The sequence below is a fragment of the Lentilactobacillus sp. TOM.63 genome (assembly GCF_030361045.1).
Classification (GTDB): domain Bacteria; phylum Bacillota; class Bacilli; order Lactobacillales; family Lactobacillaceae; genus Lentilactobacillus; species Lentilactobacillus dabitei.
Window position 1 is genome coordinate 1 of the sequence record NZ_JAUCAP010000012.1, and the last position, 52,301, is coordinate 52,301.

Sequence of the window (52,301 nt, forward strand, 5' to 3'; positions counted from 1 at the left end):
AAAACAAAAAGAGCCCTAATCACAAAGTGATTAGAACTCGAATTTAGTTTCACCAACAACAGTTGACGAAGAGCCAAACAAATAAAAGCGCCTTGCCATGTTCGCAAAGCGCTCCTTTTTGTGTAGTGGAATCACATTTTTAGGACGTTTTGCTCTCACGGGAACAATTAAATCGTCATCATATTATCTGCATAAAAAAATCCCCTCTACCACCGCAGGGTAAAGAGGTTGAGCAAGTCCCAAGATAGTCTCAGGTTCACCGATTCCTTATTAACCTCACGGGGTTAAAATTAAAGGTTCTTTTTTTGTTATCTGAATCATATGCTATTTTCAGAAAAAAAACAAGGCATTTTGAAAAAATATTTTTGAAAATGATTATTTATCCAAAATGAAACAAGATTCAAATAATGACGTTCATCTTATCTATACTGGCTTCGTTTGAGGGAATTTTTCAATTAGTAATAAATATACATATCGTTTTTAAAATGTACATAAAAATCCAAATATCGGCAAATAATGCATAAATGGACTTGACATTTACTCAAAAAGCTCCTATCTTTATACATCAAAAGCGTTAGCCGCTTGTATCACATAGATGTTAGCAGAATTGAGGAGGTTCGGACATGAAAAAATATTTAACACTTGAAAATGGGGATGTCTTTGTCGGAACGGCCTGTGGCGATTTAGCAGGTGAGATTGACGGCGAACTGGTCTTTACCACCAGCATGACCGGCTATCAAGAAACATTAACCGACCCATCGTACAAAAATCAAATTATCACGTTCACTTACCCGTTGATCGGTAATTATGGTATTTCACTGGGAACCAATCAATCGGACAAAGTTGAGGCCGCAGCGGTTGTCATGAAAGAGATGACCGACCAGGTATTCCACTACCAAAGCGTCATTTCACTGGACGCCTACTTGAAACAATCAAAGATCCCCGCAATCAGCGGTATTGATACACGGCAGCTAACAAAAATCATTCGCCAATATGGAACAATGAAAGCCAGCTTAACGAATTTCCCAATTGACACTCAAAAGACCGCAAATGATCATCAGGCATCAATCATCAAAATGGCTTCCTTATCCGCTTCAGGCGACAAAGAAAACGATCACGTTGTCGTTGTTGACTTCGGTGTTAAAGATAACATCGTCAGGTCAATGCAACGTCCAGGAATTGATGTGACAGTTGTGACACCAGACTCCACCTATGAGGATATTTCAGAACTTCACCCAACTGGCATCCTCTTATCAAATGGTCCTGGCGATCCACAAGATTATTCGAACTTTCTGCCAGTAATTGAAAAACTCCAAGCTAATTTCCCAATCTTCGGCATTTGTCTGGGTCATCAACTCTTAGCCTTAGCTAACGGCGCCAAAACTTACAAAATGACGTTTGGCCATCGCGGCATTAATCATCCAGTCAAAAATCTGGAAACCGGCGACATCTTCATTACCTCCCAAAATCATGGTTATGCAGTTGATGCTGACTCAGTCAAATCAACACCGCTTAAAGTGACTGCCTTGGAAGTTAACGATAAAACAGTTGAAGGCTTGCGTTATCCCGGCCGACCAATCTTCTCAGTTCAGTACCATCCAGAAGCAGCTCCTGGACCACACGATGCCACTAAGCTTTTCGATCACTTTATTGAATTAATGCATGCTCACGAGGAGGTTCACTAATGCCAAAACGAACAGATATCAACAAAATTGTCATCATCGGCTCGGGTCCAATTGTAATTGGACAAGCCGCAGAATTCGACTATGCCGGCAGTCAAGCTTGCTTAAGCTTACGTGAAGAAGGCTACGAAGTCATTTTAGTGAACTCCAACCCCGCCACAATCATGACCGATGATGAAATTGCCGACAAAGTATACTTGGAACCGCTGACCGTTCCAAGCTTAAAGAAAATTCTCAACAAAGAGCATCCCGATGCCATCCTCCCAACCCTAGGTGGTCAAACCGGATTAAATTTAGCCGTTGAATTGAGCAAAGACGGTATCTTGGATAAGCTCAACATTGAATTGTTGGGAACAAGCTTGAAGACCATTAACCAAGCTGAGGATCGAGAACAATTCAAAGATCTTATGGAAGAACTTCACCAACCAATTCCCGCATCAAAAACAGTTTACGATTTGGAAACCGGAATCAAGTTCGCACACCAAATCGAATACCCGGTTATCATTCGACCTGCGTATACTTTGGGCGGAACTGGTGGCGGAATTGCGCATAATGACGATGAAATGACCACTATTTTAAATCGTGGTTTGACCATGTCACCATCGACAGAGTGCCTGGTAGAAAAGAGTATTGCCGGTTATAAAGAAATTGAATTCGAAGTCATGCGCGATCATCATGGCAGCTCAATTATTGTCACTGGAATGGAAAACTTCGATCCAGTTGGTGTGCACACCGGCGATTCAATTGTGTTTGCCCCAACGCAAACTTTATCCGATAAAGAATATCAACGATTACGGGATGCTTCCCTGACAATTGTTAACGCCTTAAAGATTGAAGGGGGCTGTAACGTTCAGCTTGCCCAAGATCCTTACAGTGAGAATTACGACGTCATTGAAGTTAACCCTCGAGTAAGTCGTTCATCAGCTTTGGCCTCCAAGGCAACCGGTTACCCAATCGCCAAGATTGCAGCTAAGATTGCGGTTGGCCTCAATTTGGATGAAATCGTGAACCCAATAACGCAAACCACATTTGCAATGTTTGAACCTGCTTTAGACTATGTGGTTGCTAAGATCCCCCGCTTTGCCTTTGATAAATTTACAAACGCAGATCGCAAACTAGGGACCCAAATGAAAGCAACCGGTGAGGTCATGGCAATCGGTAGCAACATTGAAGAGTCACTCCTTAAAGCTGTCCAATCCCTTGAATTAGATAAACAGGCTCAGGTTGATTTGATTCCTGATTACACCAAAAAATTATCAATGGGTGACTTGCTTGAAAAGATTAAGACACCCACTGATTACCGATTGTTTGAACTATTTGCAGCAATTGGTAAGGGTGCGACGATCCAGCAAATCAACCGTTCAACTCAGATCGATATGTACTTCCTATCCAAACTAGAAAACATCATCAAAATGCAACAAAAGCTATCTGACGGCCTGCTCAGTGCCGACTTAGTTCTTGATGCTCGCAAGCTTGGTTTCAATAACACCATGATCAACGCGGTTCGGCCAGTGACGGATCAAGAATTAACGAAGCTTGATAAAATGGAAGATCAACACTTGGTTTACAAAATGGTTGATACTTGTGCCGCCGAGTTCGAGAGTACAACTCCTTACTACTACAGTACAGTTGGTAACGAGAATGAAAGCAAAGCTTTCGGCAACAGCATCGTTGTGATCGGTGCCGGCCCCATCCGAATTGGTCAAGGCGTTGAGTTCGATTATGCAACTGTTCACTGTGTGAAGGCAATTCAAGCAGCTGGCTACAATGCGATTATTATCAATAACAATCCAGAAACTGTTTCAACTGATTTCTCCATTTCCGACAAACTCTACTTTGAACCATTGGATATCGACAGTGTCATGAACGTGATCAACTTGGAGAATCCAATCGGCGTCATCGTTGAATTTGGTGGTCAAACTGCCATTAACTTGACTGAAGCCCTCACTCAGCACGGCGTTTCAATCTTAGGAACCTCACTTCATGGTATCGAACAGACTGAAGACCGTCATGAATTTGAAGATCTTCTGATCAACCAAAACATTGAACATCCCAAGGGTAATACAGCCACCACTGCTCCAGAGGCGCAAGAGATTGCCAATAACCTCGGTTTCCCAGTACTTGTCCGTCCAAGTTTCGTTTTGGGTGGTAAAGGCATGGCAGTCGTTCATGATGAAGATGAGCTAAACGAATATCTCACTCCTGCCTTAAAGGCCAGCCATGGTGAACCACTTCTAATTGATCAATACATTCACGGAACTGAATGTGAAGTTGATATTTTGAGTGATGGTCAGGATGTCTTTGTCCCTGGAATCATGGAACACTTGGAAGGTTCCGGCATTCACTCAGGGGATTCAATTGCCATGTACCCACCGCAGCATTTATCTGACGAAACCAAAGATAAAATTGTCTCAATTGCCACTAAGATTGGTAAGCAGGTTCACGCAGTCGGCATGATGAACATTCAATTTATCGCTGCCAATGACACAGTTTATGTCATCGAAGTAAACCCACGGGCATCTCGAACTGTTCCATTCATGAGCAAGATCACCAAGATGCACTTGGCTCAATTAGCAACCCAATTGATTCTTGGCAAGTCGCTCACTGACCTTGGCTTAACCCCAGGCCTTTACCCAGAACCAACGAAAGTCTACGTTAAAGCGCCAGTGTTCTCATTTGCTAAATTACCTGGTGCGCCAACCGCATTGAGTCCAGAAATGAAATCAACCGGTGAAGATATCGGCAGTGGCGACACGCTTCAAGCTGCCATGCACAATGCCTTATTTGATAGCTATCACATTAATACCAATGACCTTCACGGAATTGTCTTAATTTCCGAATTTGATGCTAACGACGACCATGTCGCCAGCAAGTTAAAGAGTGCCGGTTTTGAAGTTCAAGCTTACAAGCAACACATGGATTGGCCGGAAGATATTGCTTTTGTCCTATCATCAGAGGATGAAACGGCCAATGAAAAACAGTTGGTTGCAAAAGCACTGAGTCATCAAGTACCTGTCTTTACAGCTCAGGATACGGTTTTAGGAATCTTTCAGCCACAACTCATAAAGTAATCAACACAATTCAAAACAGGCTTTAGCCTAGAGCCACAAAAAGCTTCCCAACCAGACATTTCGTCTGTGTTTGGAAAGCTTTTTGGCTTTGATTTAAACAATTTGAATGAGCTGACATTTTCGTTAATATTGCGCAGGACAGCTCCTCAAAGCAGAGATCTACATGTAAGCACCTTTGGCAAAAATCCCAGAACCAGGGATTTCTGCCAAAGGAGACTTACGCTCCGGTTGCTAACCGCCTGGATCCGCTCACTTCTTTATACGTACTTAATTCCGCCATCAACCATGATAGCTTGACCCGTAATATAATTGGCCTTTTCGCTTGCCAAGAATGATACTAAGTTGGCCACATCTTGTGGTTCCTCACCACGGCCTAATGCGATTCCCTTAAGATATTCCTTGAGTGATTCGCCCTTGGCAACGTGGTTTACTTGACCCATTTCTTCGTCGATTTGATCCCACATTGGTGTCAAAACAATTCCTGGGCAGTAAGCGTTAACTGTGATTTGGTCGCGGGCCAACTCCTTAGCTGCGGCTTGGGTTAAACCACGGATGGCAAACTTGGTTGCTGAGTAGCCACCAAGTAATTCGAAGCCTTCATGACCAGCGATTGATGAAGCATTGATAATCTTACCTGGAGTGCCTTGCTTCTTGAATTGAGCTGCGGCAGCTTGGATTCCGAAGAAAGTTCCCTTAACATTGATATCAAGCAATTTGTCTAAATCTTCTTCAGTGGTATTGCAGATTTGAGCAACGTGGGCAATTCCAGCATTGTTCACGAATACATCCATTTGGCCAAACTTGGCAACCGTTTGCTTTACTGAGTCAAAAACTTGATCCTTATATTGAACATCTGATTGAATCGCGATGGCATTGCCACCATCTTGATTGATGTCGTCTGCTACACGTTGAACCTTATCCAAATGACGGCCGGATAAAGCAACATCAAAGCCATCTTTGGCTAGCTGACGCGCAATTCCTTCACCGATTCCTTGACCGGCACCTGTAATTAAAGCAACTTTGTTAGTCATGTGTGTATCCTCCATTTTTGGTTGTTGTTAGTTGAATCGATTTATTCTGAGATGGTGTCATTGGAAATTTAGAAATTTTTTCTGTTATATTGCCGAAATGTGCTCCGATTACTATTCGCTTGGTTTCGCACTCTTTTCTACTGAAATTGCATCCCGCCATCTACAATTAACGTTTGGCCAGTGACGTAATTTGAATCTTTTCCCGCTAAGAATGAGACTGCTGCGGCAACGTCTGATGGTTCTGACAAGCGTTTCATCGCGATGTCCTTGGCGAAGGTTTGCATGCCCCATTCATCGCTCTTACCAGCATTTTGACCAACCTCGTGGGCAATATCAAACATCATGGGTGTCTTAACAATTCCAGGTGCAAAAGCGTTAGCCGTAATTCCTTCTTCAGCCAAGTCGCGGGCCGTCGTCTGCGTAATGCCACGAATCGCAAACTTAGTCCCAACGTATAAAGCTAGGTTAGGATTGCCAACAACGCCGGCTTGTGAAGTGGCGTTGATGATTTTGCCGCCATGGCCGAATTTCTTGAATGCCTGATGAGCAGCCTGAGTTCCCCAGAGGACGCCACCAACATTAACTTTGTAGACCCATTCAAAATCATCTGGTGTAATGGTATCAATTGGCGTTGTTGGGCCAAGACCAGCGTTATTGACGATCACGTTAAAGTCACCAAATTTGTTACTGGCTTCTTCAACAGCCGCAAAAACTTGATCCCGATCTGATACATCAGCTTTAATTGCTAAAGCTTCACCACCATTATTGTTGATGTCGTCAGTAACCTTTTGAACCTTGTCTAAATGGCGGCCAGCAAGGGCAACCGCGAAGCCATCATCGGATAAACGGTGGGCAATCGCCTCACCAATTCCTTGACCAGCACCAGTAATCAACGCAACTTTTTTACTCACTCTAAATAACCTCCATGTCATCTTGTGAACTGAATTACAACTTATGCGTGAATTATAAGCTCATTGTTTGTGAAACACAATACAATGATTTTTGGCAATAATTTTCATTTTCCTGCTCTAATATACTAGTTAATTTGGCTACAAATGCAATCACTATAATAAATATGAGTCATTAACCAGGAAAATCATGACTTTATACTTATTCCGAATGAAAATAAAGTCGTTTTATTTGCGCTTTATTCTCAAAAGCTGTTGAATATAAATGAGTTTTGAGAATTATTTATTTTGTTTTGATTGATGTCTTAAGCAACTCATCTGAATAATAATCAAATGAGTGCATTGTTAAGGGGAGGAATTTACATGTTAGATGTTAAGAAATCATTGGATCGGCTTACTTGGAATACGCAGCACCACTTTGCCCACATTGAGGCCCAACACGATTTTATGCGGGCTTGGGCAATTCAATTTGAGTTGGCATACACCGATTTTCGGGTGGTTGAGATGGCACTCCAATTGGATGGCAACCATCACGACTTGTTGGCTGCATTCGCAGCAGCCTATGAAAAAGTTTACGATTACGAATATGCCTTCGTAGCTGGGGGGCTTGAAGGCTTTAATGAGAAATACGGCGATAAGATCGAAGATTATCGGGCAGCAGCCAATGATTTCCTCAAATTAATTGACCAAGTCAGAGAGCTCAACGGCAAAGATTAATTCTCCATTATTGAAGATCAACATAATGACAAAAAGCCGGGACATTAGTCGGCGAAGTGTTTATAAATGCAACTTTGCTTTCCCAATCTTATAATGATAAAATTTGTGACAAACGGCTGATCTCTGCCATTTAAGCCAAAAAAGGAATGCATTCCAAAATTCAGAATGCATTCCTTTTTTCACTTAAATTCTGCGATCAAATCGCCTTTGATCCCACTCTTTCAAATAGATTCAATCAGTCATTAAACAATTTCAAGATGAAGTTGTTGGTCCTTGACCCAGTGAAGGCCGAGCAGCAAGCGATATGAAACAACTGAGATAGCTGCTGGAACAACAATTCCCATAATCAGGTAAGCAACAAACATGTTCATGCTGGTTGATGCCAAATTAAGTGGTGCAATGAATGAATTAAGGCCTAAGCCACCCAATGTGTATGGCACTTTAAAGCCAAAAAATAATGTGGCAATTGGAGCGGCAACGATGGCTGATAGCATAGATGGAATTGCCAACCGCGGATTTGCAAACAGATTAGGGAACTGAACCTTGGGAGTGATAACCCCTTGAGCAATGTTAGCTCCCAAGTTGTTTTGGCGCCATGAAATGATGGTAAAGCCAACAAACTGAGCAGTCGTCCCGATTAAGGCAGCCCCAGATGATAATGGATCAAGCATAACTGCGACGGCCAAGGCTGCCGAAGATGCTGGTGTCATCAAGAAGATTGACCATGCCAAGGCAACACACATCGAACCAACCAATGGATTGATTTCCATTGACTGGGCAATGAAGGCACTTAACCAGTTGAGTGCAGGGGTCGTCACACTTGCCAAACCAAGGCCGGCGATTGAACCAACCAGCGTAGCGCTTAGTGGAACAAGCATCATATCAAGTGGCGTTTTTCCGCTTAAATATTTGCCAACTAAGGCAGCGATTAATCCGGCTGCCACAGCACTAATTGGCTGACCAGTTGTAAATACCCCGGCGCCTGCAACTTGCGCCATCTGATTACCAGTAGCCGTAGCGGCGTGAACGCCCGAAGAAATGAAGTAAACAGCGTTAGCACCCACAGTTGCGGAAATCATTGAACTAAATAATACCAAAGTATTTGTCTTTAACTGTGAGGCGACCGCTGCACCAAATGCCGGAGCCAGCAACCACTGTGCGATTGCACCAACTTGATGTAATTGTGGCCAATTAACAAAGTTGGCAATGGTTTGGGTTAACAATCCAATCCCTAACATAACCAAAACGGCGTTTGAAACGCCCGCTGAAACCAAATAAACATAATCTTTAACGGTCAACTTTTCGGCTGGCTTCTCTGCTGATGCTTCCATACGCAAAACCTCGATTTCTAATATGATAAAATAATGATAAGATAATGATAAAAATGAAATTGTTTTAATTAAAGCATCATAACAGTGCCATGTCAACAGCTATTATGAATAATTTTCTAATATAATAAGCAATTTTAACACAATCGCAATTTTTATCCGTTTAGTTGGTTAGAGAATAGCATCAATGCCCTGCTGCAATATATGTTATAATTCATCTGTTATTTATAGTTGAAATCGGAGGTTGAACTGAAAGCAACTTTATGAGCAAACACGGCCCGGTTGTCGGTACCCGTCTCGGGTCAAATGCATTCGTCATATAATCAATACCGACAAATTGATGCCATTTTGTAATAGTTTAGGTATTGGAGTTAGACTCATGTATAATAGGCTTAACATATTAAGTCAAATGTTGAGAGGAGAAAGATTGAATGCTTAGTTATTTTGCGTTGATCACTTTAGTCAAGCTATCAGGTTTATTATTGCCATTTATCTGGTTCTTGGTTATTGCGAATCGCCGGGGCCGACTTTACGGGATTTTAGTCGTGATTGTCCTGTTTATCGTTAGTTATATTAACACCTACTTCAGCTTACCGGATCTCGCTTATCCAGCAATGATCGATAATTGGTTGATGTGGCTCATTGGCGGCTTCATTGTTGTCGCTGTCCTCAAACGATTTGTTTATTCACCAGATGCAGTTGCTAGACGAAGCGAGGCAGCTGGCAATGGTTTTATCGGTCAACTAATCCAGCGTTTCACCGGCGCTTTTGGTTGGGTTGGTAAAGCCGCTCTGGCCGTTATTTTGGCTGTAATTGTCTTCATCATTTTAGGCAGTGTTTCTTCATTAATAACCACAATGAATCCACAGCCAGCTGTTAACTCCATCAAAGTCGATATGAATGATGACACGAAGAGCGCTCCTATGCCGGTGATTAAAAATAGCAGCGAAACTCCGGTCGTGAATGCACCCCAGACCGTTTCGACTGATATGAACAACTCATTGAATAGTTTCAAGAATTCTAACGTGTATGACCTGAACCACATGCGGGTTCAAATGTACCGTGGCAAAATGGTTTATGTTGCTCCAGTTGAATTTTCAGGTGGCTTCTGGCGTTATATCCACTATTTAAAAGTTCCCGGTTACTTTAGAACCGACGCCACAGATAAGAACGCCGATCCGAAATTTGTCGCCAAGCCAATGCGATACACCCCAAGTGCCTACTTTAACCGAGATGCCGATCGGCGGATCAACGCCCACAGTTTAGGTTACTCAATGGTTGGATCAACGTCGCAGTTGGAGATTGATAACCATGGAACGCCATATTACGTCCGAACATTGGCCAAGCCACTTTCCTACCTTAACCGAAACTACGACTATAAACACTACAAGGTGGCGGTTTTGAACACCATTACCGGTAAGGTGAACGTTTACTCGCCAAATAAAGTGCCGAAGTTTATTGATATCGCTGTTGCTCCAGAATTTGTGACTCACGAAGTTTCAATATTTGGTAAGTACCGTCACGGTTTCTGGAACGCAACGAGTTTTGGTGGTCATAGTGGCGTTATGAAGCCAACTCAAGCTGGGACTGAAGGCGGCGACAAGTTGACACCTTATGCCTATAAGGGCCGAGTTTATTACTTCACTGGGATGACCAGTGTCAATGAACACCAGAGTTCAATTCTGGGTTATACTTTCGTTGATGCGCGTACCAACACCCTTCACTATTATCGAGAACATGGAAACGTCATGACGCCTGAGCGAGCCATTTCCTATGCGCAACAAGATATTAATCCTCAGAACTATCGTGGGACTTTGCCATTGCTTTATCGGATCAATGGCAAGCCTACGTGGGTCGTATCCATGTTGGACCGAGATAATAACTCATTCATGAAATTTGTTTATCTGCTCGCAGACGGTAATAACCAGAGCGGCACCTATGCAATTGGTGATGATGCTCAAAGTACGCTGGCGTTGTTCAATCAGCGACTTGAAGCTAAAACAGGTGTGGCTGTCAGTGCACCAACTGGCAAGACGATCAGTGGAACGATTAATCGAATCGTCCATACTGACGACAGTTTGCTGTTTATCATGAAGAACAGCAACCAAGTTTACAAGTTGGACACCTCCGCTAAGAACTTCAAGCCAATCTACCAATTCATTTCTGAAGGCGATAAGGTCAGTTTCAAAGCCGAATCAACCAACAGTAAGAACGAGTTGGCAACGGCTAATGTTTCACTGGATACTTTTAAGGATCAATCATTAACTCAAAAATAGATTGGGACGAAAGGCAATTTGATCCCAAAATTTAAGTCAAAAAAGTAATGCATCCAAATTTGGAATGCATTACTTTTTTTGCTTAAATGGCGGAAATCAGCCGTTTATCTCAAGTTTCGTCAATATAAGAATGGAGAGCCAAGTTGCATTTATAAATTCCTGGCTCTCAGCCTCCCTTTGAGGACTCTGAATATCGAGCTGATAATCAGCTGAGTAACTCAAACTTGTTTGGTGTCATCTAATGACTCATTCCCGTTCTGAGCATTCGCTGCTTTTCCAATCGCTGGGCCCAAATGCTAATCCCCCATGAAATCAGCATCAGAATTAATGACAGGATCATGATGTTATGTAATCCATTGTATAGGATTATCCGCATCTTGGGAATTAAATGGTGAGGCAATGAGCCAACACTTGATGCATCGCTTAACTCGTTGAGCATTTTCATTGTAACTGTGCCACCAGAGTGCAAAACACCGGCTCGCAGGGCATTATTAAGAACCAGGCCAAAAATTGAAGCCATGAAAGCCTGCGCCAACATCCGAATCAAGAAACTAAACGAAGTCGCAATCGGCACGTCGACCATATCAGCATCTTGCTGAACTTTGATCTGCAATTCATTGAAGCAGGCACCGTTACCAAATCCTTCGAAGGTCCCCGCAACTAATAAGACCCAGTATGGCGCCTTAACCCCCGCAAAGACCATCATTGCAAATGTGATCACCAACATAATAATCCCAACCGCGATCACTTTTTGAGGAGACAAATATCTTCTCATTGGGGCCACGGAACCAGAACCCAGAAAATCCGTTACAGATCCTGGAATCTGGGTAGACCCACCAATTAAGGCGGAAGTTCCCAGCAATCCCTGGGCCCACATTGGACTATATATCAAGAATCCAATAAAGGCACCCCAAATCAACGTAAAGAGAACAAAATCAATCATCAATGGTAAATTTTTGAACAATCGACTCGGAATAATTGGATCTTCTACTCGCAATTCAACTCGGAACATGGCTCCAAGAATTACAAATGACACCAAGATAATCGCTGACACAATCATCCCATCAGCCGCGCCAATCATTTCAATCCCGGCCAGTAAACCGACCAAGCCGATGGTCATGAGGGTTGCCCCAACATAGTCCACCCGGCCGTTTGGTTTGGGTAATTTGCTCAAACGATAATAAACTTGAACCAGCACAATTGAAATGAGCCCAATTGGGACGTTTAAATAAAAGACCCAATGCCAACTAAAGGTATCAACAATGTAACCACCGACTAGTGGGCCAATAATGGTCGCCATGCTGTAGCTGGCAGAAACGAATCCCAGTACCTGCATCCGTTTCCGAGGATTCTGATACATCCGGGCATAAATAATATATGGCAGAGAAATCATCCCACCGTTTCCGATTCCCATAATGGTCCGGGCAACAATGAGGAAAATAATATTGGGCGACATTCCCTGTAAGAAGGACCCCAAAACAAAAAGTGAAGCAGCTAATTGATAACTCCGCTTGTTACCAACGTGCTCACCTAACTTACTCCAAAGTGGCGTGCTTACTGCTGTTCCAAGCAGAAAAACAGCCACAATCCAACCAATTAATTCAATTCCATGAAGGTCGGAAATAATTGCTGGTAATGCGGTATTAATGATCGTGTTATCCAATCCACCCATTGCGTTTGACAGCAATAATGCACAGGTAACGATCATGATATCTCGTTTTGACAATGCCGTTCCCCCCTCTTTTAAGTTCACCTTATCTATATTACAACTTTTGAGGGAGTGAGAAAATCATAAACTGGGACAATGGCTGATTTGACCTGAAATTAATCAATTGGGCCAATTTGAATCTATTAGACTAATTATCAAAATATTTCATTGAGATCAAGGACGTTGGCGGGCAGCAATTTCTTGATTTACCGCCGAAATGACAGCATCAACAGGTATTTTTTGCCCCGTCCATTCCAAGAAAGACCCAGCGGCTTGATGAACCAACATCCCGATCCCATTATATGTACGGCTGCCTTGTTCTTTAGCAGCTTGCACAAACGGTGTCGTTAATGGGAAATAAATCACGTCAACTACCACATGGTGCGGACCAAAGTGGTCAATGACTGATTGGCTGACGGGCAGCTCACCATCTTTGGCCATCCCAACATTGGTGGAATTGGCAATTACCTGACTACCGTCAACGGCCTGGATCATTGCCGTTTCGTCTTCATAGTCAATCACTTCGACGACGTCCGACCAATTTTCTAATTGCTGCTTAACGCTCATGAAGGTGGCGTTCCGTCGTTTAAAGACATTAATCTTAGCTGCTCCGGCATCAATAACGGCAGCGATAATTGCCCGGCCGGCACCCCCAGCGCCAAAGATCGTAACCGTTTTGCCGTCGAGATTAATTTCCTGTTGCTTTAAAGCATCAACGAAGCCCTGGCCATCGGTGCTATCCCCAATCAATTTTCCACTCCGATTTACGACAGTATTGACCGCTTGAAGCCGTTCAGCCCGCGGGGTAATCTCATCAAGTAGTGGAATCACATCCGTTTTTAATGGCATCGACAAATTAAAGCCACCAATCTTCATTGCCCGCATTGCGTCCAAGCTTGCCTTCAAGCCTTCACCGGTCACGTCAAATGCCAAATAAGCGCCATTAATGCCAGTCGCTTTGAAGCTGGTATTATGAATCAGCGGCGATAAACTGTGGGCGGCCGGGTGAGCCAATAATCCAAATAATTTTGTATAACCATCAATCATGCAGATTCCTCCATTTATTGATTGACAAATAATTTGCGACTAATTGCTTCAACCACTTCAGTTGGCTTCAGGCCATCAGTGGCAATTCGAAAGTCGCTCACTTGTTCATAACGCTCATCCCGTTCACTTTTAAGGGTGACCAAACCAGTTAATCCCAGTTCTTGAGCAAGAGGGCGACCGGTATCATCCCGCAATCGTTCCATAATCGTTTCAGGGAGCACATCCAGCAGGATAACCGGTACTTTGGTGTTTTGAAGCAACTCAAAATTCATATCTTGAATGGGCGTTCCACCCCCTGTCCCTAAAATTCCTTCTTGATCTAATGATTGAATGAGGGCTTCATGTTCCAGCTGGCGGAATGCCATTTCGCCACTTTCTTCGAAAATTTGTTGAATGGACTTCCCTGCCATCTCGACGATCACATCATCCAAATCATGATAGGGTGTTTTTAATTTTTTGGCGAGCAAATTGCCAACGGTCGTTTTGCCACTTCCCATAAAGCCTACCAGTATTGCTTTCATAAGCGTTCTCCTTAGTTATCGAGGGATTCCCTAATCTTCTTAGCCTTCGTAAATGTCTGAAAAATGGTTTGCTCATCACCGTTTCTGATTGCGGTTTGCAGTTGGGCGAGCTGATCCTTAAAATCGTCAATTTCTTCAGTGATGGCATCCCGATTGCTCAACATGATTGCCGTCCACATTGTTGGATCGGACGCCGCAATTCTGGTAGTATCTTTGAATCCGCCAGCAGCGGCTTCCAGTCCAATTGGATGACTTGCCAAACTCTCAGCGATTGTATTGACCAGCGTTGTCGCCACGACATGGGGAACGTGGCTGACTTTACTGACTAATTTGTCATGTTCGGAAGCGCCAATCTCCAGCCAGCGAACCTTGGCAGGGGCCATCAATCGTCTGAATTCGCTGAGTTGAGCATTAGTTTGCGAACCGGAAACCAAAAAGTAAATGGCGCCTGTAAACAACTCTGTCCGGCCGGCCTGACCACCCGACTGATGAGAGCCCGCCATTGGGTGCCCACCTAAAAACGCAATCTGGTTAGCGATTAATGGCTTGGCTGCTATCATAATATCAGCTTTTGAACTACCAACATCTGTAATTAAGACGTGATCTTTTAGCGACATCGCCGACAGCTCTCGAATTTGATTCACAATAACGGAAACCGGCCCTGCTAATACAATTAAGTCTGCCAGTGGCGCCGCTTGAGAAAATGACAACCGGCGGTCAATGATGTGTTTGGCTAACAAAAACTGGCTTGTCCCGTCATCCGGGTCACAACCAATAATTTCAACGGTTTGATCGGCTTGTCGCATGATTCCGGCAATCGAACTGCCGATTAGGCCCAAGCCACTCACAACAATCGTTTTCATCTGGACTCACCTCTCAAATCAAAGTAGCGTTGCTAAGTCATCAAAAAATTCTGGATAGGAAATATTGATACTATCAGCACCATCCAAAGTGAGTGGCTCATCAACCAACAGGGCCGCAATCGCCATGACCATACCAATTCGATGGTCACCATGGCTGCTTAGGTGGGGATTATTGACATGCCAAGGTTTGGTGCCATCAATGATAAAGCCATCCGGCAACTCTTGAATCGCAATTCCAAGTTTCTGAAATTCCTCAACAATGACGGCAATTCGGTCAGTTTCTTTTACCCGAAGTTCACCCGCCCCGGTAATTTTACTGATCCCATCAGCCTTAGCTGCCAGCAAGGCTACTAACGGTAGTTCATCGATAACGGCAGGAATGTCTTTGGCGCCAATTTCAATTGGCGTCAAGTTGGCACTATTGACAGTAATGTCCGCAGTCGATTCACCTTGAGATTGTTCGTTTGAGAAATGGATTTTGCCACCCATCTGCTTCAAAATTGAGATCAACCCGGTTCGCGTTTCGTTTGTCCCCACGTTCAATAGTTTGATTTCAGAATTGGGAACCAAGCTCCCTGCCGCCACGAAAAATGCGGCTGAAGACATATCTCCGGGAACATTCAGGGTAATTCCGGTCAGCTTGGGTTCTGGGTGAACGGTTAACGTAACGTTGTCCGGCTCACAATCAATTTTGGCGCCAAATGCTTTAAGCATCATCTCAGTGTGATTTCTGGTTGGCTGCTTCTCAACAAAGATAGATGTTTTATCGGCTTGAAGCGCAGCCAGGATCAGTGCACTCTTTACTTGAGCGCTGGCAACTTTCAAGTGATAATCGCCCGCATGGAGTTGTTCACCATGGATCATGACCGGTAAATGGCCGTCGGTTGTTTCAATCACCGCACCCATTTCTGCTAGGGGTTCACTTACCCGCTTCATCGGCCGTTTAGAGAGCGATGCATCCCCAACTAAGGTGGCATCGAATTTTTGACCAGCCAACAAGCCCATGATTAGTCGGGTGGTTGTCCCAGAATTCCCCATATCAAGCGGGTGACTGGGTTGTTTTAAGCCATGCAGGCCGACCCCATCGATCACAACCGTTTGGCCATCCCGCTTAATCGGCACCCCAAGTTGTTGAAATGCTTTCAGGGTCGACAAGCAATCCTGCGCGGTTAAGAAATGGTGCAAAGTTGTTTGCCCTTCACTGATAGCACCGAACATGATCCCCCGATGAGAAATACTTTTGTCCCCGGGAACCGTCAACTCTCCTCGAAGGCCGTTGCTTGGTTTTGCTTGTAGTTGTTTCATCGTCGCCCTCCTAGAAGTTTTCTATTTCTGCTTTGTATGTGGCTAATTGCTCCTGCAGCCGTTGAAGATTGTCACCATCAAATTTATCGGTAATTGCTTTGGCCAGTTCAATTGCCACGACACTTTCAATGACAATTGATGCCGGCACAATGGCCGTCGTGTCAGAACGTTCAACGCTGGCCTTCTTAACTTCCTTGGTTTCAACGTCAACACTTTGAAGGGGCTTATATAGCGTTGGAATTGGCTTCATTGCGGCCTTAACAATAATTGGCATCCCATTAGTCATCCCGCCTTCAAAGCCACCGAGGTGATCGGAATTCCGGAAAAAGCCATCCTGCTTATCCCAGTCAATTTCATCCATAACTTGGCTTCCCATATGAGTGGCAGCCTTGAAACCATCACCGATTTCGACACCCTTCATGGCATTCACGCCCATCACAGCTGCGGCAAGTTTGGCATCTAATTTGGTATCCCAACTTACATAACTGCCTAAGCCAGCTGGCACATCGGTGGCAACTACTCTGATGATACCACCAAGCGTATCACCGACTTTTTTTGTTTGGTCAATCAGATCATGAATTTGATCCACTTTTGATTGATCAATAATCCGCAGATCGTTTTGCTCAACCTCCGCTTCAATTTTGGCCACATCGAGTTCTGGGTTGTCATCCGTCGCAACTGGTCCAATCTGTTCGACATAGCCGGCAATCTTAATCCCCAATTGCTCCAAAAGCTGCTTGCAAATGGCCCCGATCGCTACTCGAATTGCCGTCTCTCGTGCCGATGAGCGTTCCAGCACATTTCTGAGGTCACGGTGACGATATTTCATCCCACCCACCAAATCTGCATGTCCCGGTCGTGGGCGTTCAACTTTTCGTAAAGTGTTTTCAGCAGTTTCAGGGCTCACTGGGTCCATAATTTCATTCCAATGTGCATGGTCGCGATTGTTCACAACCAGCGCGATGGGGGATCCCAGTGTGATGCCATGGCGAACACCGCCAACCACCGTTACCTGATCGTGTTCGATTTGCTGGCGGTTACCCCGGCCATAACCACCCTGGCGCTTTTTGAGTTGGGCATTAATTTCGTCAATATTAAGCTGGAGCCCAGCTGGAATGCCTTCAAGAATTCCAGTTAATTGCGGCCCGTGAGATTCTCCTGCAGTTAAATAGTTCATAAATTGTGCTCCTTTATATTTTCAGTTTAGTTGCCTTCAATCAAGCGATGCTGGTAATCTCTGGAATTTTTTAAAATTGCTTCGTAAACAGCCGCAACATAGTCGGTGGTTTGGGAATCCGGACTAACAGTTTTCACTCGGTTAAGAACTTCAGTTTCCCGATTGCGATCCAAAACTTGGAGGTCATCTTGTTTCTTAATTTGACCAATTAATGCAGCCGTCTGAAACCGTTGAGTCAATAACCTCACAATCGAATCATCCAACTGATTGATTTGTTCTCTGGCACATTTAATTTCTTTAGGTGCATCTATTGTTGATCCATTCACACGATTTTCCATATGCTCACCTCATATTTTCTTGAGAAAAAGAAAAACCAGCTAGATAATTATCCAGCTGGTTTACTAAACTCGTAGAAGAATGGTAACTTACCCAGCTAGACTGATGCGTCTAGCGGGCCACAACAAAGCTTTTGACTTTGCACCACTTGACGCGAACGCGCATGCTGCGTCCGCATCTAAGCGGACGCTATCTAAAGTAGGCATAGTCAAAATAATAGGCATTTACAGTCTGAGTTAGCTTTGTCATCACATTAATTCCTCTCTCTTTTAAGTTATAGTCATTAAAACATATTAGAAATTATTCGTCAACCCTAATTGTTTTCTCATTTTAATTAATTGTTTAATTGACTTACATTTCCGTCAATGCCAGAATGGTTTTGTAAGGGATTGATACATTATCGACACACTTGAGGGAGTGATCACTTTGTTTAAAAAACAGTTACTCATCACGCTTGGAATTGCCGCAGCTTCAGTATTTGCATTTAATTCACAATCAGTTCAATCCGTTTCTGCAGCATCCAGCAAACCATTAACTTTTGGTGATATCACCAACAATAATCTTCATCGAATGGGCACAATTCGTCAGCTCACGCGTTCTCAGCTAGCGGAAGATCACAAATTGACGGGCAAACAGGTTCAACAATTGGTTTATCTCCCATTGCCTAAGCGACTCACCGCTCACAACTTTACGTTAAGCCAGACACATTTAACCATTCATTTGGTCAAAAATGCCTACAACGTCAGCCGCGTGGCCATCCCGTTGAATAAGCTTACTGGGATTATTTTGAACCGTTACATGCCTAAACAATATGATTATGTGAAGCCTAAAACCCCTAAAAAGGTCGTTTCATTGACCTTTGATGACGGCCCGGATCCAACATTGACGCCAAAACTGCTGAAGATTTTGAAGCACTATAACGTTCATGCAACCTTCTTTGAAGTCGGGAGTAGTGTGATGAAGTACCCCAGCACCAGTCGGCTGGTTCTCAAATATGGTGACCAACTTGGCAACCACTCTTGGAATCATCCCCAATTGACTAATCTGAGTAGTACCAGTGCTCTCCATCAGATTGCCTTAACCGATGCAGCAATTTATAAAGCAACTGGTACGCTACCCCAATACGTTCGCCCGCCATATGGGGCAATCAACTCCCGAGTCGGCAATTTATTTGACCGGCCAATTATTCAGTGGTCCGTCGACTCACGGGACTGGGCTTACCTGAATACCCCGAAGACCGTCAGCCACGTTCTGGCGACCACCCACAACGGTTCGATCATCTTAATGCACGATATTCACCCAACTTCGGTTGCAGCCGTTCCCCAAATCATTAAAACCCTTAAAAAGCGGGGATACACATTTGTTCTTTTGCCAAACTTGATTCAACGACCACTTCTCTCTGGACTTCAATACTTTGGTCGAGGAGATTACCGTGGTGTTTGATTAAAAGGCAAACTTGCTAAATTTTGTCAGGCCCATTGAACGACACCCGACTAATTGGTAAAATAAACGCAATTATTTGTCACGGAAGGAACACGGAGATCATGAGCGGAAAAGTAACCGTTAAACAAACAATTTTTCAAACCGGGACAACTAAATTGGCCGTTCCAATTACAGCAACCACGGCCCAAGCGGTATTAACCGCAGCCCAAACTATTAAGACTGCTAAGCCCGATGTCGTTGAATGGCGGCTCGACTTTTTTAAGCCGGCACTGATTGATCATTCTCTCACTAAAACAACTGCCCTTAAACTCAGAAAGCTATTAGGAAAAATCCTCTTACTGACAACTTTTCGGACAACTCATGAAGGCGGCAACCAGCCTATTAGTGATGAGGCCTACTTTCAATTATATGATTGGCTGATTCAAAATCAGTTGACCGACATGTTGGATATTGAATTGAATCGCGATTCCAATCGCGTGGCTGCCCTCATTCAGTCCGCCCACGACCACCATATCGCGGTGATTTTAAGCAATCATGATTTTACCGCCACTCCCACGGAAGCAGAACTGGTTGACCGACTCACGCAAATGCAGGACCAGCACGCAGATATCGGTAAAATTGCTGTGATGCCGCAAAAGCCTGAAGATGTTACAACGTTATTAAAAGCAACCCGAACGGCTTCAGAACGCCTTAAGATCCCAATCATTACCATGTCAATGGGTGAGTTGGGCAAGATTACCCGAATATCCGGCCGCCAAACTGGTTCGGTCCTATCATTTGCCACAGTTGGCCAAGCCTCAGCCCCCGGACAAATTCCGATTGAAGCCTTGCGCCGAGAAATGAACACAACTGAATCAAAAAACTGATCTTGAGATTGGGACGAAAGGCGATTTAACGTCGGGACATCTATTAATTTTAATCGATGATCATTCACTTAGATCACCCTAGTTACTCGGATAAAAGCTGCGCCAAACGGCTGATCCCTGCCATTTAACGAAAAGAACCAATTATTCCAAATTTGGAATAATTGGTTCTTTTCGTTAAACTATAGGATCAAAGCGCCTATGTCCCAGTCTCAACCGTTTGGCACAAGTTTTATCAATATAAGCGGGGAAAGCATTGATAAACACTTGGCTGACGAATGTCCCATCCTCCAGTGTGACGAAAAAGGTCCAGCTAGAAGCTGAAATTAATCAGTTTCTAACTGGATCTAATCTTAGATTGTTTGTTAATCATTCCTGTTAACTTTAAAAAGAGCTCGTCAATACTGACCTTATTTTAATTATCCTCTAATAGTACGTTGCAACATCATACAGCTTTTGAGTAAAATCTTTGAAGCTCGTATTGTTAGCAAGGGGTCCCTGGTTCGTAAACGCAATGGCTAAATGATAGTTGCCAGTGGACGCGTAATAACCAGTATGGAAACTCGTGCCACCAAACGAGCCATTATTATACTTAATGCCGCTGCGAGTGACGTATAACCCGCCAGAGTATACCGAGCCATAACTAACCAACTGCTGATACTGCTTAGCGGTTAATACATCCCCATCTTGGAGGCCTAACACAAACTTATAAAAGTCGCTTGGCGTGCTCAGTAAGTTCCCCGCGCCAGGAATTGCTGAGAGCCGTGGTAACGATACCGCATGAACATTGGCATAATTTGTCTTGCCATTATCGGTGTAGCCCACGGAAATCAACGCCTTGGTATTCGGCTGATCATCGTCAACAATGACGGTATTTTTCATCCCCAGCTTAGTTAGAATCCGGGTCTGCAAATTGCTGGCATAACTTTTCCCCGTCACTTTGGCAATAATTCCCGCCAGCAGGATATAGTTCGCATCGCTGTAATTAAATTGATGATTGTTAGTTGACTTCAATCGACCAACGACGCTGTTGTATGCTTGATTTTCAGTCATCTGATTGGTTGGCGTCATATCCGTGTTCGTCAGTCCGGAAGTCATTGACAGCATCTGCTTGATCGTAATGTTCTGACTATATGGAACTTTTGGATAATACTTATCCAGGGTTGTTGTCGGTGACAGTTTTGAGGAACTAATCAGTTGCTGGATAATTGCACCCGTCATGGCTTTTTGCAATGAGGCCAGCGGATAGATGACTGAACCATCCCCGCTGTTAGCCGTGTTATGAGCCATATCGGCAAACCCATTGCTGACGGTGACCATTTTATTGCTGCCAGAAGGGGCAAGTAGCACGGTTCCGATGGCATCATACTGTTTCATCGTATCAGTCGCAATTTGTGTCAGACTAGCCGGCTTGATGCCATGAACATTCATCCAGCCAATCATCTTATTGCAATAACGAAGCTGAGCATATGAACCAGTTTTGGTTGTTTTGGTCTGCATCACCCGGACATAGTCATTATTATACTTACTCCCATTATCATCGGCCGTTCGCGTATTGGAGCTCGTGTTGTATGGACCGTAATCATACAGAGGATAGCCCTTAGCCGTCGTTGCCTGATTCACAATTTGAGCGTCGTATCGTTTGCTGCTGCTGCTTAAAATTGGATTATAACTAGCCTTTACTTTGTCAGTCATAAAGCTGCCAGCCAGTAGCAGTCCAGCTAAAAAAAGCATCACGTACTTAGTCTTGGTTCTCAACTTTTGTCACCGTCGATTCCTATTTCTAATGATTTAATCTTGATACTGTTGCCATTTTTTTGCGTAAAACCGATTATCAATGTGATAATGTGGCTGACTCACCTTCTTGGTTAAGAATGGGTCAACTGCTTGATCAATCTTCAACCAGCCCCGCCAGCCAGGATGAATGGTATCGGTCATAAAGTAAGGCACATCGCCATCATTTGAAAGATCAGCGATATGGTTGAATCCCTGTGATTGTAATTGATACCTAATTTTTTGATCAAACTGTTTGAGCATGGTCTGCGACAAACCGGTGTATTGCTGCCATTTCCTATTAACCGGCGGAATAATAAACAGAACATTGGTATGATCCTTAGCAAATTGACTTAAAACCAGTTCAAAATCGCCGTACTCTGGTGATTTGACATAGCTTTGACCTGCTTGAAAATCTTTCAGCTGCTTAACATGCCGCTTGAGGCGCCGATTCCAGAAATGGTTACTGATGCCAAAATTATTTGAGGTGGTCTGCTGCTTGCCAATTTTCCCAGCCAACTGATTAAACTGTTGGTAATTATAATGGCTTGGCAGCTGCTTCATATTTTTGTCGATCGTTTGGGCATTGTTAAACGGAATCCGGTACCGGGAATAAATCTGATCTTCATTCAACAGGATTCGATGCCGAACGCCGACATAGAAAGACTGAAAACTTGTGGGCTTTAAACCTGCCGCAATTCGAGCCAAAGTTGCGGAAATAATTTTGTCAGAATTACCCGAAGGCATCTGCAATAATCGATAAGCCGCATACCGATCCATCTTGGTCCCCGTTTCAGCCTCAATCCAAGTGGTTGTCTGAAGGGGGGAATAATAGAACGAAAAGGCGTTGGGGTCTTCGCCCATTGGGGTAAACCACTGGGGAGAAATAAAGAAGACCGCCTTTTTTCCCTTTAGCTGGTGATTAATCGATTGCATCACAAAGAAATTAGTCAGTGATTGGCTGCCCCGGGCGCCGATAAGAAATGGGCGGTAGGATCTTTGATACTTATCTGCCAATACAGATGGATGAAACGGATCGAACCGTGACCACTCTGACGACCCAAAAAATGGCACGTAATGGTTCTCTAAAGCGCGCTGTTTAATTAATTGCCCCTTCAATACCAGCGGTGATAATGACGAAGCCGCATTTCTTTGGACTGTTGGATTGACATTGTTGAGACCGCTCCAAAGTGGGGACAGAAATACGACAAGCATTAATGCCGCCGCGGCAAAAATGGGCCCAAAGATCATCAAAAGCCGTTTTTTAAGGCTCATTGTTTCATTTCTTCAACTTTCGCAATGATTTTTGCTGGGGTGTCCCATTCGTTGCGGTCAAATTCTGAAACCGGGGCGCTAATCCCCAGTTCGTCTTGAAGCTCCAGCAATAATTGAACCGTCCCCATTGAGTCGAGCAACGCGCTGTCATAAAGATTTTCATCAAGATTATCAGAAAAATCTTCACCCGTTAAATCATTTAAAATTGCAATTACTTTATCTTTAACATCATCCATGATTATCCACTCCCATATCTAAAAGTTACTTGGTCCAAAAAACAACGTATTCAAAAATCCGGAGAAAATCAAAAAGCTGAAGCAAACAACATTAAACGTTAAGAAGATTGCGAACAACTCCGTGAATTTGTTATGCGGAATAACATCTTGGTGCTTTTTCTTGTACCGCAGCCAGGTATCATTGATAACCAACGCGCAGCCATGGAACAGGCCATAAGTGATATAGAACCACGTCTCACCGTGCCAAAAGCCCATGATTAACATGTTGATTACGTAACACACATTAGCGGTTGTCACCCGACTCTTAAACACCTTGTGCTTCATGAAGAAGAACACCAACCGCATGAAAATGTAATCCCGGAACCAAAACGACAGGGTCATATGCCAACGGTTCCAAAAATCCTTGATGTTCTTTGACTTGAACGGTTGATTAAAGTTCATCGGGGCCTTAATGCCCATTAAGTAGCTAATTCCAACAGCAAACAAACTGTAACCAGCAAAGTCAAAGAAGAGATCCAAGCTATACACATACATATAAGCAACGATGTTCCATGAAAAGCCGTGAGCCAAGATTGCCCGCTGCTCAATTCCCGGCATTAAAACGGTTCCAAAAATATAGGCTAGGATGAATTTATACACAAACCCAGTGAAAACATAGCGAACCCCGGTTTGAATCAGGTTCAAGTAGTCGGCTCGCTTAGGGACATTGTCATAGTCGGCAAGAAAGCGGCGATAGCGGTCAATTGGGCCAGAGGAAATCGTTGGAAAGAATAACAAGAATTGACCAAATAAGACCGGGTGAAAGGCCTTAATGATCCCATCACGCGTCTCCATGATGGTTTGGACAACTTTGAAAGTAATGTAGGAAATCCCCAGAAATCCAATGATCGATTGACGACCACTTTCAATTGCCGGCGTTACCTTGACAATCACCAGTGGAATGATGGCCAAGATGACCGCCATGACAAACGGCCAGCCTTTATTAGGGGACGCCTTTCTTTGCCGATACTTTGAATAAGCCGCTACCAAAATGACCTGATAAGCCAAGTACCCAACCAAGGCAATCCCTGTCCGCCAATTTGGCCCACCGAACGTCAATATTAGGAAGAAGAGGGAAATAACCGTTTGATACCCTCGAAATCGACGTCCATAGAGTAAGCCAATCATGAGCGGAATAATGGCAAGCGCTAACCAAATAAAGTAAGTTGGATTGCCATACGGAATGTACCATCTCATTGGGAGTTGACCTCATTAATGACCGCTTTAATGTCAATCTTCCCATTTGTACTGAGCGGCAAATTTTTGCGATAAACCAATTTCTGCGGAATCATGTATTTCATCATCATTTTGCTTAAATTCTTTTTGATCGCCGCCGTTAATTCTAAATCTGTCTTAAAGTCATTGGCTTCGGGAACAATATAAGCAATCAGCATCGAAACCGTATGCTGGGAATTATACTTTGGTACGACGACGGCTTGTTTGATATGTTCTTCCTTACTGATGATGCCAGAAACATCCTCTAATTCGATTCGGAAACCATTTAACTTGATTTGGAAATCCTTTCGACCAAAGTATTTTAACAGCCCATTGGCATCCATGCTGGTAATGTCACCAGTCCGATAAGCATTCTGACCACTAATTTTATAGAACGCCTGGGCATTTTTTTCTGGATTGTTAATATAACCCCGAGAAACGCTGGTCCCATATACAACCAACTCGCCCTTAGCCCCATTGACAGCCGTTTTACCATTGTCGTCAACCACTTTGGCATGCATTTCAGGCTTCATATACCCAATTGGCAAACGATCGTAGTGGTCCAGAACTGCTTGCGTCATTTCAATTTGGGTAATCGCCACCGTTGATTCGGTTGGCCCATATGTGTTGAAAATATGGGCTGCCGGGAACCGCTTTTTGAGTGACACTGCCGTCTGGTGCGTTAATTCTTCACCACAAAATAAGAAGTGGGTCAATTGCGGGTAGTGCGCCTGATCAAAGGTTGACTCTAACAAACAAATGTCCACAAATGAGGGGGTGGAAACCCAGACATTCATTGGCAAACTTCGCAATGCCGTGAATAAAACAATAAAATTATCCGTTGTCTTTTTAGAAAGAACGTGGAGCGTACCCCCTTGATAAAGGGTTGGATAGAGGCTCATCACTGACAAATCAAATGAATATGCGGGCTGCTGAAGCATTTGTAAATTGGCTGGTAACTTGAATTCATCCCCGACCATCCAATCCACAAAGCTTTGCAAATTGTTGTAACTAATCTGCACCCCCTTGGGTACCCCGGTCGTTCCCGACGTGAAGATGATATAGAAGATCTGATCATCATGAATTTTGTGCGTCATCTTATAAGTGACCCGTTCTAAGAAGATCTGTTCCAACTCAGATTTGGAAATGACGGGAACTCCCGTCATCTTAGTTGGTAAGTCGGAAACGGCAATCACTGCAACCGGCTTGGCAATCGAATTAATCATTATCAGACGTTGTTTTGGAGAATTAACATCAACCGGAATGTAAGAATGTCCCGATTTGATCACCCCAATGAATGCCGCGATCATCTCAAATGACTTCCCACCAAATACAATGATTGGCTGATTGATCGGTAAGCCCATTGCATCAATGTGTTCGGCGAGCGCATCTGAATAATCTTTTAGTTGCTTGTAGGTATTTTCCTGACCATTATAGTGATAAGCAACTTTGCCCCCATTATCCTTGGCATATGAATCAATCTTGTCAATTAAACTTTCAGTCATCAGTTGTCATCCTCTCAGAAATCGTTGTAAATAAATTTAGCCTGGTTGATTCCGCTGTAATCGTATAAATAAAACAGAACCAGCATAATTGCAAAGTAGATCAGGGTATTTAACAAGAATTTCACCACGGGCTTTTCCAGCCACTTTTTAAATGCCACGTAATCATCCCCCTTTATCGCTAGGCTATTTTGCCATCGACTAAATCGTTAAATAAATGAACCGCCGGATCTTGGACAGGTCGAGCCGGCCGATAATTGTTGGTCATCAAGACCACCCCAGTGTTACCATTTCTCGTAATCAAGATCGAAGCTTCATAGCCATAACCAACTCCGTGGGAACGGATCCCATTTGATTGGTTGTAGACACCGCCGCCGTATGTCGAAGCGCTTCCCGGCGCATGCAAGACATTGACGGCTTGCTTGGAGATCAGTCTTCCTTTCAAAATATCGCGCTCAGTTTTGAACAAATCAATTGGACTCATATAGACTTGCCCGGTTCCCAGCTCATTTTGCATCGCAGCTCGGGGTTCGATATAGCGTTCCTCATAAGTTTGGGCAATCTGTGAGTCCTTTTGGTAGCGGTAGCCTAACGTCTTATATCGGCTGGTTGGCCATTTTTGAACAAATCCGGTTCCCCGCAAGTTAAGTGGATAGACAAACGTCTGGTAGAAGCTATGCCGATACGTTTGATGGGTCAGCTTGGAAACAATTCCGGCTAATAACACAAAGTTAACCGGTTGATAACTCCACTGCCCTAACGACTGTGCTTTGCTTGAAACGTGGTTAACCGCGTATTTAAGAACATTCTTTTCGCTAAGCAATGCCGTTGACCCATCGCTAATCATGGATAACCCTGAATTCATGTTGAGCATGCTTCTGATCGTGATCCTGTTGGCATTTGGAATTGTGGGATAAAATTTTGCCAGCTTCGTGTTCAGGGAAAGCTGCTTGGCCGCAATCAACTTCATCACACAAACTGCGGTAAGCGATTTTTGAATTGACAAGATTTGGAATTGAGAATTGGCTCGATTAGGTTTTCGCGTTTCATAATCTGCATAGCCAAATCCTTTTCGGTAAATGACCTGACCATCTCGAACCAGTAAAGCCGAGCCTACAAAGTAATCTCGTCGCAGATAGTTCGTTAATCGCTGTGACTGGATCGTCTGTCGAGTCTGCTTGGCCTCTGATTGTTTAGCTGACGCAACCCTGCTGGTAACCTTTTGGCTTTCTTTAGTCTTGCTTGGCTTAGAGTTCAATTTCTTTTCACTCCGTTGCACTTGGTGGTTTTGGTAACGCCAGTAGGTGAAGCCTCCCGCCATTCCAACGACGACCACCGCTAACAGTATGTATAAATACCCCCTTTTTTTCATTTCATCACCCCCTTATAACTAAATAATTACAGTTGAATGTCATTGTCACATTTCGGTAACAATTGATCGGTTTTATTATGACCGATAGGCCGGAAATCACAAGAAATTTGACGCTTTTATTCTTCGCTTATGGAAAGCTTTAATTTCTTTTGATTTCCTTTACTTCATTTTGCTAATTCGGCTATCAACTTGTTAATTAATTGGGAATGAATCGTAATACTGGAAATCTGTTCCGTCAGACTTCATTTCGTCAACATTTTGAAACCTGGAATCGCATGATTCAGGTTTCAAAAATCGGAAATAAGTAGTTGAGCCATCCGCTAATGTCCAATCAATGATCATCAGGATATTTGGCTTACAGCTGCGACAAACAGCTGATCCCACAATTTCACCTGATTAACCAGGAGAAATCACTATCGTTTAAAGATTTTTATTTTTGACCATGCGCCCGCTGATAATCCGCAGCCATCTGCATCACTAACTTTTTCATTCCAACAATATCTAAGATGCTGTCCGCAAATTCCTTCCGAACCAGTTCATCTGGCAGGTATTCATCATACTTGTCAAAGGTTGGCACTTCATTCAGAAATAGCAAGTCAAGTGACGGAAAGTCCTTATCAGCTTCTTCCTGAATAATTTGGAAGAATTCAGCCTCATCACAGTCCATCGCAAACTCCATAAAATAGGGTCGTGATGAATTAAATCCGCGGAGGTTGAGCCGATCAGTACACTTGATTCGCAAGAGTCGTTCCAGGGCTAAGAATTGATAACTGCCCGTCCACGGGAAAAATGCCCACATCTTACCGCCAAGATTAATTAGCTGGTTGTCAGGTAGTCCGGCAATATTAGCCGTGTCTCGCATTTGGGTTAAGCGCGCCCGAGCGTTGCCTCGCAGGTAGCTGTATATTTGGGTCTCATTGAGGACTTTTCTCATTCGCTGGAGAATCTTAGGATGAATGTCGCCGGCAACATCCCCGAAATAAGCGGGAATCCGCCCCTTAACTTCATGACAATACACCTGATGCCTTTGCCGGTCCACATCTTCAACGACCCAGACTCGACCAGCAATGGCAATTTTGTCACCAACTGGAGGTGGCATCACGATTGTCCCCAATTCTTCTGATTTGGAGTGCACGCTATATTCTTCATTATCTTGGAAAACGGCATAGAACTTATAGTTATTAACGACTCGTTCACCGGCCATCCCGACAATCAGGCCACCAGCTGGGGTGCGCTCGATTTGGTTTGTCTTGAGAAGATGCTGCAGCAGGGTCCGGTAATCAGCTTGACTCACATTATGAAAATAAGCCAACTGCAACACCCGTGAGGCTAATTCTGCTGGAGTCATTTCGCCGCTTGAGGCAAGGGTACTCATGGTTTGATGATACAGCAAACTATATGGTAACCGGTTGGTATGTGGTGGTTCAACCCATTTTTCTTCGAGATATAGCTGGACCAGCGCGATTCCTTGAAGTAATGGCCAGGAAATCAAGTCCGGCAGCATGGCTCGTGACTCTGGGTGTTCCTCGCGCATCACAAAATGCATTTCCGGCGGATTTCCCCGCCTACCGGTTCGGCCCATCCGTTGCAAGAATCCCGAAACGGTGAAGGGCGCATCAAGCTGAAAAGCACTTTCCAATTTGCCAATATCAATGCCTAACTCAAGGGTTGCCGTGGCACAGGTTGTCATGTTCGCGTCTTCATCCTTCATGGCATCTTCTGCCGTTTGCCGAAGAGCTGGTGATAGGTTACCGTGATGAATCAGAAATCGATCGGGTTCATGGTTATATTCCGCGTATGAGCGCAATTCCTGGCAGACAGCTTCACATTCCTCACGGCTATTAGTGAATACCAGACATTTTTTGCCCCGGGTGTGTTCAAAAATATATCCAATTCCTGGATCAGCTAACTCAGGAGCCTGATCGGTTTTAGGGCCAACCAACTCAGCCGGATCAAAATTGTCAGCCGAGGCTTGGGGATCAGTTTTATAAAAATGTTCCATTGATAGCCGCCAGATTTGGCCGGTGCTGTTGACCTTTGGCGCTACTGTCTGGTAATCACTGCCCGCACCCAAAAATTTGCTGGCCGCAGAAATGTTGCCGATCGTGGCCGACAACCCAATTCGCCGGGGGTGAACATCGGCCAGCTTTGAAAGCCGTTCAATCAAACAGAACGTTTGCCCACCCCGATCACTCCGTAAAAATGAATGGAGCTCGTCAATGACAATATATCGTAAGCCGTGAAAAAGGTGGGGAATATCCATGTGTTTGTTAATCATGAAAGATTCCAGTGATTCTGGGGTAATCTGTAAGATTCCTGACGGATGCTTTAATAGCCGCCGTTTACTGGATTGGGAAACGTCCCCATGCCAGCGCCAAACATTGATACCAGTATCCTGACAAAGATCCGTTAGTCGATCGTACTGGTCATTAATCAGGGCTTTAAGCGGCGCAATGTATAAACATTGAATTGAGTTTGCGGGGTGCTCCTGCAAGTCGGTTAGAATCGGAAAAAAAGCGGCCTCGGTTTTCCCTGAAGCAGTGGCAGAAGACAGGAGGACATTATGATCGGTGTTGAACAATTCCTCTGCCGCAGCCACCTGGATGGCCCGCAAATTCTGCCAACCATGATTGTAGATATAATCCTGAATGAAAGGCGCATATCTTGAAAAGACGTCCATAGGGGTCCTCCTTAATTAAATAGTGAATTCGGTGTAGTCCTTATCCTTTTTATCAGAAACCGCGTCAGATTTGTGATAATCAAAATCACTTGATGACAGCAACTTTTCCACCGTGGTATCGGGATTCTGCCAAACAATGTCTAAGAGTTCAATAAAGTCCCGGATGACTTCCCTGGGGGTGATATTGGTATCGGCCCCAATTCTGGCATATTCAATCTTGATGAATTTAGCCAAATCCGCCTCGGTAATGGTGCGCTGATAGCCATACAATCCCGCATGCATATTTGCCAGTTTTTCAACGAGCACGAGCATTTCTTCAGCCGTTAACGGTTTTAACTTGATCACCGGTGCGTACATATCACGAGCACCAGCAGTTGCAAATTTGCCTTCGGTTAACCGGGAATGGAGCGCTTCATAACTATAGACACCCCGGCGATGATCCTCAACTGCTTGCGGGGTTCCGCCCATGAGGATTCCTAAATACTTAGCTTTACCTTGCAGCGTATCATTGTACATTGTCAAAATCTTTTCGTAATTATATTGACGGCTAATGCTATTGGGAATCTTATAAATATTGACCAATTCGTCAATCATGATGATCAAGCCGGCATACCCAGCCTGTCTGAAAAACGATGCAAATAATTTTAAATATTCGTACCAGTCATCATCTGAAATAATGACACTCACACCCAATTCCTGTTTAGCTTCAGTCTTGTGAGTGTATTCACCTCGGAACCACTTAATGACCTTTGCCTTCGTCTCGTCATCGCCTTCAAGATAAGCGTGATAGTACATGTTTAATAGCTTGGCAAAGTCAAAACCGTGAACCAGTTCACTCAAAGACGAAATAATCGAATAAATTTTCTTGTCTACCGCCGCGGCAAACTGTGGGTCGTCAACTGCCAGTCCGCTTTCGCTGGTAACGTTACTTTGGACTGAACTAATCCAGCGGTCTAAGACCAGAGTGAGGGCGCCTCCCTCTGGCCGGGTCTTGGTTGCCAAATTTTGAATTAATTCCCGATACAACGCTAGCCCTTGTCCCTTTGTCCCCTGCAGGCGCCGTTCTGGTGATAAATCACCATCAACGACAACAAAGTTCTTATCCATGACGTAGTTGCGCATGGTTTGTAGCAGAAAACTTTTACCTGAGCCATAGCGGCCGACAATAAAATGAAAGGAAGCGCCGCCTTCAGAAACGACATCAACATCGTGGAGCAGGGCTTCAATTTCTGCTTTGCGGCCGACCGTCACGTATGGTAACCCGATTCTCGGGACCACGCCACCTTTGAGGGAATTTAAGACTGTTTGAGCAATCCGCTTTGGGACCCGTCTCTTTTTAATATCTGCCACGATCCATCCACTCCTTTACGATAAAAATAATTGTTCCAAATCCTGCCGATAATCTTCGACGATGACCGGCTGATTATCAGCATTAAATTCAATAACTGTATCGCCAATCTCATCTAAAAGCTTTTCATTAATTTGATCGACTAAAATCGAAATCATCAAATGATGATCGTGTAGGTACTGCTGCCAAGGTTGACCTTTTAACAACGCAATTACCAGCGTTGTTTCATCAGCGTTTAACAATGACTGATCAGAACCAGCTGACTTATCTACTTGATCCTGTGAAATTGGTTCCTTTTGAGATGGCGCTGACCCTGGTTCCTTCTCATCTTCGGTTAGCAAGCTTTCACGAGTTTGGGATGCATCTCTTCGAATTTGGTCAAGATTAGCCAGATTGATGTCTACTATAGGACGTCGGTTCTCTTCTTGAATTCGTTGATAAGCTTTAATTCCATCCATGATTGCCCGTTGCAAGAGCGAACTCAGTTGCCGGGGCTTAAGTGGGTGTCCCAAGTGAAATGCCTTCCGTACTAAGCGATCCACCTCATGAAGCAGGGTATTGAGCTCTTTTTCCTGACGCTTGATTGGATAGTAAAGCATGGAACTGCACGTTTGTGGTTCCAACTTATAAATATGCTCGGAATCAACCTGATACACTTTGAGCCGCGGGGCTTTTCTAAAGTAAAACACGGCACTTGTGAAATACGTATGGGATGTTGGCACTCGACTCGCAATTATCTCGGCAAAGTAGTCAAACTGGTTGGTCTGTTTGAGAGCGAGAATTTGCTGCCAAACGATTTTTAACAATTCAGCAAATTGTTTCGGTGATTTTTTCAGCAATAGACACGCCTTAAGATATGTCGAATGAGTCTTAAAAACCGTCAGGAGTTGCTCTGGCGAAAAATCAGCTGGATGCAGTAAGATATGGTAATCCTTATCAGTCGCAATTGTTTTTGCAAAGACAGTCTGGGCCTTTTGCTGATCCAGTCCATAATATAGCACATAATCGCATAACCACCGATCGAGCAAATCACGCATTCGGCTATGATAACTGGGAGCACACTGATCACGAAAAGCCATGAGCTTCATGTAACCTTCCGTGGGTGAAGCCACCCCAATATTGTTTAAGAGCTCATAAATGTAGAGATAAGCGTATGAGGTGCTACTAACGGTGAAGTTGCCTTGGCGAAGTTGCGTCCGCCACGTAAAATACGTTCGTAGTTGGTGAATTGTCAGGTCATGGTAGACAGGAAAGTAACGTTTCAATTCATAGGTTGCGTTGTAATGGTCCTCGTAATCAGCCATCATCCGACCTTGCTGGTAAAAATTATAACCAACAATTTGAAATGATGGGACGCTATAATCATATGACTGAATCATCTTCTGAATTGGTGCCGGTACATCCGGTACATGACTGTTTTTCTGCTCTCGAGTCTGTTTAGCGGCGCCAACTGGTAACTGGATTTGCTGGGCACGATACTGGGGGTTGACCTTGTCATCAGGAGGCAGGTAAATTGACTGTTCTTGGGATGGCAGGTTTGGATTTGGCGGGAAATGTTTAAGCGAATAATTCAACACTTTTTGGAGCATTAGTTCATTAATCGCCTTTAGAGAAACCCCGACCCATCTCTGGTTCTTTGTGAATTTAGGCGCTGAAAAGTGAGGCAGGTGTTGCACGATAACCCTTAGGTTGCCACAATAGACATCTATATTGGCCGGATCATCCTGACTGGCAATCACAAAGGGACGCTTTGAAGTTGGGTGGATAAGAACTTTAATATGTGGAGATGATTCAGCGGCTGAAACAAATTTCAAGCCATAATAGTTAGCAACCAAATCATTCATTTCTTGCCAGTTCAACTATAACACCCCCATTTTATTCCAAACGTCATTCTAACTAAATTCTATCCTATCACGGGACGCAATGGCCAAGAAATTGTCTGCTGCCATTAAAAATGGTGAGCTCAACTCACTTGTTGTACTCAAGGGGAGCATTGATCCACAGTGCTAGTAATGTCTGATGCAATCTTAGATTAATCGGCAAATTTTCTTGTTAACCATTTTTATTTTGATAAAACTTGCGACAAACGCCTAATTCCAGAGATTTAAGCAAAACAAGCAGTGCATCCAAAAACCAGATGCACTGCTTGTTTCACTTAAATGATGGTTTCTAACCGCCATTGCCAGCCCACTTTCAACTACTTAGTTGGCAGGACAATGTCAGATGGTTTAACTTCTTTACCGAAGTATGGCTTCAATTGTTGGTTGTAATCCTTAACAAAAAATCCTTGTTTCGTTAATTTGTTAATTTCTTTGTTGGTCCAATTGAGCAAGGATTTGTTACCCTTCTTGACCGCTGGTGAAATATAAGATTTAGGTCCAATACTCTTGATTCCAACCGTGTACTTAGGATTATCTTTCGACCATGCGTACAGATATGAGTTGTCATCGGCTAAGGCAACCCCCCTGCCGTTCTTCAATGCATTAAATTGTTGGGTCTTGGAATCAAATTTCAACAACTTTGTATTTGGTTGCTTAGTTGTGAAGTAAGTTTCCGCTGTGGTTCCTTTAGTCACAATCACGTTCTTACCTTTCAACTGGCTGGCGCTGGTGATTGGCTTAGTCTTAGGAGAAACCACCCCAACGGAAACCTTCATATATGGTTTGGCAAAATCGATCACTTGTTTCCGTTCTGGGGTAACCGTAAAGTTTGCGAGTACCAAATCAACCTTGTTGGAGTTCAATGCATCAACCCGATTGTTAGCGTTCACTTGCACAAACTTCACCTTCACACCCAAGTCTTTGGCAACTTGGTGAGCCAAGGTGACGTCATAACCAACGCGCTTGCCATCTTGATTAACCCAGCCATATGGTGGCAGATCGCCAAATACGGCGATTCGAATTGTACCGTTCTTTTTGATCTGCTTAACGGAACTTGGATTGTTACTGCTGCTTGAACTAGACTTCTTTGAGCTGTTGCCACAGCCCGTGAGCACCAATAATAGGGCTGCAAACACACTCACGATAGCAATTAATCTTGCGAATGATTTCTTCTTCATAAATTTAATCCTCCTCAATTTTCCTTAAAAATCCATACTGTCTAAAAATTCTTGAGCGCGATCGGTTTGCGGTTTAGCGAAAAACTGTTTAGACGGCGTTTGCTCCAGAATCTTACCATTTTCCAAGAATAGGACGCGATCGGCAATTTCTTGAGCAAAGTTCATCTCATGAGTCACCACAATCATTGTCATGTTATCCGTTTCTGCCAAATCCTTGATAATGTTCAAAACACCGCGAACCATTTCTGGATCAAGTGATGCGGTGACTTCATCAAACAACATAAAGTCAGGGTGCAAGGCCAATGCCCGCACAATCGCAATTCGTTGTTTCTGGCCACCAGACAGCATCCGTGGATATGCGTCAGCGTAATCTTCCAACCCAACTCGTTGTAATAGTTGAATGGCCTCTGCTCTGGCCGCATCCGCGCTTTGCTTTTGCACTTTCGTGGGCCCCAACATAATGTTATCAATCACCGTCAAATTAGGGAATAGGTCATAACTTTGAAACACCATGCCAATCTTTTGACGGATCTGTTGCCAGTTCTTTTCGGTGGGATCAACCTGTTGGCCCTCAAACGTGATCGTCCCCTTTTGATAGGGTTCCAATCCGTTCAAGCAGCGAATCAACGTGCTTTTCCCGGATCCTGAAGGTCCAAGCAGTGTGACCACTTCGCCTTTGGCAACCGAAAAATTAATATCATACAAAACATGTCGCTTCTGATAATACTTCTCCAAATGTTCAACTTGTAAAATCTGATCAGCCATTTGTTCGCTCCAATCTCCTTTTTTCTAGTCGTTTAGCCCACCAAGACAATGGATAATCGATCAAGAAATAAAATAGAAAGATCAATCCGTATACCCAGAAGACGCCCGTCGGATGGGTGTGGTTGTTGGCTTCAATGATCTGTTGGCCAATGTTAATCACGTCCATCACCGAAATCAGCATCAGAAGAGAGGTTGTCTTGATTACTCGGGTTGCCAAATTGATGGTAGCGGGAATTTCAAGGGTAATTGCTTGGGGGATCAGCACGTACCGGTACAACTGATGACGATTTAACCCAATTGCCAGCCCAGACTCGCGTTGATGTTTTGGAACCGAAATGAGTGCCCCACGGACAATATCACTCATTTCAGCGCCAACCCACAGGGCAAACACTAACGTGGCGATCTGATCGGCAGGAAGATTGAAGTTCAACTGTTTTGGCAATATATAATAGAAAAGAAAGAGTAACACAACGGTTGGCACAATCCGGAAAAATTCCAGATAAAGCCGCAGGATCAGCCTGAGCAGTCGATTCCTGAAGGTTCTCAATACACCTAGGACAATGCCTAATATGAGTCCTAAGATGAGGGCAATTCCTGCAATTTTAACCGTTACCCAAAGTCCGCCAAGCAATCGAGTAAAATTGGTTCCTTCAAATAACACACTAATTCCCGAATGATCCATAGCGAACCCTCTTTTCTAATAACGTCAAAATAACAGACAGCGGAATCAAAATGATGGCATAAGCGACAACCAGAACAAACAAATACTCATTTGAACGATAATACATCCCGATCAAATCAAGCGCGGTGTTGGTGAGTTCCGGAATGGCAATCACGGTAAAAATCGACGTTTCCTTAATCAGGAAAATCACATTAGCTGCCATGGCGGGCACACTTAATGAAAAGCCCTGAGGAAAAACAACGTATCTGGCTAACTGCCAGCGGCTCAGTCCAATCGCTTTGCCGGATTCAAGCTGCCCCTTGGAAACACCATTAAAGCCGCCGGTAAATCCTTCGGCCATGTAACTGCCACCAAGAAAGATTAAGCCGATGATCCCACAAAGCTGGGCACTGAATTTAATGCCGATGACCGGAAATGCATAATACAGGAAAAATAGCTGAATTAGTAATGGCGTGTTCCGGGAGATTTCGACGTACACCGTGGCAATCTGGTGAAATATGGGAACTTTGAAATATTGCAGCAGACTACAGATCAAGCCAACCAAAATTGATCCAATCATTCCAATAAATGATAACCACAACGTCAACACAAAGCCCTTTTCAAACATTGGCAAACTCTGCTGGATAATACCCCAGCTCGTCATCTGCAATCATCTCCCTTGTAAAATTTTGTTTTTCGAATTGACAGCAATAAAAACGTCCCTGCAAATCTGACCGTAGCCAAATTACAGGGACGTTTTACCGTGGTTCCACCCTTGTTCATATTCGAAACGCATTCGAATACCTCATTAGATGTTTATATTACTTCATCAAGCTTGATTTGACTCCGAGCGCACTTTCAATCACGCTGATCCACCCTTTCACCCACGATGGTCGCTATTCATTCAGCAATAATCTACTCTTCTCATCAATGTCAAATTTAAACAAAAGACTGTCAATCGATTACTAATAAATGTAAGGTTTCTAAAGGAAAAAGTCAACCATTTTTACTAATTAAATGATAGTTCTTCTCACTAATCAAGTAAGAACCCCTGACGCTTGATGGTTGCCAACAACTCTTTGCGGACCTCATGACTTCTGCCAAGTTCCGCCACAATGTGATGACTAAACGATTCAATCCGGTCATTCGAACTGCGACTGCCATAATAGTTGGCAACATCAGCGTCGTACTCAGCTAATTGCGCGTTGAAGTCTGTTGGGAGCTTATAGCTGCCATCAAAATGCATCTCAGCTTGGGGCAGCCGCGGCTTAATTTCCGGTTGATCGGCTGGATAGCCAATTGCCAGACCCAATAACGGAAAGGTCAACTCCGGCAGATCAAGCAAATCGATCACCCGCTTAGAATCGTTTAGGATACTGCCCATAATCGTGCCACCAAGCCCCATGCTCTCAGCAGCTACCATTATATTTTGAGTGGCAATTGCGGTATCAAAGACGCTTGCTAAGAATTTATCAGTCGTATGTAAAATGTAAGGATCCGTGTTATGAGCCTTCGCAATTTGCAAGTTGCGGTATTGATCGGCCACCATCACGAAAAAGTGACCGCTGTTTACCAGCCAGTGATGGCCGGTAATGTCAGCCAACTGGGCTTTAACATCCGGGTCTGTCACACTCACAATCGAATATTGCTGGGAAAAAGTACTGGTTGAAGCATGCTGGGCGGCCTCAATCAGTGTTTGAACCTGCTCCTTAGTTAAAGGCTTGGCTTGAAAATGACGAATGCTGGTGTGATTCAATAACTGGTCTAAAATAACGTTGGTCAATAAAGCCATCTCCGATCCGCATTTTGAATTTACATTTAATGATTTTTGGTTTACAATAATCAATATCAGGTAATAATGATTACAAACTATAGAATTGAGGCATCAATTTATGGAAAAGAAACGATCGTTATCTCAAAAGATTAACGTGATGCGAGCGTCTGTAATGGGCGCTAACGATGGCATCGTGTCTGTCGCAGGGATTGTCTTAGGGGTTGCCGCGGCGACAAGTAATAACTTTGCGATTTTTATTTCCGGAATTTCTGGAATGCTTGCCGGAACTGTTTCGATGGCAATGGGAGAATTTGTATCCGTTAATACTCAGAAGGACTCCGAAAAAAATGCCATCAGTATCCAAAAACGAGCATTAGCTGATTCATACGATACTGAGTTTAACACAGTCAAGCATAAATTGGTCACAGATGGGATCTCCGATGAGTTAGCCCACCAAGCAACGAAAGAAATGATGGATCGTGATCCAATCAAAACAACGGTCCGCCAAAAGTACGGCTTTAACGTCGGCGAATATACCAACCCGCTTTCAGCTGCCATCGCATCGATGATTTCATTCCCAACTGGATCAATTTTACCACTAGTCGCCATCACAATGTTCCCAAATTCAATTAGAATTGAAGCAACATTTGTCGCCGTTCTGATTGCCTTGGCGATCACTGGGTTTACAGCGGCCAAGTTAGGAAATTCAAATAAGTTTCATGGTGTGGTGCGAAACGTGATTTCTGGCACGTTAACCATGTTGGTCACCTTCATCATCGGAACCTTAATTGGTAGCTAATCCCTTTTTTAACAAAGGAACTTGTCCATAAGTCCCCTCAATTGCTCCCTCAAAAAGCTGGGATTTCCGATTGACGACATTGATACACCAGTTCCTAATTATTTTAATTTATTTACTATGAATTTGTGGAGGTATTTTCCATGACAATTATTCACTCAAAGAAGAAAAAGGACACCCAAACAATGGATGAAAAGCTTAACACATTGCGAGCCGGCGTCTTAGGATCAAATGATGGAATTTTGACGGTTGTCGGGGTTCTGTTTAGTGTTGCCGTTGCAACCACCAATCAATTTACCATCTTCATTGCCGGACTATCGGATTTACTTGCCTGTGCCTTCTCAATGGCATCAGGTGAGTATGCTTCCGTTAGCACGCAAAAAGATACTGAACAATCAGTTGTCGAAACCGAGAAGAAATTATTAAAGACCAATTATGATCAGGAGCTCCGCGTTGTTTCAGATTATTATATTGATGAAGGTGTCACCCAAGAGACCGCAATCAAAATTGCCAAAGACTTGATGGCTAAAAAGCCCCTTGAAACCATCGTGAATATTAAATATGGGCTGCAGCTTGGCCACTACATGAATCCTTGGAACGCTGCCTTTTCATCACTTTTTTCAGCCGGTGCCGGCGGGATTTTCCCATTGGTTGCCATGACCCTTTCCCCAGTGGCCTATCAATGGCCCGCAACAATCCTAGCGGTCTGCCTTTCAGTCGCCATAACTGGTTATCTAAGTGCCCGACTGGGTAACGGCCTTGTTAAAACTGCCATTATTCGAAATGTCATCGTCGGCATTATCACGATGATCATTCACTATTCGTTAGGAATGTTGCTTCAGGCCTAGTGCCTATTTCGGGACTCCCGCATAGAGCTGAGCCAAATGATTGGCATCAACTTGCGGAATTTGATCATACAATGTTGGGGCAGCTTCCTGCATAATCGACTGATTATTTTGACTGTGACCCAGTCCCAAATCATGACCAAGTTCATGCATGGCAACACTGGCTTGCTGGTTAACGGTCTTGTAATTCATTCGGGTCATTGCCCCAGTTATCAGGTAACTTTCATTATAGCCAGCAAACAACGGCGCGCCAGAATCGCTAAACCGTTGAATAGTGTAGCCCATCACCACTCCTTCAGCTACAGCCCAGCCATCTGGTTCTTCCTTGTAGTTGGCTTTGGCACCAAGGATAATTTCAGCGTCATTTTCATGATGAGCTGGGATTAGCTGAACAACTTTCACATCGTTCCAAGCAGCGACAGCTTTTCGCCACACCTTAGCGTAGTGGCGGGAGGTTGTCGTTTTAATATAATAAGGGATCTGGGTCGTGGGCCAGTGATAATCCTTTTGGGGACTGTACGACGGCTTTGGATCAGTGTCCGGATTTTCGATCGGTGTCGTAGATTGGTGGATGGTTCCGGGAGCCAAGCTCACATTAAACGCCCAAATCACGCCGATAACCGAGAAAATCACAAGCAGCCCTTTAACAATTTGGACCCAGAATCTTTTTGAATGAGTCAATGTTTTTCTCTCCCCTCAGCTGTCATTGCATGACAATAGGCAAACTTTCAGATTATCTATTTGCGGCTATTGATTAAACTATTGTATAGTTATGTTAGATCGAATTAGCGAATTTAGTCACATTTTGGCTCATTCAACATTATCGCTTGGATCAGCTCACTTCAGGGAAAGAGGAATTGTTCATGAATAAAGCTTTTAAATTGATTACCGCAACAGTCGCCACGGCAGCCGTATCGTTTGGATTGGCATTGGCTGGTTCAACCACCGCCGCAACCGCACACGCAGCCAATACATTTGCCAGTTCTGAAATTAGCGGTCCCAGCGGTTACTTCTACAATTCAAAGGTCGGGGTTGCCTTCCACTGGAAGAATATCAAAACCAGTAATGGGGTGCAAACAATGATGATTATTGGCGATTTCAAGACACCCAAGTTTACAACGGGGATCCCAGTTGGCAACAAGATCAGCAAAAACAAACGAACCTTCACTGCCAACTATCGTCAAATCACCAGCAAAAGCAAGCTAACCAAGACGACTTACAGTTTTAATCTCTACAAATTAAGTACCAACAAATATCAGGTTAAGATTTCTAAGTCAGGCAATGGGCACTGCCAAGCAATAAAGGGAAGAAGTATACCTTCTACCGAACAAAGAAGAGCCCTGCCAATTCACTTGCCAACAAGTTTTCTCAACCAGCACTGGAAAAAGAATTCAAGCAGCAATATGATCAAAACCTCCAACAAGCTTACCAAAAAGCAAAAGCTGAAGGTAAAAACGTTAAGGACCCTGCAACAGATCCTGCAGTTCAAAAGCAGGAACAAGAAGCCATTCAAACCAATACTGATAAGTATATCAAGCAATTGGTGAAGGCCTTTAGATAGTCACAATTGCCAACAAAGAATGTCAGCTTTAGCACTCTTTACTTTTGAGTGCTAAATGCTGGCATTTTTTTATCAGGTGATTAATATAGAAGATGAAAGGTAAAGAGGAACGAAAAAGAGTGGTTCAAAGAGATCGTTTCCCAGTACCTTGAATATTAATTCCGATAATAAGGAGATTGGTATTATGGCAAATGAATTAATGAATCGTTTTGATTTGGATCCGTTCTTTGATCGTATGGCACATCGTTTCTTCAGCCCAAGTGATTTTGACAAGGATTACAGTGATTTCGGTAACCTCAAGACTGACATTAAAGAAACCGACAAGGATTATTCGTTGAAGGTTGATGTCCCAGGAATTGATAAGAACAACATTCGTTTGGCTTATCAAGATGGTGTTTTATCACTCTACATTAATCAAGAACATTCAACCGAACAAAAAGATGAGAACGGCCGGGTAATCGCCAGCGAACGTAGTCACGGTGTTATGTCACGTAGCTATCAATTGCCTGGTGTTGACAAGGACAACATTTCAGCCCAAGTTAGCGATGGTGTTTTAAATGTTACTTTACCAAAGTTAACCAACAGTGATCAAGATAATGGTCATATTGAGATTCAATAATTACTAACCAGCTGTTAACTAGGTGTGGGTGGTTGTTTATTTGGGTCATCGTTTTTGAAACTTTTTAAAAAGCTTTGTGTTTTGGGGGAACGAGAACGATTCTCGTTTCACCACCTTTGACGCTTGTTAATTCATGCAACAAAGGAGATTGGTATTATGGCAAATGAATTAATGAATCGTTTCAATGTAGATCCGTTCTTTGATCAAATGGCACGTCGTTTCTTCAGTCCTTCTGATGTAGACAATGATTACATGGTTCAAGGTAACCTGAAGACCGATATCACCGAAAATGACAAGGATTACACTTTGAAGGTTGATGTACCAGGCATTGATAAGAAGAATATCCACTTGGTATATCAAAACGACAATTTGGCATTGAGCATCGACCAAGCCCAAGAATCCGAAAAGAAGGATGAACAAGGCCGCGTAATTGCCAGCGAACGTAGTCATGGCATCATGTCAAGAACATATGAGTTACCTGGTGTTGATCGTGACAACATTTCAGCCCAAGTTAACGATGGTGTCTTGACAGTCACATTGCCAAAGGCTGCTGAAAGCCAGGATAGCAATAACCAAATTGAGATTCAGTAATTAATTGACCATAATTATTAGGCCTAAAAAAGCAAACCAATTCGGAGACGTTTCTGAATTGGTTTGCTTTTTTGTTATGGGGTTACGGTTTGGGTGCTTGGCTTCATAGTCGAATGATGCTCCGCAAAGCAGAAGCTTGCATATAAGTCCCCGTATTCTAAAATCCTCATTGTAGGACTGCTCCACCAAGCAGCAATCTGCATGTAAGCCCCTCTGTCTTGGCTTCATAGTTGAATGATGCTCCGCAAAGCAGAAGCTTGCATATAAGTCCTCTCGTCCTAAAATCCTCAAAACCAGGATTTTAGGACGAGAGGACTTATACTCCAGCTTCTAAGCGCTTTGCTACGCATACTAGTCTAGATGTGCCGAATTCTGCAATCTAATCATGTCATAATAATACCCACGTTTCTTCATCAACTCATCATTAGTGCCGCGTTCAACAATCTTGCCGGCATCTAGCACCAAAATGAGGTCAGCATTTTGAATTGTTGACAATCGATGGGCAATTGCAATCGTTGTTCTGCCCTGCTGAAGCTTTGCCAATCCCGTTTGGATAATCTGTTCGGTTTCCGTATCGATGTTTGCGGTTGCCTCATCTAGAATCAAAATCTTAGGATCCGTTACCAACGTTCTGGCAAACGAAATGAGTTGCCGCTGGCCGCTCGAATAGCTGGCTCCTCTTTCAATCACCCTGGCATCATACTTTTGTGGCAAGTCCTCGATAAATTTATCAGCCTGTACAAACTGGCTGCACTTCTAACTTCTTCATCACTAATTTTTTCGTTAAACATTCTGATATTTGAGGCCACCGTGCCATAGAACATAAAGGGTTCCTGAAGCACCAAGCCCATTTTTTTGCGTAATTCTTGAATCGGATAATCTCGAATATCGCGGTCATCAAGCAAGATTTGACCCTCACCAAATTCATAGAAGCGCATCATCACATTGATGATTGATGTTTTTCCACTACCAGTTTCGCCAACCAACGCGACCGTTTGCCCAGGTTCTGCGACAAACGACACATCATGAAGAACTGGATTGACGTTATCGTATGAGAACGTTACGTGTCGAAATTCAATCTTTCCCTGAGTGATCGTTGCACCCTTAACCGGATGTTGCTGGGGTTCGACGGTTTGATCGTCCATTATTCGGAACACCCGCGAACCGGCAACGACACCATCTTGAAAATCACTGAGCCGATCCATCATTTCAGACATTGGGTTGTAAAAGTTGTTCAAATAAGTGATAAACGCGTAAATCACACCGGCCGCCACATAGGCGTGCAAACCACGAACACCAAACATCCCTAAAACAAGCACCGTTCCTAATGCATAAAAGAGGTTAATCATGGGGTTCAATAACAACGAATTAATCCGAATCATTGCTTTTCGAGTATTGTAGTACTGATCGTTAGTCCCATTAAATTCTTGATTAATCCGTTTCTCCTGGCGGAACTGTTGGATCACGCTAATCCCAGTGATCCCTTCGGCCAGCTTCGCATTCAAAAGGCTCAAGCGCTCCCGCATCTGCCGGTAAACCCGGGTACTATACCGCTGGTAATACCAAACCATCACAAATAAAAAGGGCATGAACACCAGCAGCCACAGCGAGATCTTAGTATCCACCATGTACATTGCGATAAATGATGAAACCATCGCAGAAACCGTTACAATCAAACTATTAAACAGGGCCCAAAAATTCGCAAACGCCATGGTATCGTTTGTCAATCTGGAAAGAATTGAGCCACTGGGGGTCTGATCAAAGTAACGCATCCCCAAAGTGTGCAGTTTCGCAAACAGTTTTCGGCGGGTGTTTTCGAGCATATACTCGGCACCCATTTCATATAAATAGGATTGGACGAACTGCATGATCGCCTTCATGACCATTCCAAAGAAGTAAAGGCCCGCAAAGAACCACATCATTTGGAAGTCGGTTTGGCCAACCACCAGATGGCTGTCCATGTAAACTTGAATAATTCGGGGTAAATAAATATTGACGACGGCAACCGCAATCGAAAACCCTACGGAAAAATAGAAGTACCACTTGTAAGGGGCGGCATAACGAAATAATCGGCCAATGATCCGCAGCTGTTCACCAAACGGAATGCTCTTCGACCAAGCCGATTGATGTTTTAAATTATCCATTAGTTCGCACCTCCCTTGACTTTCGTTTCCAGTTCCTGACGCTCAAACATTTCCCGATACCAGCCGCCACGGGCCATCAATTCAGTATGGGTGCCCCGTTCAACAATTTGACCGTCATCGATTACCAAAATTTCATCTGCGTTCATCACTGAACTCAACCGGTGAGCAGAGATAATCGTCGTCTTATTTTGCCGTTCAGCGTGCAAATTAGTCAGGATTTGCGTTTCGGTTTCCGCATCAACGGCCGACAAGGCGTCATCCAATATTAACAATTCTGGGTTAATTAACAGCGCTCTAGCAATCGCCAACCGTTGTCGCTGGCCACCGGACAAAGAAATCCCTTCTTCGCCAACAGCGGTATCGTAGCCATCGGGCATGGCCTGAATTTGCTCATATAAGTCACTTTTCTGAGCAGCTTCCTCGACTTGAGCCTGACTGGATTCTGGCCGGGCAAAGCGAATATTCTCCCGAATGGTATCTGAGAACAGAAAGGTATCTTGAGGAACATAGCCAATTGCTGGAATCAACGCATCCAGCTTGTAGTGTTTAATATCAATCCCACCAAATTGAATGGATCCCTGATAATTATCAAACTGGCGTAAAATCAATCGTAAAATTGTACTTTTACCAGAACCAACTTTACCCACCAGGCCTACCGTATGACCTGCAGGCACCTTAAAATCAATATTCTGCAAGGCCGCCCGCTGATCATCCGGATAGGAGAACTTCTGAATATGATAGTCAATCTCACCTTTTGGCGCCTTGTCCACACCATCGGCATCGTCAATGATCGCACTTTTTTGTTTCAATAGGTCCATTACCCGGTCGTAACTGGCATTCCCTCGTTCCAGGGTATTAAACAGCATGCCGACCGCGAACATCGGCCAAACCATCATTGCCAAATACGACACAAACGACACTAATGACCCAATTGTGATCGAACCATTTGTCACCAAATAACCGCCATAGACAATCGTGACCACGTACGACAAGGCAATAATCATGGTTGTCATTGGATCAAATAATGAGTCCAGCCGGTTAACCCGCCGGTTAATATTGATTGTGGTGGCAACCTGGTTGTTAAAATCATTCATATCTTCTTGCTGCTGCCCTAAGCCTTTGATCACTTTGATCCCCGTGATACTTTCTTCAGCCTTGTTATTGAGGCGTGAAAAGGCAGCTTGTGAGTCTCTGAAGGCAATATGAATCTTAGTTCCCAAGTATCGAGCCATGACAGCCAATAATGGAAACGGAATAATTGCAATTAATGTTAGCCGCCAATCAATTAGGGTAATCATTGCGATTAAGGTAGTGCCGCCAGTGATCATCGAATCCGCAAACTGCAGGATGCCACCGCCGGCCACCCGTTGAATTGCGGACAAGTCATTGGTCGCGTGAGCCATCAAATCACCCGTCCGATATTTTTGGAAGAATTCCAAATCCATTTCGGTGTAGTGTTTAAATAGTCGGTTTCGGAAGACTTTTTCCAGCTTAGCCGCTTCGCCCCAAATAGCAGTCCGCCACATATAACGGGCACCGTACTGGGCAAAGGCCGCCAACGTCAATATCCCCAGCAAAACCAGCAGGCTTTGACTCGACAATTTGCCATTATGGATCGTATCGACCAAGACCCCAATAATGCGTGGGGGAACGATCCCGACTAGTGCTGTCAACAGCAGGCCAAATAAGCCAATCAGGTAAATTTTCCATTCCTGCTTGAAGTACCAACCTAATTTGATGAAGATACTCATACTTCCACCTCTTAAAATTAAAAATTAATGAAATAAAACAATTCTAGCATATATTTGATATGTTAACACGGTTACCGTTGCTATGATGTCATTATAGTGTTACTATTTTGACATCAATTATCATGAAATTCTCATAATCACACAATGGAGGTAATTACCATGTTCAGCGAAATTGGACAACTTATATTTGATAATGAAGCCGTCGCGAAAACCTCCGACTTTACCATGGGATTGGAAATCGAAATGCAACGGGTAGACGAAAATAGTAACCTGAGCCAGGAACCCTATCCTGCTGCTGCCGGTGATGAACAAACCAATCCTTGGATTACCAATGATTTTCTGGAAACGATGTCAGAAGTCGTTACCCCGCCTGCCAAAGGACAAGCGCGAGGTTCCCCTTGCTAAAATGGGGCCGAAGAAAGAGGCGTATCTAAAGGAGTGGGTTAAACGCCATGGATTTTCAGCCGGAACCCCCTGTGGTGCTCACCTTAACCTCAGTATCGATCCCCATGTTTTTAATTTGGTCTATGATAATATGCAAGACCGTTTTGACTCTAAAGTCGCCCTTTCAAACTACCTATATGCAAAAATTGCTCAGGGTTTTCTCCGTTATCGCTGGGTTATTACATATTTATTTGGGGCTAGTCCCGTTGCAGAAGCGAATTACTTCGACAAAGATAAAGGACCCACCGCTCCCATTCGCAGTATCCGTCAGAGTTCGCATGGCTTCGGCAATCCATTTCGAGGCGATTACACCACTGTTCAACGATATGTCAACAACATTGAACAGGGGGTCAAAGAAGGTAAGCTGATCTCCGACTATGAATTTCATGGTGCTGTCCGTTTCAAGGGCAATACCAACTTGAAAGAATTACCAAAAACCGGCGTCAATTACCTAGAATTAAGAATGTTGGATTTGGATCCCAGCAGTTCCGTGGGCATTCGCACCAATACCTTGCGTTTCTTCAGATTGTTAGCCAGCTACTTCATCATGTCACCCGGTCTGCACCCCGAAGATGTCAGCAGGGTCATCACCCGCGCCGATGCACTGAACGAGGAAGTTTCTGAGGAACATCCAAATGATGTCTCCAAATACCAGGCAAGTGCCGGAGCATTCTTACAAAGCCTTGAAATGTACGCCAATAAGATCCAATTAGGCCCCGAATACCAAGAGGAAATCGAGGACTTACAAGACCGGGTTGAAAATCCGTTAACTACGCCTAGTGCCAAGTTAATTACGCATTTAAAAGATGGTTCATTAACCGAATACGCAATGCGCCGAGCTAAACGATATCAAGAATCGGCCTTACAGTCAATCAGACCGTTTAAAGGATTCGAAAATAAGACAAAACTGTCCGCCGATCAGCTCAAACATGAGCTATTTAAGGGCAGCTGGGAACCCGACAAAGATAAGCAGCAGGAATAATCATTATATGAAAGCAAAATTCACCTATTTTTCATGCTTTTGGAGTATACTCATTGGATAGTTTTGAGGGATCACCTTATATTGTCATTAATCAAAATCAAAAATTGAGGAGGGGTTTATTTGCGCCCAAGAATCGCATTACCTGCCGACACACTTGCTGAGGCAACCAACGTTATTAATGAACGCAACGCAGCGTTCGCACCCCGACCGGCGATTGAAGCAATCGTCAAGTCCGGTGGCATCCCCATTATCTTTCCGAGTGTGAATCCGGAAGATGTCCGCGATTATATGACCCTGTTTGATGGGGTCTGTTTCCCAGGAGGGGCAGATGTCGATCCCACTTTCTACGGCGAAGAGCCTTTCCAGAAATTAGGTATGACGTATCTCAAACGCGACTTATTTGAAATTGAATTGTTGAAGCAATCAGTCACTGCCGGCAAGGCCATCATGGGTATTTGCCGTGGTATGCAGCTGATCAACGTTGGTCTGGGCGGCACCCTCTATCAGGATTTATCCCAAGACCTCCACGCGACCTTGAAGCATTCGCAAGAAGCCCCAGGAAATATGCCCTCCCATCATGTCACAGTTGATCCAAACAGCCGCTTACACGACATCATCGGATCCCGGCCCTATGTTAACTCGAGGCATCATCAAGCAGTCAAGGACGTTGCCCCCTATCTTAAAGTAACCGCCAGAGCCGACGACCAAGTAATCGAAGCGGTCGAATCGATCGACAATGACCAAATCTTGGCAGTCCAGTGGCATCCTGAAAATATTTACAAACACTACGAAGATTCAAAGAAGCTGTTTAAAGACTTTGTGGATCGAAGCCGAAAAGTGGCGGAAAAGACAAGGTAGAGCGCGACGAGCCCCGGGTTGATCCTGGAGCCTAAGATGGAGTGTGGTCAATGATGAACGTCTCTTGTTCATTATTGGCCACACTCCATCTTAGGCAGTAAGAATCAGGGGCGTCGGAGCGCGTTTAGAGCGCATAACCAAGTGGGTGGCATGCGCTTGGTGGCGCCACAATTCACCTCCATTGCCAACCCCTAATTGCACTCATTAAAACAATCAATTCAAAAGGGTCGCCCGTCATCACATTTGACCAGGGCGACCCTTTTACGTAAACTGAAGCTACCAGAAATAACCGAAGGGGAGCTTACTATTATGAAAAGATTTCTATTAGGGATCCTAATGGCCGTCAGTCTGTTGTTGATTCCAACAACTGTCACTCACGCCAACACTATCAACCTCAAAGCAATTAATGCGAATGTTCACCGTTACTATCGAACCAACAGAGCAGTCAAAATCAAAGTGGGTTTAGTTAACAAGACTAAGCATTACCTCAGCCGCACCTTAGTCCTGCCCCCAAATACAATCATTAGTTCAAACAGTGGCACTACGGATAGCAAGGGCCGCATGAATCAAATGGATATCAACATCCGTTACCTGAGCTATGCCGTGGTGAAACCAATCCTCAAGAATGGTTACTATCTTGCCAACCAAGATCCGGAAGGTAATTTTTCGACCAAGCAGTTTACCCGGATTAAGCGGCCAGCCTATCGTTTAGCTTATAGCGATGGCGATTTGTATGCGGGTAAGGTTCCAACCGCCAACAGCAATTTCTATGAAACCAACCAAATCCTGATTACGACTGATGGCTATCTGGAATTCTATCGTTATCATCCGACGAGTTCGCTAGCTAATCCAACCAGCGGATTCTTAAACCAGCCAACTTCTGCTGCTAAGATCACCGCCACCAAGGTAAAGGGCAACTCTCGTTATCTGTACACTCGAACTAAAGTCAGCGGTACCAACGCCACTCATATTAAAAAATCCGGCAACTATCGATACCGGTTGCGAATCACCAACCTTCACAAACCGCAAACCAGAAAATCTGAAAACGGGGCGGGTTACTGGAGTTATTATTCAATCGCAGGAAAGCTTTTCTATACATTGATTGGTAATGATGATGATTAAGTCTTGAAACCAATATTTGATCGTTTAAATTTAATTTAGCGTATTCTGCCATACTTCATCCGTTAAGTATGGCAGTTTTTTTAGCGTTTGTTGAGCAGCTTTCAACCGATAAGTAATCATTCGGGTAAATGACCGTCTGAAATCTTTGCCATGCGTTGCGTACACTGTGCCTTCAAATCGCTGTTGGCCACTGCTATCCCGATAGTCGATGACAATATCGCGCATCAACCAATCGTGCTTTCTCATAAATCGTTTAATAGCAGCGGGTTGGTTGACTCGTAACGCAATGCGGGTTAAAAATTGGCGCTGATCCGCGTGATCTTGGTACCACTGAGCCTCCCGGGAGGAAATACTAACGCTATCCCCATTCAATAATTGGGTGGTTAATAAATTTTGAAATTCATTAGTGATGATCAGCTCCCTAGATCTTGCTCGGTCGGCAAAATACAAGCTGGTTGTTTCATACTCGAGGTCGGCATTCAGTGTGTTCGTCACTTTTTGAATCGCGCCCGCCTCATCAAGAAGTTGGGCATGAAAATTGGCAGAAATAATTGGCATATCCAACTTGAAACTGACCTGTTCCAGTCTGGGGCTGGTCAATAAGGGAAGAAGTTGCTTGATCAAAAAATCAATCAGGGGCTCTTCTTTAATGTTAAGCAACCGATTTGGTGAGATTTCGATGGTCACTTTAATTTCACCACTGGTACTGCCAAGTTGAGGGGCCGCGCTGACGGTCAAAAATTTTCGAACGGCATAGCCAAATCCCAACGGACTTCTGACAATATATTCCGTTGAATCAATTAAATGAAGCTGATCATAAAAGATGACACCCCGATATTTTTCAGTCCCCACAACGGGAATTGGCCCGCTTTTCTGACTTGTCGGAAAAGCCTCGATTAAGTTTTGCAGCATTTTGTATGCCTGCTGGGTCATCGTACTTGTTAACTTGATTGTTTGTACATCGAAGCTTAGCCCTTTAATTGGGTAGCCAATTTGTCGGCGACTGAACTGCTCATCCATTTGTTGCTGATAACGATGATTAAGCTGCTGATATTGTTCAGTACCATATTCGTTTGGATTAAAGATGCGTTCACTATTTGCCAAAATGATCATGCCACTTCCCTGCTGATCTTAACAATTAACCAAATATCGCGAAATTGTTCGGATTTACGGGTCAATTTTACTGTGAGTTTGCCATCATGTCAAATGCAAAAATTAATTAATGGCAACGTTGACAAATTGATAATTGGGTGTTATACTTAGTGTGTATTAACGATTCGAGTTTAATAAAAGAAGGCAGCCAGAGCAAATTTTCATTTGTTTCTGGTTGCTTTTTTCTATCCTGACTTACAAGTCAGTTACTTAATTTCGACATTCTGACCTTGTCTTAATTTCTCAAGAATTGCCTTTTGCTCAACTGGACTTAGGTTCTCAAAACCAATGGTAGGGTTATGAATCAAGTCATCTTGGTAACCCTTAGCAAACTTCACCAATAGATCTAATAGTCTGCCAGCGGTTGCGTCCGTCCATTGGGTCATCCTGGCACTAGGGGTCAATGCAGGATTACTAATCCGCTCTTGCATCTTAAAACATGGTTGTTGAGCGGAGAAAGGGATCACAATATCCGCGCTAAAAAACTGAAGATTACGAATCAATTCATGTGCTTTGTCCTGATACTCGCAAGATTCAAGTGGATCCTCCAAAGCAACGTGCTCGTTTAGTTGCTGTGCTTCTCGAATTTCTTGATCGGCATTTGAAAGGTCAAATGGCTGCTTGGCAACAAAATAGGCAAACATCAGCCGTACCAAATTGACCGCATCTGCCGAAATGCCATACGGCTCAAAGGGATCCAAATCAAACATGCGCAATTCAATGTATGCAATCCCGGCAGTGCACAATTTCTCAACCCCGCCGGTTTGTTTCAACCGCACACTACCGTAGTATTCCCGATCCGCAATTAACGCATCGGTTTTAACCGCTTCCAAAATGCCGCCTACATAGTCACTAACGCTTTGATAACTGGTTAAGAAACCATTGCCAAAACCAAAGTGTGAATTTCGTAATGAACGGACTGGATGAGCAGGTGCTGGGGTATCCTTGGCAAAGTAATTTCCAAAAGCTAGCGGTGTTGCGCCAAACAAGTAAGTCAACAACCACCGATATTGCATGAATCCAACCGCTGCCTGAAGATATGCTTGATCGACCGCTGCTTGATTTCTTTTTCCACTCAACTGGTTAATCGATTGAGCCGTTAAGCCCACATTAACATGAACCCCCGTTTCAGCCGTTCGTTCAATCTTTCGAATTCGGGCAACTTTTTGCCTGTATTCATAGTTAGCCTGATCAGTATGCGCAATAATAATGTCGGAATGATCAGCCCGCAACTTGGGCGGCATGCTGTTCGGCCATAAATACTCACCTTCTGCCAATTCTCCTCGAAGAGCCTGATGGTAAGCCCCAAGATAGTTTAAAGCTCTTTGAGTTGTTGTCGCAGGCGGGGTAATCAACTCTGATTGGGTTTCTAAAAAATCGTTCTTAGAAACTGTTTGAGATCTAAATTGAGTTTTGGTATACTTTTGCAAAAAAGGAAATTGTTATGCCTAATTATCCCAGT

Annotated in this window: 42 protein-coding genes and 2 pseudogenes; 14 read left to right on the top strand and 30 right to left on the bottom strand. The window is 43.9% G+C overall.

Annotation, left to right across the window (positions count from 1 at the left end; translation table 11 throughout):
* Positions 1-623: 623 nt before the first annotated feature.
* Positions 624-1,685, top strand: a complete 1,062-nt coding sequence (locus QUF07_RS03675; RefSeq protein WP_217341383.1) for a carbamoyl phosphate synthase small subunit — start codon at positions 624-626, stop codon at positions 1,683-1,685.
* On the top strand, positions 1,685-4,753 hold the full coding sequence (carB, locus tag QUF07_RS03680; RefSeq protein WP_289426815.1) for a carbamoyl-phosphate synthase large subunit: 3,069 nt from the start codon (positions 1,685-1,687) through the stop codon (positions 4,751-4,753). The genes QUF07_RS03675 and carB overlap by 1 nt, the downstream gene beginning before the upstream one ends.
* 257 nt (positions 4,754-5,010) lie before the next feature.
* Here carB and QUF07_RS03685 read toward each other — a convergent pair whose 3' ends face one another.
* Positions 5,011-5,784, bottom strand: a complete 774-nt coding sequence (locus QUF07_RS03685; RefSeq protein ID WP_217165073.1) for an acetoin reductase — start codon at positions 5,782-5,784, stop codon at positions 5,011-5,013.
* A gap of 137 nt (positions 5,785-5,921) precedes the next feature.
* On the bottom strand, positions 5,922-6,695 hold the full coding sequence (locus tag QUF07_RS03690) for a (S)-acetoin forming diacetyl reductase (protein ID WP_217165071.1): 774 nt from the start codon (positions 6,693-6,695) through the stop codon (positions 5,922-5,924).
* A gap of 360 nt (positions 6,696-7,055) precedes the next feature.
* Here QUF07_RS03690 and QUF07_RS03695 point away from each other — a divergent pair, with 360 nt between their 5' ends.
* A complete protein-coding gene (locus QUF07_RS03695; RefSeq protein WP_217165070.1) occupies positions 7,056-7,409 on the top strand; it encodes a hypothetical protein in 354 nt (117 codons plus the stop codon).
* A 242-nt stretch (positions 7,410-7,651) separates the two neighbouring features.
* Here the strand turns inward: QUF07_RS03695 and QUF07_RS03700 are convergent, their stop codons facing one another.
* Positions 7,652-8,740, bottom strand: a complete 1,089-nt coding sequence (locus tag QUF07_RS03700) for a PTS sugar transporter subunit IIC (protein WP_289426816.1) — start codon at positions 8,738-8,740, stop codon at positions 7,652-7,654.
* A gap of 428 nt (positions 8,741-9,168) precedes the next feature.
* Between QUF07_RS03700 and QUF07_RS03705 the strand changes: the two genes are divergently transcribed.
* Positions 9,169-11,013 carry a hypothetical protein gene (locus QUF07_RS03705; protein WP_217165068.1) on the top strand — a complete coding sequence of 615 codons (1,845 nt, stop codon included), beginning with the start codon at positions 9,169-9,171 and terminating at the stop codon, positions 11,011-11,013.
* 238 nt (positions 11,014-11,251) lie between these two features.
* Here QUF07_RS03705 and QUF07_RS03710 read toward each other — a convergent pair whose 3' ends face one another.
* From QUF07_RS03710 to QUF07_RS03740, 7 genes are all read right to left on the bottom strand, one after another.
* Positions 11,252-12,739 carry an MFS transporter gene (locus tag QUF07_RS03710; protein WP_289426817.1) on the bottom strand — a complete coding sequence of 496 codons (1,488 nt, stop codon included), beginning with the start codon at positions 12,737-12,739 and terminating at the stop codon, positions 11,252-11,254.
* Positions 12,740-12,895: 156 nt separating this feature from the next.
* The gene (aroE, locus tag QUF07_RS03715; RefSeq protein WP_289426818.1) at positions 12,896-13,768 is read right to left on the bottom strand and encodes a shikimate dehydrogenase; all 873 of its coding nucleotides are present in this window, start codon (positions 13,766-13,768) and stop codon (positions 12,896-12,898) included.
* A gap of 14 nt (positions 13,769-13,782) precedes the next feature.
* Positions 13,783-14,289 carry a shikimate kinase gene (locus QUF07_RS03720; protein ID WP_217164669.1) on the bottom strand — a complete coding sequence of 169 codons (507 nt, stop codon included), beginning with the start codon at positions 14,287-14,289 and terminating at the stop codon, positions 13,783-13,785.
* 11 nt (positions 14,290-14,300) lie between these two features.
* Positions 14,301-15,152, bottom strand: coding sequence for a prephenate dehydrogenase (locus QUF07_RS03725; RefSeq protein WP_289426819.1), 852 nt, complete (start codon positions 15,150-15,152; stop codon positions 14,301-14,303).
* Between the two features lie 18 nt (positions 15,153-15,170).
* A complete protein-coding gene (aroA, locus tag QUF07_RS03730; protein ID WP_289426820.1) occupies positions 15,171-16,457 on the bottom strand; it encodes a 3-phosphoshikimate 1-carboxyvinyltransferase in 1,287 nt (428 codons plus the stop codon).
* 10 nt (positions 16,458-16,467) lie between these two features.
* A complete protein-coding gene (aroC, locus tag QUF07_RS03735; RefSeq protein ID WP_217164663.1) occupies positions 16,468-17,634 on the bottom strand; it encodes a chorismate synthase in 1,167 nt (388 codons plus the stop codon).
* Positions 17,635-17,660: 26 nt separating this feature from the next.
* Positions 17,661-17,972, bottom strand: a complete 312-nt coding sequence (locus QUF07_RS03740) for a chorismate mutase (protein WP_217164661.1) — start codon at positions 17,970-17,972, stop codon at positions 17,661-17,663.
* Between the two features lie 415 nt (positions 17,973-18,387).
* Between QUF07_RS03740 and QUF07_RS03745 the strand changes: the two genes are divergently transcribed.
* Both QUF07_RS03745 and aroD read left to right on the top strand, forming a co-directional pair.
* Positions 18,388-19,413 carry a polysaccharide deacetylase family protein gene (locus QUF07_RS03745; protein ID WP_430673534.1) on the top strand — a complete coding sequence of 342 codons (1,026 nt, stop codon included), beginning with the start codon at positions 18,388-18,390 and terminating at the stop codon, positions 19,411-19,413.
* A gap of 101 nt (positions 19,414-19,514) precedes the next feature.
* Entirely contained in the window at positions 19,515-20,279 is a 765-nt protein-coding gene (aroD, locus tag QUF07_RS03750) for a type I 3-dehydroquinate dehydratase (RefSeq protein ID WP_217164657.1), read from the top strand.
* A gap of 423 nt (positions 20,280-20,702) precedes the next feature.
* On the opposite strand, the gene QUF07_RS03755 is transcribed toward aroD, so the two are convergent.
* The 15 genes from QUF07_RS03755 to QUF07_RS03825 form a co-directional block, all read right to left on the bottom strand.
* Positions 20,703-22,010, bottom strand: coding sequence for a serine hydrolase domain-containing protein (locus tag QUF07_RS03755; protein WP_502878967.1), 1,308 nt, complete (start codon positions 22,008-22,010; stop codon positions 20,703-20,705).
* Positions 22,011-22,067: 57 nt separating this feature from the next.
* A complete protein-coding gene (gene dltD, locus QUF07_RS03760) occupies positions 22,068-23,324 on the bottom strand; it encodes a D-alanyl-lipoteichoic acid biosynthesis protein DltD (protein WP_289426821.1) in 1,257 nt (418 codons plus the stop codon).
* Positions 23,321-23,560 (bottom strand): D-alanine--poly(phosphoribitol) ligase subunit DltC, encoded by a 240-nt coding sequence (gene dltC / locus QUF07_RS03765; protein ID WP_056981706.1) that lies wholly within the window; start codon positions 23,558-23,560, stop codon positions 23,321-23,323. The genes dltD and dltC overlap by 4 nt, the downstream gene beginning before the upstream one ends.
* Positions 23,561-23,578: 18 nt before the next feature.
* Complete coding sequence (gene dltB / locus QUF07_RS03770) at positions 23,579-24,796, bottom strand: D-alanyl-lipoteichoic acid biosynthesis protein DltB (protein ID WP_217164653.1); 1,218 nt, start codon at positions 24,794-24,796, stop codon at positions 23,579-23,581.
* On the bottom strand, positions 24,793-26,319 hold the full coding sequence (dltA, locus tag QUF07_RS03775) for a D-alanine--poly(phosphoribitol) ligase subunit DltA (protein ID WP_217164651.1): 1,527 nt from the start codon (positions 26,317-26,319) through the stop codon (positions 24,793-24,795). Before dltA ends, dltB begins: the two co-directional genes overlap by 4 nt.
* A gap of 14 nt (positions 26,320-26,333) precedes the next feature.
* Complete coding sequence (locus QUF07_RS03780) at positions 26,334-26,477, bottom strand: teichoic acid D-Ala incorporation-associated protein DltX (RefSeq protein ID WP_217164650.1); 144 nt, start codon at positions 26,475-26,477, stop codon at positions 26,334-26,336.
* Between the two features lie 20 nt (positions 26,478-26,497).
* Positions 26,498-27,688 (bottom strand): serine hydrolase domain-containing protein, encoded by a 1,191-nt coding sequence (locus QUF07_RS03785; RefSeq protein ID WP_289426822.1) that lies wholly within the window; start codon positions 27,686-27,688, stop codon positions 26,498-26,500.
* Positions 27,689-28,118: 430 nt separating this feature from the next.
* Complete coding sequence (locus QUF07_RS03790) at positions 28,119-30,368, bottom strand: DEAD/DEAH box helicase (protein WP_217164927.1); 2,250 nt, start codon at positions 30,366-30,368, stop codon at positions 28,119-28,121.
* A 15-nt stretch (positions 30,369-30,383) separates the two neighbouring features.
* On the bottom strand, positions 30,384-31,718 hold the full coding sequence (locus QUF07_RS03795; protein ID WP_289426823.1) for an ATP-binding protein: 1,335 nt from the start codon (positions 31,716-31,718) through the stop codon (positions 30,384-30,386).
* 15 nt (positions 31,719-31,733) lie between these two features.
* Positions 31,734-33,575 carry a TerB N-terminal domain-containing protein gene (locus tag QUF07_RS03800; RefSeq protein ID WP_289426824.1) on the bottom strand — a complete coding sequence of 614 codons (1,842 nt, stop codon included), beginning with the start codon at positions 33,573-33,575 and terminating at the stop codon, positions 31,734-31,736.
* Positions 33,576-33,913: 338 nt separating this feature from the next.
* A complete protein-coding gene (locus QUF07_RS03805) occupies positions 33,914-34,774 on the bottom strand; it encodes a transporter substrate-binding domain-containing protein (RefSeq protein ID WP_217164931.1) in 861 nt (286 codons plus the stop codon).
* Between the two features lie 24 nt (positions 34,775-34,798).
* Entirely contained in the window at positions 34,799-35,539 is a 741-nt protein-coding gene (locus tag QUF07_RS03810) for an amino acid ABC transporter ATP-binding protein (protein WP_289426825.1), read from the bottom strand.
* The gene (locus tag QUF07_RS03815) at positions 35,532-36,221 is read right to left on the bottom strand and encodes an amino acid ABC transporter permease (protein ID WP_217164935.1); all 690 of its coding nucleotides are present in this window, start codon (positions 36,219-36,221) and stop codon (positions 35,532-35,534) included. The genes QUF07_RS03810 and QUF07_RS03815 overlap by 8 nt, the downstream gene beginning before the upstream one ends.
* Complete coding sequence (locus tag QUF07_RS03820; protein WP_289426826.1) at positions 36,202-36,864, bottom strand: amino acid ABC transporter permease; 663 nt, start codon at positions 36,862-36,864, stop codon at positions 36,202-36,204. Before QUF07_RS03820 ends, QUF07_RS03815 begins: the two co-directional genes overlap by 20 nt.
* 369 nt (positions 36,865-37,233) lie before the next feature.
* Positions 37,234-37,992 carry an NADPH-dependent oxidoreductase gene (locus QUF07_RS03825; protein WP_217164938.1) on the bottom strand — a complete coding sequence of 253 codons (759 nt, stop codon included), beginning with the start codon at positions 37,990-37,992 and terminating at the stop codon, positions 37,234-37,236.
* A 100-nt stretch (positions 37,993-38,092) separates the two neighbouring features.
* Here QUF07_RS03825 and QUF07_RS03830 point away from each other — a divergent pair, with 100 nt between their 5' ends.
* Together QUF07_RS03830 and QUF07_RS03835 are read left to right on the top strand one after the other, a co-directional pair.
* On the top strand, positions 38,093-38,773 hold the full coding sequence (locus QUF07_RS03830) for a VIT1/CCC1 transporter family protein (RefSeq protein ID WP_217164939.1): 681 nt from the start codon (positions 38,093-38,095) through the stop codon (positions 38,771-38,773).
* A 140-nt stretch (positions 38,774-38,913) separates the two neighbouring features.
* On the top strand, positions 38,914-39,618 hold the full coding sequence (locus tag QUF07_RS03835) for a VIT1/CCC1 transporter family protein (protein WP_217164940.1): 705 nt from the start codon (positions 38,914-38,916) through the stop codon (positions 39,616-39,618).
* A gap of 3 nt (positions 39,619-39,621) precedes the next feature.
* Here QUF07_RS03835 and QUF07_RS03840 read toward each other — a convergent pair whose 3' ends face one another.
* On the bottom strand, positions 39,622-40,296 hold the full coding sequence (locus tag QUF07_RS03840) for a matrixin family metalloprotease (RefSeq protein ID WP_217164941.1): 675 nt from the start codon (positions 40,294-40,296) through the stop codon (positions 39,622-39,624).
* Between the two features lie 182 nt (positions 40,297-40,478).
* On the opposite strand from QUF07_RS03840, the gene QUF07_RS03845 reads away from it, so the two are divergent.
* The 3 genes from QUF07_RS03845 to QUF07_RS03855 all read left to right on the top strand — a co-directional run bounded on the left by QUF07_RS03845 (position 40,479) and on the right by QUF07_RS03855 (position 42,386).
* Complete coding sequence (locus QUF07_RS03845; protein WP_289426827.1) at positions 40,479-41,162, top strand: hypothetical protein; 684 nt, start codon at positions 40,479-40,481, stop codon at positions 41,160-41,162.
* Between the two features lie 198 nt (positions 41,163-41,360).
* Positions 41,361-41,795: an Hsp20/alpha crystallin family protein gene (locus tag QUF07_RS03850; RefSeq protein ID WP_217164444.1), complete on the top strand. Its 435-nt coding sequence runs from the start codon at positions 41,361-41,363 to the stop codon at positions 41,793-41,795.
* A gap of 156 nt (positions 41,796-41,951) precedes the next feature.
* Positions 41,952-42,386 carry an Hsp20/alpha crystallin family protein gene (locus QUF07_RS03855; RefSeq protein WP_217164446.1) on the top strand — a complete coding sequence of 145 codons (435 nt, stop codon included), beginning with the start codon at positions 41,952-41,954 and terminating at the stop codon, positions 42,384-42,386.
* Between the two features lie 351 nt (positions 42,387-42,737).
* Here QUF07_RS03855 and QUF07_RS03860 read toward each other — a convergent pair.
* Positions 42,738-44,530 (bottom strand): annotated as a pseudogene (locus QUF07_RS03860) (ABC transporter ATP-binding protein).
* Positions 44,530-46,281, bottom strand: a complete 1,752-nt coding sequence (locus QUF07_RS03865; RefSeq protein ID WP_289426828.1) for an ABC transporter ATP-binding protein — start codon at positions 46,279-46,281, stop codon at positions 44,530-44,532. The pseudogene QUF07_RS03860 and the gene QUF07_RS03865 overlap by 1 nt, the downstream one beginning before the upstream one ends.
* Positions 46,282-46,440: 159 nt before the next feature.
* Between QUF07_RS03865 and QUF07_RS03870 the strand changes: the two are divergent.
* The 3 genes and pseudogenes from QUF07_RS03870 (at position 46,441) to QUF07_RS03880 (ending at position 49,687) form a co-directional block, all read left to right on the top strand.
* Positions 46,441-47,707: pseudogene (locus tag QUF07_RS03870) on the top strand (glutamate--cysteine ligase).
* A gap of 120 nt (positions 47,708-47,827) precedes the next feature.
* A complete protein-coding gene (locus QUF07_RS03875) occupies positions 47,828-48,565 on the top strand; it encodes a gamma-glutamyl-gamma-aminobutyrate hydrolase family protein (protein WP_054748943.1) in 738 nt (245 codons plus the stop codon).
* A gap of 309 nt (positions 48,566-48,874) precedes the next feature.
* The gene (locus QUF07_RS03880) at positions 48,875-49,687 is read left to right on the top strand and encodes a hypothetical protein (protein WP_289426829.1); all 813 of its coding nucleotides are present in this window, start codon (positions 48,875-48,877) and stop codon (positions 49,685-49,687) included.
* Positions 49,688-49,717: 30 nt separating this feature from the next.
* On the opposite strand, the gene QUF07_RS03885 is transcribed toward QUF07_RS03880, so the two are convergent.
* Positions 49,718-50,800, bottom strand: a complete 1,083-nt coding sequence (locus QUF07_RS03885) for a hypothetical protein (protein ID WP_289426830.1) — start codon at positions 50,798-50,800, stop codon at positions 49,718-49,720.
* Between the two features lie 245 nt (positions 50,801-51,045).
* Positions 51,046-52,269, bottom strand: coding sequence for a glutamate--cysteine ligase (locus QUF07_RS03890; protein ID WP_353960957.1), 1,224 nt, complete (start codon positions 52,267-52,269; stop codon positions 51,046-51,048).
* Positions 52,270-52,301: the final 32 nt, after the last annotated feature.

Bases quoted from the DNA above. Each gene is read 5' to 3' on its own strand.
- QUF07_RS03675 (WP_217341383.1), top strand. From the start codon at position 624: ATGAAAAAATATTTAACACTTGAAAATGGGGATGTCTTTGTCGGAACG.
- carB (WP_289426815.1), top strand. From the start codon at position 1,685: ATGCCAAAACGAACAGATATCAACAAAATTGTCATCATCGGCTCGGGT.
- QUF07_RS03685 (WP_217165073.1), bottom strand. From the start codon at position 5,784: ATGACTAACAAAGTTGCTTTAATTACAGGTGCCGGTCAAGGAATCGGT.
- QUF07_RS03695 (WP_217165070.1), top strand. From the start codon at position 7,056: ATGTTAGATGTTAAGAAATCATTGGATCGGCTTACTTGGAATACGCAG.
- QUF07_RS03700 (WP_289426816.1), bottom strand. From the start codon at position 8,740: ATGGAAGCATCAGCAGAGAAGCCAGCCGAAAAGTTGACCGTTAAAGAT.
- QUF07_RS03705 (WP_217165068.1), top strand. From the start codon at position 9,169: ATGCTTAGTTATTTTGCGTTGATCACTTTAGTCAAGCTATCAGGTTTA.
- aroE (WP_289426818.1), bottom strand. From the start codon at position 13,768: ATGATTGATGGTTATACAAAATTATTTGGATTATTGGCTCACCCGGCC.
- QUF07_RS03720 (WP_217164669.1), bottom strand. From the start codon at position 14,289: ATGAAAGCAATACTGGTAGGCTTTATGGGAAGTGGCAAAACGACCGTT.
- QUF07_RS03725 (WP_289426819.1), bottom strand. From the start codon at position 15,152: ATGAAAACGATTGTTGTGAGTGGCTTGGGCCTAATCGGCAGTTCGATT.
- aroA (WP_289426820.1), bottom strand. From the start codon at position 16,457: ATGAAACAACTACAAGCAAAACCAAGCAACGGCCTTCGAGGAGAGTTG.
- aroC (WP_217164663.1), bottom strand. From the start codon at position 17,634: ATGAACTATTTAACTGCAGGAGAATCTCACGGGCCGCAATTAACTGGA.
- QUF07_RS03740 (WP_217164661.1), bottom strand. From the start codon at position 17,972: ATGGAAAATCGTGTGAATGGATCAACAATAGATGCACCTAAAGAAATT.
- aroD (WP_217164657.1), top strand. From the start codon at position 19,515: ATGAGCGGAAAAGTAACCGTTAAACAAACAATTTTTCAAACCGGGACA.
- QUF07_RS03755 (WP_502878967.1), bottom strand. From the start codon at position 22,010: ATGCTTTTTTTAGCTGGACTGCTACTGGCTGGCAGCTTTATGACTGAC.
- dltD (WP_289426821.1), bottom strand. From the start codon at position 23,324: ATGAGCCTTAAAAAACGGCTTTTGATGATCTTTGGGCCCATTTTTGCC.
- dltC (WP_056981706.1), bottom strand. From the start codon at position 23,560: ATGGATGATGTTAAAGATAAAGTAATTGCAATTTTAAATGATTTAACG.
- dltB (WP_217164653.1), bottom strand. From the start codon at position 24,796: ATGAGATGGTACATTCCGTATGGCAATCCAACTTACTTTATTTGGTTA.
- dltA (WP_217164651.1), bottom strand. From the start codon at position 26,319: ATGACTGAAAGTTTAATTGACAAGATTGATTCATATGCCAAGGATAAT.
- QUF07_RS03785 (WP_289426822.1), bottom strand. From the start codon at position 27,688: ATGAAAAAAAGGGGGTATTTATACATACTGTTAGCGGTGGTCGTCGTT.
- QUF07_RS03790 (WP_217164927.1), bottom strand. From the start codon at position 30,368: ATGGACGTCTTTTCAAGATATGCGCCTTTCATTCAGGATTATATCTAC.
- QUF07_RS03805 (WP_217164931.1), bottom strand. From the start codon at position 34,774: ATGAAGAAGAAATCATTCGCAAGATTAATTGCTATCGTGAGTGTGTTT.
- QUF07_RS03810 (WP_289426825.1), bottom strand. From the start codon at position 35,539: ATGGCTGATCAGATTTTACAAGTTGAACATTTGGAGAAGTATTATCAG.
- QUF07_RS03815 (WP_217164935.1), bottom strand. From the start codon at position 36,221: ATGGATCATTCGGGAATTAGTGTGTTATTTGAAGGAACCAATTTTACT.
- QUF07_RS03820 (WP_289426826.1), bottom strand. From the start codon at position 36,864: ATGACGAGCTGGGGTATTATCCAGCAGAGTTTGCCAATGTTTGAAAAG.
- QUF07_RS03825 (WP_217164938.1), bottom strand. From the start codon at position 37,992: ATGGCTTTATTGACCAACGTTATTTTAGACCAGTTATTGAATCACACC.
- QUF07_RS03830 (WP_217164939.1), top strand. From the start codon at position 38,093: ATGGAAAAGAAACGATCGTTATCTCAAAAGATTAACGTGATGCGAGCG.
- QUF07_RS03835 (WP_217164940.1), top strand. From the start codon at position 38,914: ATGACAATTATTCACTCAAAGAAGAAAAAGGACACCCAAACAATGGAT.
- QUF07_RS03845 (WP_289426827.1), top strand. From the start codon at position 40,479: ATGAATAAAGCTTTTAAATTGATTACCGCAACAGTCGCCACGGCAGCC.
- QUF07_RS03850 (WP_217164444.1), top strand. From the start codon at position 41,361: ATGGCAAATGAATTAATGAATCGTTTTGATTTGGATCCGTTCTTTGAT.
- QUF07_RS03855 (WP_217164446.1), top strand. From the start codon at position 41,952: ATGGCAAATGAATTAATGAATCGTTTCAATGTAGATCCGTTCTTTGAT.
- QUF07_RS03865 (WP_289426828.1), bottom strand. From the start codon at position 46,281: ATGAGTATCTTCATCAAATTAGGTTGGTACTTCAAGCAGGAATGGAAA.
- QUF07_RS03880 (WP_289426829.1), top strand. From the start codon at position 48,875: ATGAAAAGATTTCTATTAGGGATCCTAATGGCCGTCAGTCTGTTGTTG.
- QUF07_RS03885 (WP_289426830.1), bottom strand. From the start codon at position 50,800: ATGATCATTTTGGCAAATAGTGAACGCATCTTTAATCCAAACGAATAT.